Raw genomic sequence first — 57,671 nt, 5'->3', positions numbered from 1 at the left:
CCGCTATATATTAGACGCTGCCATGTCAGGCTCTTTGGCGGAGCTGTACGCCGCGATTGCGCCTTGTCTGATGGGTTACGGAGAGATTGGCAAGCGCATTAAACAAGCCGGATTTGTCGAGGGCAACCCTTATCAGCCTTGGATTGATGTCTTTTCTAGTGATGACTTTCAGGCCATTACCGCGCAAAACGAAGCACAAATCGATACGCTATTGGCAGGTGCCAGCCCAGCACAGGCCGATAAGTTCCAGCGCTTATTTGACACCGCCGCGCGGATGGAAGTCAGCTTTTGGCAGCAGGCGTTGGACTTATCTTAGACTGTATTTTTTATAGTATGATTCATCGACTTTAAATCAGCGATAGTTCTACTCGCATCGTATTTTATACATTCATTTTGTTTAAGATTGATAATAAAACAACAACCACCCTCAAGGAGAGACTTTATGGCAGCATTTGATGAACACGCCAGCGCATACGACAGCTGGTTTTTGGATAACCAAAACTTACTGGCCAGCGAACTAAAGCTGGTGGCGCACTTTTTGGATAAGGACAGCGAGATACTATCTATCGGCTGTGGTAGCGGTCTGTTTGAGATGCTACTGGCCAAGGATTATGACATCCCTATCAAACACGGCATCGAGCCGTCAACAGATATGGCAAAAATCGCTGAAAAACGCGGCTTGCAAGTAGATATCAGCCCTGCCGAAACCAGTGAGATTGCGCCCAACAAATTTGACATCATTATGTTTAATGGCAGTGTCAGCTATATCAGCGACTTGGACTTATGCATCAAAAAAGCCTTTGACGCGCTAAAGACTGGCGGCAAACTTATCCTCATTGACGTCCCAAAAGAAAGCGGCTTTGCCAGTCTTTACAATCTGGCCAGTGCAGTAGATAGCTGGGCGCATCCCCTGCTCGCGCACATCTCCCCTGCCAACCCCTATCCTATCGAGCTGGTCCGCTCTGCCAATTGGCGCACCTCTGATGAAAAAATCAAACTGATGCAGGCCAATGGCTTTACCGACTTGCAGTACGCGCAGACCCTACTAACCCACCCTATGTATGCCAATGACCAAGTGCAGGAAGTCATCGAAGGGTATGATCGTGGTGATTATGTGGCTATTTGTGGTTATAAAAAGTAGCTGTGGCCAGAGACACTTGAATAATACCAGCTGCGCCATCATAAACAGCACAATGTATTTTTATAACAGCGAGGCAACATTATGAGTGACGACCCAAAAGATAACGGCCAAAACCCGACTGCTCACCGAGCGGTCAATGTCACTGACCTAACCCCTAACGACGGTGTGCTAAAAGGCAAAAAAACCGATATCCAAAACCCAGAGCTGTGGGACTTTCCGATGAACTACCCGATGAGTATCATCGGTCATGAAGGCGAGCATGAGACCTTACTGAACGAGGTCAAGCTTATCCTCGGTAGTCAGTTCCCTGATTTTGATTTGGCCTCGATAGATGTCAAACCCTCAAAAACAGGCCGCTTTCACTCAGCACGCGTCAATCTGTATCTGACCGAAGCTGAGCAAGTAAACACGCTGTATGCTGCTCTTGATAGCGCCAAGACCGTCCGCATGGTGTTGTAGGGCTTTTTGTCACGATAAGCGCTGCTAACCGACGAGCTGATGGACTTTTAAAAAAACCAGTCCGTTTTTCGTCTAAATCGTCACTCATATGGGTGGCGATTTTTTATGGTCTGCTGTACAATCTGCATCCGCATCGTGCAGCTGCAAAACAAGGCTATAGATCAATTTTTTGGGCGGCAATAAAAAGTAAATGTCTACCACATTTTTACAAAAAAAATTATCCACGAGGCTATTCGCGCCTAACCCTTATGCCATCACCCTTTGCCAAAATTGGCGGCATCGGCAACCTCTTGGCAACATAGATTGCCACTAAAATCAATATAGCATTTTCAAAAATTTCCCGCTATATTGTGCCTACCTACTAACAAATACGCTATATGTAGTGCTCAGTGAATTTTTAATTTGCTACGAGTAGCGGTAGAGTTTTGCCTAAAAAAACACCCTACCACCAAAAGACAGCTATAGCGTCATAAAGCATGCCAGCGGGCTATTTCCGCTTCGCATCACAATAAGCAATCAACTTAAGAGGGCAACATGACACACATCGACAAGATCAAAGTGACCAAACGTGACGGACGATTAGAGCTTATTGATTTGGATAAAATTCATAAGGTAATCGAATGGGCTGCTCATGACTTGGATAATGTGTCTGTCTCACAAGTTGAGCTAAAGTCGCATATTCAGTTTTATGAAGGCATCAAAACCCGTGACATTCACGAAACCATCATCAAGTCTGCCGCAGATTTGATCTCTGAAGAGACGCCTGATTATCAGTATCTGGCCGCGCGCCTTGCTATCTTTCACTTACGTAAGATTGCGTATAACAAATTTACCCCGCCGCACCTATTTGATCATGTGACGACACTGACAGAGGCAGGCAAATACGATGAGCATATCCTAGCCGACTATAGCCGCGCAGAGTTTGACGAGTTAAACGAGTACCTCGACCACTGGCGCGATATGAATCTTGCCTATGCCGCGGTTGAGCAAATGGCAGGCAAATACCTCGTACAAGATCGCGTCACCAAACGCGTTTATGAAAGCCCGCAGTTTTTGTATATGCTGGTCGGTATGTGTCTGTTTGCCAACTATGATAAGGCCAGCCGCTTAAGCTATGTCAAACGCTTTTATGATGCGACCTCACAGTTTAAGATTTCCCTACCGACGCCTATCATGTCGGGTGTGCGCACGCCATCGCGTCAGTTTAGCTCGTGCGTCTTGATCGAATGCGGCGATAGCCTAGACTCTATCAACGCCACCACCAGCGCCATCGTGCGTTATGTGTCACAGCGCGCTGGTATCGGCATCAACGCTGGTCGTATCCGTGCCCTTGGCAGCCCTATTCGTGGCGGTGAAGCGCAGCATACTGGCTGTATTCCTTTTTATAAACTGTTTCAAACTGCGGTGAAGTGCTGCTCACAAGGCGGCGTTCGCGGCGGTGCTGCAACACTGTTTTACCCACTATGGCATCTAGAAGTTGAGTCGCTACTCGTCCTCAAAAACAACCGCGGCGTCGAAGACAACCGCGTCCGTCATATGGACTATGGCGTGCAAATCAACAAAACGCTATACACTCGCCTGATCAAAGGCCAAGACATCTCGCTGTTTTCGCCCTCGGATGTCCCAGGCTTGTATGATGCGTTTTTTGAAGATCAGGACAAATTTGAAGCGCTATACACCCAGTATGAGCAAGACCCAAGCATTCGTAGCCGCCAGATCCCAGCCTCTGAGCTGTTTAGCCTGATGATGCAAGAGCGCGCCAGCACTGGCCGTATCTATATCCAAAACGTCGATCATTGCAACACCCATAGCCCGTTTGACGCGACCGTCGCACCGATTCGCCAGTCAAACCTCTGTATGGAGATTGCCCTACCGACCAAACCACTTGACAATATCAATGACGAGACTGGCGAGATCGCCCTATGTACCCTATCGGCGGTCAACTTGGGTAAAGTCGAGAGCGTCAACGACATCGAAGAGCCAGCAGAGCTGATCGTCCGTGCACTAGATGCCCTACTCGACTATCAAGACTATCCAGTCAAAGCCGCTGAAAACGGCAGTATGCGTCGCCGTACCTTAGGTGTGGGCGTGATCAACTATGCGTACTACTTGGCCAAAAATGGCGTGCGCTACTCAGATGATTCGGCCTTGGGTCTGACGCATCAAACCTTTGAAGCGCTACAGTACTATCTGCTCAAAGCCTCAAACAAATTGGCCAAAGAGCAAGGTGCTTGCCCTGCCTTTAACGAGACCACGTACTCGCAAGGTATCTTGCCGATTGATACCTACAAAAAAGACTTGGATAAAATCTGTCAAGAGCCGCTACATCTCGATTGGGAAGCGCTACGTAAGGAAATCACCGAGCATGGCCTGCGCAACTCTACGCTAACCGCCTTGATGCCGTCTGAGACCTCAAGTCAGATCGCCAATGCCACCAACGGTATCGAGCCACCACGTGGTCTGGTGTCTATCAAAGCGTCAAAAGACGGTATCCTCAAGCAAGTGGTGCCTGAGATTGACAAGCTAAAAGGTCAATACGAGCTACTATGGCAAATGCCAAACAATGATGGCTATATCAAGCTGGTCGCTATCATGCAAAAGTTCGTCGATCAAAGTATCTCGGCCAACACCAACTACGATCCGGCGCGCTTTGATGGTCAGCGTGTACCAATGAAGGTACTACTCAAAGACTTGCTCAATGCGTATAAGCTTGGCGTAAAAACCTTGTATTACCATAACACTCGTGATGGTGCCAACGATGCGCAAGCAGATATGGAAGATGATTGTGCTGGCGGGGCTTGTAAGATTTAAAGGTTATTAACTCTCGATTTTTAATGTCTGCTTTTAATTATCAGGCATTAAAAATGGCATAGAAGATTAATCGACTATGCCATTTGGGGATAGAAAATACGTCAATATTTTTATCCGGGAGTTAAGGCTATTGACTTTCACAAGTGATATGTGCTAGCAATACGCTTTCCAAAGCTGACCTGTATTGTAGTAGAAGATATATCTCTTGTCCAAATAAAATCGTGAAGTAATAGTCACCATTTTATGAGGACAACATTATGAACTTTTTTACAAAGTTCAGTCTTGAGCTTTTACTCATCCTAGTCGATTTTCTTCTAAATTCAGAATTGGCTCCGATATGCTCAACACTGCTTAGCTTTTTACTTTAACTAGTTGATAAATACGATACTCGACGAAGACTGCCAAAAGGTGGTCTTCGTCACCCAGAGACAGACTGTAGAGTGCGCCCAGCGCACCAATAAAAAAAGATATACTCAAACAACAGACTGCTATAAGCAACAAAAGACAGAGGTCATAAACATGGAATATACCGCAATCATCAAAGACGGTGGGCTTTTTATCCCAAACGTGTTTTCTGACCTAAACGATGGTAGCTCACATATCGTACAAGTAGACGTCGACATCGCCGAGGTACGACAGCAGCTAAGCGAGCACGCCGGCACAATCGAAACCAAAACGCCCAAAAAACCTGCCAAAAGAGCCAATAAAAAGGCTGAGCAAAAACCGCCAAAAAGCACCGATGACGACGGCATAAGTACCCGACGCAAAAGCGCAATCGACGAGCTAGACGCCCTAGACGATGCAGAGCTAAGCGAGATATTCAAAGCCTATATGAATGACGGACAAACCCCAGAACAAATATCGCTAGAAAACTTATAAAACAATCAACTCCGTATAAACCAACAACCGTATTACTGATAAAGGTAGAACAATGACGTACTCGATTTTTTCTCAAACGCCAAACAATGCGCTAACAGAGCCGATGTTTTTTGGTCAGCCAGTCAACGTGGCGCGTTATGACCAGCAAAAGCACCCAATCTTTGAGCAATTGATCGAAAAACAACTGTCGTTTTTTTGGCGTCCAGAGGAAGTCGATGTGTCACGCGACCGTATCGACTTTAGCAACCTCTCCTCGCACGAGCAGCATATATTTTTGAGCAATCTCAAGTATCAAACCCTACTCGACTCTATCCAAGGCCGTAGCCCAAACGTGGTGCTACTCCCGCTGGTGTCTATCCCTGAGCTGGAGACTTGGATCGAGACGTGGTCGTTCTCCGAGACCATTCACTCGCGCAGCTATACCCATATCATCCGCAACATCGTCAATGACCCTGGCGTTATCTTTGACGATATCATGCAAAACGAGCATATCTTGCAGCGCGCCTCTGATATTGCGCAGTATTATGACGATCTGTACCGCAGCTCGCAGCTGTATAGCCTATACGGTGCCGGTACGCACAATATCAATGGCGAGCAAATCACCGTCGATCTAAAGTCACTCAAAAAACAGATGTATCTGTGCATCATGGCGGTCAACGTCCTAGAAGCCATTCGTTTTTATGTGTCATTTGCCTGCTCGTTTGCCTTCGCCGAGCGCAAATTGATGGAAGGCAACGCCAAGATCATCAAACTGATCGCGCGTGATGAGGCGCTGCATTTGACGGGCACTCAGCACATGATCAATCTGATGCGTAATGGCCGTGACGATCCTGAGATGGTCGAGATTGCTGAAGCCTGTTATGAGGAAAGTATCGAGATTTTCCGGAAGGCTGCCGAGCAAGAAAAACAATGGGCAGGTTATCTGTTTAAAGATGGCTCGATGATCGGTCTAAACAAAGACATTCTTTGTCAGTATATCGAATACATCACCAACCTACGCATGGAAGCGGTCGGCTTGCCAGCGGCGTTCCCAAATTCAAAATCCAACCCTATCCCATGGATTAATACGTGGCTGTCGTCTGACAACGTACAAGTGGCACCGCAAGAGACAGAGATTAGCTCATACTTGGTCGGTCAGATCGACTCTGACCTATCAGACAGCGACTTTGATGACTTTGAGCTATAGCTGCTGGTTTTGTCGCTTTCTATAAGACGACTATATCAGCGATGTTTATTAAACGCAGATGGGCGCCTCGTGCGCCCTATACAGATAAGGTAACGCTAAAAAGACATTTAAAGAGACTGGCGCACGATCACCAGTGAATAGGATTTATAATGACTTGGGTAAAGACCAGTAAAAAACGGTTTTATCTGCATGATGATGAAAGCCTACTCGATGGCCTGCTACGCACCGGGCACGATATCAGCTATCAGTGCCGTGAGGGCTACTGCGGTAGCTGCCGCGTCAAGCGTATCTCAAGCTCACACAGCGTCGACTATCCATTTGAGCCGCTGGCGATGATAGATGAAGACGAGATCCTACCTTGCTGCTGTCGTGTGCAAGGGATCATTCATATCAATCATGAGCCCGTGATTAAATAAAAACGGCTCACCTTCAAACCAGCAGCCAAAAAAAGCGCGCTACCTTTTGAGGCAGCGCGCTTTTTTGTGGCAGTTACCAACCTCTATACCCTACTCAAACAGCTTGAGTAGCTCCTCACGCATACGATCACGCTCTGCCTCTGACATCATCGGTACCTCTTCATCTGGTAAGTGTGGCTGACCGGTACCGCCAAGCGTTTCGTCATGAATGATGACGGGACGCGGGGTTGGCTCTTGTACCGGACGCTCCTCTAATACGATTTTTACCTGTGCGTTTTTGCCTTGGCGTAGTATCTGGGCATTGAGCTCAGTATTGGGCGGCTTACGGGCCACATACTGAATCAAGGTATTGGCATCGGTCATCTCGACCCCGTCGATGGTCAAGATAATATCGCCCACTCGTAGGCCACTTTTGGCCGCAGGACCTTGGTCAATGACGTTTAATACTTCTACACCGGTCGAGGTCTCAAGCTGCGTAGGATCACGAAGCTGTGACTGAATCTCAATACCTAGCCAGCCACGACTGACCTTGCCATCTTTGATTAAGGCATTCATCACCTGCTCGACAAGGGCGGTCGGAATAGCAAAGCCGATGCCCATCGAGCCGCCAGAGCGGGAGAATATCACGGTATTGATACCGACCAGCTCGCCATGCGCATCGACGAGCGCGCCGCCTGAGTTACCCGGATTGATCGCCGCATCGGTCTGAATAAAGTCTTCAAACTTATTGACCCCCAGACCAGTACGCCCAGTGGCGGAGATGATCCCTTGCGTCACCGTTTGGCCGACACCGAACGGGTTGCCAATGGCCAAGGCCAAATCGCCGACACGGATAGGATCCTCGCGAAAACCAAGCGGCGTCAGACCGGTCATATCGACTTTGATCACCGCCAAATCACTATCAGGATCGGTACCGATGATCTTGGCGCGGCTCTTGCGTCCATCATTAAACGCGACGGTGATTTCATCGGCTTTTTCGATGACATGGGCGTTGGTCACGATATAGCCGTCTTCTGAGACAATCACCCCAGAGCCTAAGTTGGTAGAGCCTTGATCCTGCGATGGCCCGCCATGAAACTCAAAAAAACGGCGCAAAACAGGGTCATTCATGTATGGATGCTCGGCCATGGTCTGCGTGGTATAGATATTGACGACCGACTGTGACGCGCGGGCAACGGCATTATGATAAGAGGAAATCGGTGCAGGCGTATCAGCGACAGGGGTCGATGCTTGCTGCTCAACAGGTGGCGTCCTCGGTGGCTCCCACGTCGCCTCTGACGTCGTTTTCATACTCATGAACAACCAGATAAACGCTGCCAATACTAGCAGCAATAAGATCCAAGGAAGCCACTTTAATACAGACGCCTTGTTATTGGTGTTCGGGGATGGCGACATATAAAAACCTCTATAATTTTGATGCACACAAACAATAAAAAAAACAATGATAAATAAGACAGAGACAAATCGCAGGCCAGTTACTACTGGCCTACTGTGAGCAATAGCATAACAAACATCAGCAGCAAAACGCTATCGCTCAAGTGGTCTTGGGTATCGTCAGTTCTAAAGCTGACCCACCCTAGGCAAATTATAACTGCCCATTCTACCGAATAGTAACGCATCGTGTACCATTTCAGTTATTGGCCTTGTCTACTCTTTGGCACCGTCATGCTAAAATGCAGATTATTTGCCTCACTGGCCAATTAAATAACGCAAATAACGACAAGGAACCACCATGACCCCGCACTCTGCCGATACGACGATTACTGCCCAAGCGCTGACTGAGTTTTGTGACGACTATCTGTCTGCCAGCGCATTTAAAGACTATGCGCCAAATGGCCTACAAGTCGATGGCGGCCGGCCTATCAGACGCATCGTGACTGGGGTGACGGCTTGCGAGGCACTCATCGATGCTGCCATCGCCGAGGACGCCGATGCTATTATGGTCCATCATGGATATTTTTGGAAAGGCGAACCGATGACCATCACTGGCATGAAAGGCCAGCGTATTCGTAAATTGATGCAACACGGAATCTCGCTGATTGGCTATCACTTGCCGCTCGATGCTCATCCAAAAATCGGTAACAATGCCAAGCTTGCCGAGATGTTAGGGCTGACCATCACAGAGGCGCTATACCCTCATGAGTCACACCCCATTGGCAATATCGCCACGTGCCCGCCGCAAAGCGCCGAAAGCCTGACTCAGACCATCACGCAAGCTCTAGGACGCATACCACTACATATCTCAGGTCATTATCAGTATTTGGCAGATGAAGCCGCAGATACAGCAGCAGCCCCAAAACTGTTAAAACGTATCGGCATCTGTACTGGCGGCGCGCAAGATATGATCGAGCAAGCCGCAGCCATGGGCTGTGATGCCTATATTTCAGGCGAGATATCAGAGCGCACGACCCATAGCGCCCGTGAGCTTGGGATTGATTACTTTGCATGTGGCCATCACGCAACAGAGCGTGCAGGAATTCAAGCACTCGGAGACATCATCGCTCAACAATTTGGTCTGTCTGTGCGCTTTATCGATATCGATAACCCCGCTTAGATTCGGCGTCAACCCAGCACAAGTAAAGCTTAACACCAAGACTCTTGGTTTAAAATATTGAGAGCTCGATAAGTCATTGATGGTTATCTGATGACTATCTGATGATTAATCTTAGTCGTTTTTTGGCTTTATATTTCATAATACAGCCGAATTTGACCGTTTATAAGCAAATTGTTAAGTTTTATCGCTAATTTCTTAACTCTACTTGAATAATAAAACCAGTAACCGCATATTACTACCTGTAACAAAGAACGTTTTGTCATGAAACTTCCCATTATTACAGCTTCCGGTTATGGCACTAAGATAGATAACAAATAGATAATAGACAGCCATTTAGCGTTACTATTTATCTATGGCTTAAGTTTTGCGAGATTTACGCATGGCTTATTCTCTTCTACAGTGAGAAGGCGCGCGGCTTTAGCGGCGTATTACTACCTTAGTGTTGCGATGGTGGTTTGATGTTTTTTGTCAGTCGGTGTTATGACTGGATAAAAACGAATAACCCTATATCGCTGAACAGCAAATATGATCGGCGGTTTACTCTACCCTAAACGATATAAAGAGTAAGCCGCTGCTGATATTAGCGTAGTGCATTGACCTTGTCATTGAGACGCATGGTTTGGCGCCACATTGATATAGGTATCTACGTGCTTGCTTCAATAATTTAATCATGACCTTACCTGTGTTTGTTAGAGAGTCGTTACGTTCAGTCTTATCTATTGTCGATGAAGGAATCATCTGATTTATCGCCTTCTGGGGTTTTTGCGTCTGTTTTTTGCAGGCATGGCTTTTTTGATAAGCTTTTTTTGACAATAGATACTTGACTGTGACAGCGCTGCACGTGTTTATAGAAAACTCACACGCGGCACGACTTTTTAATAAACAAACTGAGCGCACACGACAGTTATTTAACCGTGTCCCTCAGTTGAAATGCAACCTCGGTATATGTGCTATTGGCATACACAAGTGAGCATTTACGGTAAGTAGGATGGCTAAAATCAGGAGACATCCATGCAGCGTATTACTTATCGTGTGAAAGTATCAGCGCAAGGGGCCAAACGCCGTATTTCTTATCTGCTGCGTCCATCTAAGCGCCTACCAAACACCAAAAGTAACATCGTTTCATCCGTTACCCCTACTACTTCAAATCGGTTTGCCAAGACCAAAAAACTGGCGCAAGTGTCTAGTATCGCCCTGCTCTCGCTACCTGCTGAGAGCCTAACGACGATGCAGGCGAGCGTACCGGCCTATGACCATGTCATGCTAGACAATACCTTGACCGTCGCTGCTGTCCCAGGCAATAGCACGTATTTTGCGACCGATGGGTTTCAGCATGGTTTTGGGTTTGACTTGGTACGTACTTATGCTGACGAGCTCGGTGTCGATATCGATTTAAAAGCCTACGCCAGCGAAGAAGCAGCCTTACATGCTCTAAAATCTGGTGAGGCGGACATGGCATTGACCACCGCCAGTACTCAACTAAAAAGCCAGCTAAATTTGTCCTCTATCAACGTCAGCTGCGGCTATGATGCCAGTTTGACCAAAAACGGCCTGCATCCAAAGGTCAGCTGGTCGTTTAATGCTCCTGATGATCCATTGTCACAAAAAGCCAGTTATTTTTTGTGCGATAGTATTAAGCTGAAAAACACCCAAAAGCTGGCCGCGTTTTATAATCAAACCCTACTAAAAGACGCCTATAGTCAAGATCACTTTAAAAAAACACTGACAGAGAGGCTGCCTGATTATCAGTCGTCTTTTGAAGAGCAAGCACGTAACTACAATCATGATTGGGAGTTATTGGTTGCGATGGGCTATCAAGAGTCACATCTGGATGCCAATGCGGTCTCGCCCACCGGCGTACGCGGCCTGATGATGCTCACCAACAATACTGCCAAAGCGATGGGCGTATCAGATCGTGTGGATCCGTATCAAAGCATCGGCGGCGGCGCGCGTTATTTAGAACAAATGAAAGATGAGTTTGCTGATGTGCCAAAGTCTGATCGAATTTGGTTTGCACTAGCAGGATACAATATGGGTCCAAATGCGGTCAAAAGCATCCAGCGTAAACTGCGCGCGCAAGGCATTGATGATAAGAGCTGGGCCAACGTCTATGCCTATCTCGCAGAACACAGAGCCTCCAACAGCCGCTATGGTCAAGCGATGCACTATGTCAGCAATATCAGAAGCTATCTTGAAACCATTAAAACACAAACTGTCTAATGACATGACACTCATCACACAAAAAAGCGGCTCTTATGATAAGAGCCGCTTTTTTATGTGATGACTATATACGCTATTAACGATTGGGCACCGTCAGACGCTGACCACGCTGTAGCATGGTATCGGCCGCGATATTATTCATATCTGCCAACTCTTGGGTCGACACTCCGTATTTACGCGCCAGCCCGATAAGACTATCTCCTGAGCCCACAGTATAGCTGACGGTTGCTTTTGGTACTTTTAGCGTCTGTCCGCGTTGCAGCTGGGCATTGGTTGCCAAATCATTGGTCGCCGCCAGATCTTCTACCGACACACCAAACTCTCTGGCAAGCGCAATCAGGCCATCGCCTGACTTGACCTTGTAGCTTTCGGTATTGCCCAGCTTTTTGCCGCTGCTGACTGTACTGGTTGTGGTATTGCTCGTCGCATTGCTGCTTTGGCTGCTGGCACGAGAGACCACTGGGCTACCGCTAGCAGGAATCGTAATGGTACGGCCTAGTATCAAGTTTGAGTTGGTCTTTAGGTTATTGGCGGCAGCCAAGTCACTCAGACCGATATTATAGCGTCTTGCCACGCCCGTTAGGGTATCACCGGATTTGACCTTATAACTAACCGCTTTATCATTTAGCTGACGATCGACGATATCTTTGGGCGCAGGCACTTTAATCGTTTGACCACGTTGCAGGCGAGCTTTGGCATCAAAGTTACTGTTTACCGCTGCCAGCTCTGCTGGACTGACGCCGATACTGTTGGCAATACCAATTAAAGTCTCACCTGATTTTACCTTGTAACTGGTGGTTGCCACTGAGCTTGCACTACTCTGCGCTCTACTGCTGCTAGTACGAGAGGCCGCGTCTATGTCTGCGCTGGCAGGTACTTTTAGGGTTTGCCCGACATATAGAGAGTCTGTGCTGCTAAGGCCATTAAGGCTGGCCAAAGTAGCGGTTGGCACATTGAACTGACGCGCCAAAGCGATCAAGCCATCCCCTGCTTTTACTCGGTAGCTCTGGGTCGCCGTGGCAGATTTACTGGGTTTGGATGATGGCGCGGCAGGTGTCGTTGCAGGTGCAGTGACTTTGCCAGGTACCAGCCATAGCTTTTGACCTCTGAGTAAATCCGCGCGACTACTTAGGTTGTTATAACTGGCCAACTGCGTGACCGATAGACCAAAGCGGTTGGCCGTACCGATCAGCGTATCGCCCCCTTGTACCACATAGCTTTCTGGCTGGTTGGCCGCTGTGCTGCTCGCACTGCTCAGAGGCTTGATGGGCTTGGCATTGTATAGATACAAGGTGCTGCCAGACAGCAGCTTGGCGCTGGCATCTATTTGGTTCCATTCGGCGATATCGCGCCAGCTCACGCCAGCTCGACTGGCAATATTAGACAGCGTATCACCACGTTTTACCGTATAGGTGCTACGCGTGCCTTGTGGCTTGGGCTTGCTGACTGGCGTTTTTGCAAAGCTCAGTTTTTTTTCATCGCCTGTCGCCTCCAAGATAGACTGCTGCGTCTGCACCGCTGACAAGTTGATGTTGCCATCGGCGTTGATGACATTAGTCTCAGGCGTGCTGCTGCGAATCTGCTTGGCAATAAAATCACGTTCTTCTTTGCTCAAAGGCGGCTCTTGAACGATGGTATTGTTTTGAGTGATTTTTGCAGACGTGGTCGGTAGGCTGTTGCTGCTTTTTAGCTCAGCATTGATTTTATTGGTCTCGGCGGTGGTCAACGGCGGCTCAGTATGTACGGCGGCGTTGTTGCTATAGACCGAGCTGCTCGTCTGTGTCGTTGTGGGCGAGATATAGCTCGTCGTCTGCTGCGGCACACTGGCATTAGCGGCATAGTCTGCCAATGCGCTGCCAGTAGATGGCAAAGCCGAGCTGGTATAAGGTTTACTATTATAGCTTGGTGAGCTTGAGCTGCTAGTGGTGGTGCTGTTATTACTGGCAGTCAACACATTACCCATGCCATTACCACGTAGCGAGCTGAGCTTGGCGTCCAGGTTGAGGCTCACATCATTAGGGATAATCACCCGCTGCGGGCCTGAGGCATCGACACGCCCTGAGGTGAGCGCGGTATTGAGTCTTTCGAGCTCATCATAACTGACGCCTGTGATTTGTGATACTTCCGATAAACTGACACCATAATTGACGGGCACACTGCGAAAATGCTGACGGTTGGCGATAGCTGGTAGATAGACACCGTACTGCTCAGGCTTGGCAACGATTTCGGCCACTGCCAAAAAGCGTGGCACATAGTTCATGGTTTCGGTAGGCAGTCTAAGTGACCAGTAATCCGTGGGCAGACCACGAGCCGCATTAGCATCGATGGCTTTTTGCACACGACCGGGCCCTGCATTATAAGCGGCTAACGCCAGCTCCCAACTACCAAACTGGTTGTGCAATGCTGTCAAAAAGTCATAGGCGGCGCGCGTCGACTCGATGACGTCACGGCGACCATCATAAGTGCTGCTTTGATTTAACCCATAAATACGGCCCGTACTAGGGATAAACTGCCATAAGCCTGCCGCTGCGGCACTACTAGTCCCACTTGGGTCATAAGAGCTTTCGATCACAGGCAATAGCGCCAGCTCGGTTGGGATATTACGGCGCTCTGCTTCTCGCACTGTGTGATAAATATAACGACTGGCACGCGCAGTCAAACGGTTTAGATACTCTTGTCGACTGGTAAACCAGCTTTTTTGTGCTTCGATACGCTGGTTATAAATTGGCTGTCCGCCGTTCATACGGTAGCCGGCACGCAAACGATTCCACAAATCACCGTATTGCTGAATGGCAAGTTTGTTGCCTTCTACCATGGTCATGTCTGTCGCTTCTAACAAATCCGCTAACTCATCTAAGCTTTCAGCATCAAGATAAGCGGTAGAGTAATCCGTGGTGGCAGATTTTGCTGCTTGCTTACCAGCACGCTTGGCAACCGTCGCCGAGGTGTTGGTCGCGCCTTTGTTTTTTACCGGCGAGGTATTGCTACAAGCACTGATGAGTAACGTCGATACCGCAAGCGTCAATGGTAACGCAATAAATGAGCGAGAGTTTGAGAGCACAGTAGACATGATATTGGAGGTTTCCTAACGACAAGAAGTAATGAGATAAGTTGCTTGATAGTATAGTCTGCAATGTAAAGCAAAGACCAGTCTGATGTAAAGACCTTAAGCAAAAATTACGGCCGCTCTTTTTTGTGACTTTTATGAATATAAGCATAGATATATAAACAAAACCTTATAAGAAATATTTATATATCATGGATGAGCTGTATTTATTCACCATCTTAATGCTCGATGGTCTTAACTAGCTACTCTTAATCAGATACTATTAATGAAATACTCTTAATTAATAGTCACTTGTGAGACCGCACGCAATAAGACAGCATTGCCCGTCGAGAGCGTCAAGGTCACCCGCGAGGTGGTGACAAACGAGACCTTCTGACCATCTTTTACCCAGCTTTCATTGGTGGTCATATTGGCTTTGGCCTGTCCACCTGTGATGACGATGTTATCGACTGAGATGTCGTAGCGATAATTGGAGGTGTCGTTCCAGCTGTTTTGCAGCAGTTTTAGATAAGCTTCTTTGTCCAGACTGGTTGATTTTCCTTTTCTAGATAAAGAAATCAGCGCATCATCAGAGACCAAACGTGCAACTTGGTTGATGTTTTGGCTGTTCGCTGATGATTTCATGGCAGCGGCGTAGTTTTTTACCAATGCTTCTGTCATGGTCGCCGCCTGCGCATTGATCGTGATGGTGCTTGCAGCAGCAACGACAGCGGCCACACTGGCACTTTTTATCATCAGAGCCAAAAGCCCGTTTCCCCATACTCGTTTCATGATAATCCTTAGCGATATTATCGGCGTTATGGTCATACATTTTCTATTTATCATACATTTTATATTTATCTATGTATTGATGTAGAGACCACAAGCGCACTTATCGTTTGACTAAATAGGCCACCTATACTGAGTATAGGTACTGACGCCTTAATATTGACTTTACGAACCATTTTGGTAATTTTTTTAATCCAAACACGGCAGACTCGTATCATAGTGTGAGACTATCATTCAATTCTCACAGCCATGTGACACCCTGTGTAATTATTGCGAATATCTATAACGATAGACTATCTTGAAGTCTACAGTCATATCAAGCCTTACTGATTATCACAATAAGACTTGATAACGATGGAGACTCAGAGCAGCGCGGCGGCAGCGTAATCAGTCACGCTTAGCGTTATGACTTGGTTTCTGAGCCATTGTCTTCAGGCTGTTCATCATCGCTGAGCTTCATACCGAGGCGCTCTACGCGTCTGTCCATCATTTGCCGTGCCAGCGCTTGCATGTCCTCGACGCGGTCTATCTCATCGACAATCTCCAGCCCGAGCAAGGTTTCAAACACATCTTCCAACGTCACCAAGCCTTTGACTTCCCCATACTCACCCACAGTAATGGCAATGTGGACACGGTTTTTTAGCATCAGCTCTAGCAAGTCAAACAGCTTCATCTTTGAGAATACAAAGGTAATCTCTCGTTTAAACTGGGTCAACGGTTTGTGCATGGCGTGGTTGACTTTGGCCAGCAGCATATCTGTTTTTAGCACAAAACCGGTAATATTGTCCAAATCACCATCATAAATCGGCAAACGCGAAAACGTCAGCTTAGGGCGATCCACCAGCAGCTCAGCCACGGTTTTATTTTCTTCAAAAGCGAGCATCACTGAGCGCGGCGTCATGATATCCTCAACCTTGATAGCGCCAAAGGCCAGCAAGTTACGGATAATGCGCGACTCTAGCGGGTCTATCTGACCTGACTCCTCACCGATACTGGCCAAAGCAGCAAACTCACGGCGGCTAAAGGTTTGCGGCTCTTTGCCGCGCACTAGTAGCTTGGTGAGGCGCTCTGATATCCAAATCAGTGGATACAGCAGTAAGATAATACCGCGGACAAAATAAGCAACCAGACCGCTAAGCTGACGCCAGTACAGCGTGCCCAAAGTCTTAGGAATGATTTCAGACAAAAATAAAATCGCTAGCGTCATAATCGCCGAAAACAGTCCAAACCAAGCACTACCAAAGACGATAGTCGCTTGGGCACCAGCGCCGATAGAGCCAAGCGTGTGCGCCACTGTGTTTAATGTCAAAATAGCGGCCAGCGACTGATCGATATTGTCAACTTTTAGGCTTTTAAGCATTTCCGCTTTTTTGGGGTTGCTTTCTTGTACGTCCGCGATAAACGACGGCGTCATACTCAGCAAAACAGACTCGGCTAACGAACATGCAAAAGACACGCCGATGGCCAGTACGACAAAAAATATCAGCAGCATCACACTCAGCGCTGTTGGAGCAGCCGCCGCATCAGCCGCCCAAGCCAGCTGCGGTAGTAGCAAGACGGCAGGCAACGGCAGCACCGCGAGTAACGGCCGACCAAAACGAGCAGGACGACACATCTTTGGGGGAGGTTCTGCTGACTCATCTTGACGACAAGCCCTCGGACGATTTAAACGAGGTACAAACATAAAAGAGGTGGACAAGTTAGGTAACCTAAACAGAAAAGAAGAAAAAAGATAATATCATGAGTACGCGCCGCCGAGCATCTACCGCATAAAAGCTGGTTAATGCTCGATAAACAGGCACTCATCGATGCCCACCACCTTGCCTGACAGCTTGTCTTATAAGCAGTTAATAGCCCAGTCAGTCAACAACCAACATCTGGCTACTGTGCGTGACATTTTATAAGGACAGCTTACCAGCCCTACCCTCTAGGTATCGTGTGGCGGCAATTATTGCCATTTGATAGTAGCATTGATGATAATATTTCACAATAAGCCGCGCTTTTTAAGTGCAATTTTTTAGGTACGCCGTTTATACGCGAGGTTTTACGTTTCGTCATATGGGTTTTTGGCTAGCATTTGATGCAGCCAATCGCCCGATATACCAGAGAAAACACACCCAGCTTATGATTAACAGTTACCAAGTCTGGGATTTTTTGTTACTATGCGTCTAATTTTATTATTGTCTATGACTTACTGAGAGTAAATTATGTTGCTATTTATCCAAGCCGCCCATGCGGCTCCAGAAACTGCAGGCGCTGCGTCAATATTTGGCCAGATCTTATTGCCTGTCGCTTTTTTTGCGATTTTTTATTTTTTAGTCATTCGCCCGCAGTCTAAGCGTACCAAAGAGCATCGTGCTATGGTCAATGCGCTGAGTGTCGGCAATGAGATTATCTTTGCCGGTGGTCTGATGGGCCGTATCAAAGACATCGAGGGCGACTATGCTGTCGTCAGTTTGAACAACAACACAGATGTGAAGATACAGCGCGCTTCTGTCATCTCAGTATTACCTGCTGGCACTATCGAGAGCGTATAATTATCAGCCGTGCTGTATTTATGATCGTGCGCTCGTCGTACTGATAAATACGTACGTGCCTAAAAAATGACCGTACCTTGTCTACGGTCATTTTTCGCTATAAAGTAGCAAAACCTTGCATTTTATAATGTCAAAGACGGCGATAAGTTGTCAGTTTTATGTTATCGATAATCTTTCGATAACAAATATTTTGGATGACGGCGCAAAGCGTCATCTGTATTATTTGCTTTATTGTTTTATGCTTTATTATCATCGCGGATGATCGCAATGGTACATGACAACGACTGCCAAATACGGCACTCGACCATTGCTATCGCTAACTTCCCATCTGCTAACTTGTGGCCTACGTCGCCAGTCGTTTATCAACCTAAAGAAGTGATTATGCAATATCCCGCTTGGAAATACTTACTCATCGCCGTCGTGCTTATCATTGCCGGTCTGTATGCTGCCCCCAACCTCTACCCTGACGAACCTGCCGTACAGATTACCAGTGCTGCCGCAGGTACTCAGCTGTCTGAAGGTATTTTGACCGAGTCACAAAGCCTCCTTACTGAGGCAGGTCTGGACAGTCATGATGGTACGTTTGAGGGCAACAGTGCGCTGGTACGCCTAAAAAACCCTGTCGATCAGCTCAAGGCGCAAGAAGTACTGCGCCAAAATCTGGGCGAGGACTATGTCGTGGCGCTCAACTTAGCACAGACCACGCCAGAGTGGCTACGTAGCATCGGCGCAAAACCGATGAAACTTGGTCTAGATTTGCGCGGCGGTGTGCGCTTTGTCCTCGAAGTCGATATGGATAAGGCTCTCGAGCAGCGCTTAAGTAGTGCGAGCCGTGATATGCGCCGTGAGCTACGTGCTGAACGAGTGGCGGTCAAGGGCATCAAAACTGAAAACCAAAGTGTCGTACTGCATTTTGCCGATACCGACGCGCGTAACCGTGCTCAAAACATCCTACAAGGCTCAATGGGCAATACTTTTAGTTTGCAGTCTTCGATTGATGAGCAAGGCCCAGCGCTAATCTTGACATACAATGACGCCACCCTCGATGAGATCAACAGCTACGCGGTCAATCAAAACCTCACGACCCTACGTAATCGTATTGCAGAGTTGGGCGTGACTGAAGCCTTGGTACAGTCACAAGGCGCTAGCCGTATCGTGGTCGAGCTACCTGGTGTACAGGACACAGCCGAGGCCAAACGTGTCCTTGGACGTACGGCAAACCTTGAGTTTCGTATGGTCGCTGAAGACGCTGATACCTACACAGGCGGCATTCCACCAGCAGGCACTGAGGCTTTCCCCTTTGAGACGCTCGATGGCCCTCCAGTACTGCTAGATCGTCAAGCCATCGTCACAGGTGATAAAGTCACCAATGCACAGACAGGCGTCGACGAAAACGGCTCGCCTGAAGTGAGCATCACGCTAGACAGTGCTGGTGGTAAGCTAATGCAAAATGCCACCCGTACTGCTGTTGGCAAACAGATGGCGGTTTTGTTTATCGAAAACAAACAAAGAATCACCTATGAAGAAGACCCAGAGACTGGCGAGACCGTCGAAGTACGTACGCCTTACGCTGAGACAAAGGTCATCAACCGCGCCAATATTCAAGCGGTACTTGGCTCATCTTTCCGCATCACGGGGCTAGATAGTAGTGCTGAAGCAGCTGAGCTGGCGCTGTTATTACGCTCAGGTGCCTTAGCGGCCCCGATGTACTTCGTCGAAGAGCGCACCATTGGCCCATCACTCGGGCAAGAAAACATCGAAAAAGGCTTATTTTCGACGCAGGTCGGTTATTTGCTGGTCTTTGCCTTTATGATTGTTTTTTATCGCCTCTTTGGTGTCATCGCCAACGTGGCTCTAGCGGTAAACGTTATTATCATCATCGCTATTATGTCGATTTTAGGTTCATCGCTTACCCTACCAGGCATTGCAGGTATCGTTTTGACCATCGGTATGGCGGTCGATGCCAACGTCCTGATTTTTGAGCGCATACGCGAAGAGCTGGCCAACGGCGTACGGCCAAAATCCGCTATCGTGGCAGGATTTGATCGCGCCTTTAGTAGTATTTTTGATGCCAACCTCACCACGTTGTTGGTAGCGTTTATCTTGTTTGCCATCGGTACAGGCCCGATCAAAGGCTTTGCGATTACGTTAGCTATCGGTATTGTCAGCTCACTATTTACCGCCATCTTGGTGACACGTGCGCTGGTACAAATTGCTTATGGTAAGCGTAAATCTATCAAACGTTTGAGCATCGGTTAGGAGAACACTATGGCGATCGATAAGAACAACCCTTTAGAACAAAACAATCCAGATCGAAATGGTCCAGGCGGCTCAAACACAGACGCTAGCAGCACACGCCGCCGCAAAAAACCACGCCGTGATGGCAAAGGCAGCAACAACCAAGCCAAATCAAAAAAAGCACGTCGCGGCAATAGCGGTGATAACGCCGCGCAAACGCTCAGCACCCAAGCCATCGATCCAAATCTGGATATAGGTGATGCAGAGGACTATGCAGCAGCGCAAGCAGAAGGCGGTATCAAAGCGATAGGCGATCAGCGCATCATTCCATTTATGAAGATAGAAAAGCCAATGGCGCTTTTATCGCTCTTGATGGTCATTGGTAGTATCATTGCAATTGCGGTCAATGGCCTAAACCTAGGCCTTGACTTTACCGGAGGCGTCTCAGCAGACGTACGCTATGAGCAACCTGTCGAGCAAGTAGAGGTCGTACAGGCTTTAGCCGATGGTGGCTTTGATGATGCTGTGGTACAGTATTTGGGTACTCGAGAAGAGCTACTGGTACGCCTACCGCCGCAGTCTGATAATGTCGATGGACTAAATGCCAGCTTGACCCAAGCATTGGCACTGCCCGATAATGCTGCTGATATTAGCAACGTCAATATCATCGGTAGCCAAGTGGGCAACGAAGTGTATTTAAACTCCGTCATGGCGTTGGCACTGGCGCTGGTTTGTATGCTCGGTTATGTGGCCCTACGTTTCCAATTTAAGCTATCATTGGGAGCGGTGCTTTCGCTGTTTCATGACGCCATCGTTACTATTGGTGTCTTTGCCCTATTCGGCTTTCCATTTGATTTGACGGTGTTGGCTGCTATTTTGGCCTTGATCGGTTACTCATTGAACGATACGATTGTCGTCTATGACCGCATTCGCGAAAACTTCCGCCGCGTCCGTGGTATCTCACCGCGACAGACGATTGACCTGTCTTTGACAGAGACGTTGCGCCGTACGATTATGACCATCTCAACCGTGTTACTTGTGGTATTGGCCATGATGTTCTTAGGCGGTGATGGACTATACTGGTTCTCAGTAGCGCTATTTATTGGTCTACTGGCTGGTACGTATTCATCGACTTACATCGCAAGCTCAATCCCACTACGTATGGGACTGTCACGTGACGACTTTATTGTAAAAGTAAAGCCTGAGTTTGAAGAAGAAATCGTAACGTTTAACGATCCAAAAATGTACGAATAAAGCCGTATTTGGCCATGATGGCATTCTCTTATCTCATGGCCAACTGACAACATAAGCACAAAATTTGTATCTTTAATACAATAATAGCGTGTAAAAAGAAGCACCTGACTCACCAGCTGTGAGTCTAGGTGCTTTTGTCTTTTTGCTGCGTTTACGGACTACTGACCACAATCAGGTCAATATAAGACAGCCTCAGCCAGCAAAAAGACGTATGTCTATCACGTATCATCATATTGTATGTCGATTTTATTTAGCATCGCCTACGACAGCGCACTGTCTTTAACAAAGGGCATAAAACGGGTCAAAAATGTCAGTTACCGCCTCCTCTGCTAACGCCTTACCACCGATTGATACCCGCTACGCGCGCATCATCGCAATTGCGCTGCCAGTTTTGCTGGCAAATCTGGCCATGCCGCTACAAAGCGTGATCGATACGGCCATCGTCGGCAATATGAATAATACTGCTAAGCTTGCAGGTATGGGGCTTGCGATACAATTGCTGTCTTTACTGCTAGTCAGTTTTAACTTTTTGCAATATGCATCGTCTGGGCTATCCGCGCAAGCTCTGGGGCAACTGGCGGGCCGTATGGACGGGGCAAGCGAAGATAAAAACACACTTGATTATCATGCTATCACTCCTTTATTGTCCATCTTACAGCGTGCTTTATTATTAGCCACGGCCATCGGCTTGGTATTGCTGCTGGCAAAACCTTGGCTAATAGACTTTGGCCTACAGGCACTGTCGGCCAATCCTGAGAGTGGCCACGCGGCCAAGACGTATTTGGATGTGCGTTTTTGGGGTGTCATCGCCGAGCTGATGAACTTTGCTTTTATTGGCTGGTTTGCAGGACAAGGCAAAACCCGTTATATGCTGTATCAGCAGGGCTTTATCGCCGTGCTCAATATTGTCCTAACGCTGTTTTTTGTCTTTGGGTTACAGATGGAGCTGGTCGGGGTGGCACTGGGCACCACCATTGCGTTTTGGTCAGGTGTATTATTGGCTTTATGGCTGAGCTGCCGGCACCTAAAGATATCTTGGCGAACCTTGATTTGTGCTGATCGCCAGCACTTTACTAAAGATAAAATGCTTAGGCTATTTTCACTGAACAAAGACATCTTTATACGTACGCTGATTCTAACGTTAAGCTTTGCTTGGATTACCCGTCTATCTGCTCAAAGTGGCGATGTTATATTGGCTGCCAATGCCATATTATTACAAGTATTGAGCATATCAGCCTTTGCCTTAGATGGCGTTGCTGTATCCGCTGAGACGCTGAGCGGACAGGCAGCTGGGCGACGCGACTGGGCAAGCTTTCGCGTCGTTATCAAGCGCACTGGGGTCGTCAGCTACACGCTGGCTATCTTATTAAGCGCGGTTTGGTGGCTGGCCATGCCTATCTACCTGCCATTTATGACCAACATCGAGGCGGTGTTTCGCTTAGCTGACCAATATCACTTGTATGCGGTGCTTTTACCCTTAGTCGGTGTGGGCGCATATTGGCTGGATGGCATATTTTTTGGTTTAACTGCTGGTAAGGTGATTCGGAATGCTGCGCTTATCTTAGCGGCTGTTTTTTTTCCGCTAAGCTGGCTACTCTATCAGCAGTGGGATATGACTGGTATTTGGCTGAGTGTCTGGAGCCTATTACTACTCAGACTTATCATTTTAATAGGTTTTTTATACCGGGCTCATCAGACAGGCGATTATGAAAAGCTCCAAATAGACGCGTAAGGCGGCATTTGCTCCGATGTTGATATCGTCAGTTCGATATAAAAACGTTATAGCAAGTTAATAAAAAAAGTCAGTAAGAAAATTAGGATGTCACGTGACTACTCAATCAAAACCATTACATCAGCAGCATAGGGCCCACTATAACTGGGCCGAGGGATTTAAAAAAAGTTTGCCTGTGGCAATGGGTTATCTGCCAGCGGGAATAGCCTTTGGTGTGCTCGCGCAGGTAGCGGGCGTCCCTATATGGGCGACCATTATGCTCAGTGTCGTACTCTATGCAGGCGCCGCTCAGTACGCCTGCTTGCCCATGCTAAGTGCCGGCCTACCGATTGGCAATATGGCAACCAATATTGCCGCAATTAACCTGCGTCATGTGTTTTATGGAATGCCATTGCTTCAATCTCTCCCGCAAAATAAAATCGCAAAAACCTACTGTTTGTTTGCCTTGACCGACGAGACATTTTCGGTGATGACCAGCCTACCTCATGAGTCAAGGCGGTCGCTCATTTTACCCATTAGCCTGTTTAACCAAAGCTGGTGGGTGTTGGCGGGCGCGATCGGAGTGATGATCGGCAGCACCCTTAGTGATATGGTGCCGCATTTAGATTTTGCGCTGGTCTGTCTGTTTGCGATATTGGCCTATGAGCAGTTTCAGAGCATCAAACGCTATTTCCCTATTGGCATTGCCATTATCGCGTTATTGATTGCCTCAGTATTTACCAGTAACTGGTTATTGTTGGTGGCCATTTTTATTTGTATGTTGATGATTTTGGCACGTGGTTTTTGGGTACAGCGCGGTATAAAAGGAGACGCTCATGAGCAGTAGTTATCTGATTTTGGCCACCTTTGCGATGGCTGCAGTGACCTTTGTCACGCGTGCACTCCCCGCTTTGATACCAAAAAAGCTGCTGGACACGCCGTGGCTACACCGTTTAAACGAAAGCCTGCCCTTATCAGTGATGGTGCTACTTATCCTCACCAGCCTTTCTTATCAAAACTTATCAGTGACCACCGGTATGCATAGCGCAGAGCTACATTTTCTGATGGCACAGATTGGCGCGCTACTGTTGGTGCTACTGGTTTATCATATCAGCCGTCAGTTATTGGTCAGTATGGTCGTTGGTATCGCTGCCATTAATGGGCTGCTATGGCTGTTTACTCAGTTTTTGGGCTAACAGTTTTATAGCAGCGCCGCGTTATCTTTATATTTATCTTGTGATAAAAAAGGCTGAACTCTGATAAGAGTCCAGCCTTTTTATTAGATACTATGAGCGGCTGCTCAGTGAGACATTATAGCTCTTCGACGCCCATCATATCGACTGGCGTATCAGCAACGATTTGCACGCCTTTTTTACCTGTTTTGGCAGTGTCGCTGCGCTGCTCTTGTAGATGGTCAAGATAGGCTTCGTTGATTTGACCTGTGATATAGCAGCCATTAAATACGGCACAATCAAACCCCTCTACTTTGCTGTACTTGGTGTCCTTGACCGCGTCAATCAAATCCTCTAAATCTTGAAAAATCAAACGATCAGCACCGATGATATCTCGTACTTCCTCTACCGTATGACCAGAGGCGATCAGCTCGCTACGCACCGGCATATCGATACCATACACGTTTGGATACTTGACTGGCGGCGCGGCACTGGCAAAAAACACTTTGTTGGCACCAGCATCACGCGCCATCTGGATGATCTCGTGACAAGTCGTACCACGGACGATAGAGTCATCTACCAACAGTACGTTTTTGCCCTTAAACTCAAGCGGTACTGCACTGAGCTTTTGACGGACAGATTTTTTGCGCTGCTGCTGACCTGGCATGATAAAAGTACGCCCGATATAGCGGTTTTTCATAAACCCTTCACGGTACTTGACGTTCATCTTTAGCGCCAGCTCCATCGCAGAGGTACGCGAGGTGTCTGGAATAGGAATCACCACGTCGATATCGTGATCGTCGCCCCACTCTGTAAGGATTTTGTCTGCCAGTTTTTCGCCCATGCGCAAGCGTGATTTGTAAACCGAGATGTTGTCCATAATAGAGTCTGGACGGGCAAAGTAAACATACTCAAAGATACAAGGCGTGTATTCTTTTTGCTCAACACATTGATGGGTATGCAGCTTGTGATCCAAATCGATAAAAATTGCTTCGCCTGGTTTGACATCGCGAATGATACTAAAGCCTGACCCTGTCAATGCCACAGACTCAGATGCCACCATGTATTCGGTGCCGCCGTTGGGTGCCATGCGCTTACCAAAAATCAGCGGACGAATACCGTTTGGATCACGAAACGCCAATAAGCCGTGACCTGTGATCAAAGCGACCACGCCATAAGCGCCTTCGCAGCGGCTATATACCGCTTTTACCGCTTCAAAAATATCGTCAGCGCTTGGGTTGGTTTTGCCCAAGTTTTGCATCTCATGCGCTAGTACGTTGAGCAGGACCTCAGAGTCAGAGTCGGTATTTAGATGGCGACGATCTTCGATGTACAGCTCTTTTGCCAAACTCTCAGCATTGGTTAAATTACCATTGTGTGCCAAGGTGATGCCATAAGGCGAGTTGACATAAAATGGCTGAGCTTCTGCGCTGCTAGAGGTGCCCGCTGTTGGATAGCGTACGTGGCCGATACCAAATTTGCCGACCAGCTTGATCATATGACGGTTCATAAACACATCACGGACCATGCCGTTTTCTTTACGCAGATAGAGTCGTCCATCTTGCAACGTCACAATACCTGCTGCATCTTGCCCGCGATGCTGTAGCATCGTCAAGCCATCATAAAGAATCTGATTGACTGGCTCATGAGCTGCAACCCCAACGACTCCACACATAGTTTTATCCTATTTTGACCCATACATTAGTACTACAATGACGACGAGACTTTAGAGCGGCCTGTTTAACAGCCAGCATCGCCTTGCCATCTACCTGATGATATCTCTTACTACACTGATGTGTTATTTGTCAAAAACGCCCGCTATCGACTCTAGAATGTCGATTGCCCGTTTATGAGCTGTAATTGCTATCAAATCATTTTTTATCAAGGAAGAATACGAAGATAATGTCATAAAATTTGGTCTAACCAAAATTGGCCGATGATATCGAACGCTTAAGACTGATTAACCTGATCCCACGCCATGCCCAGTACATCTGACACCAAGGCTTTACCCATCGGTGCATAAGGCAATAGCTCTGGCGCGAGGACGGACGTTTGCCACTGCGGCATTTGTACCAGCAGAGGCGCGCTGACACTCAGCACCACCAAGACCATCAGTACGTTTTTTGCCGCGCCAAGTACGCCGCCTGCCATTTTATCCAACACACCCAAACGCAGCGTCTGAAGAACACCGGAGAATACAAAAGCAACCAAGTGCATAATGGCCAAAATAACAATCACCACCAATAAAAACGCCATGGCTATCTGCAAAACAGGGTTCTGTACCACACCCACCAGCTGCGGAGCAATCGAACCTGCCAACCGAGTGGCGGCGATCAGGGCGACAAACCAGCCCAGCAAACCTACTGCCGTCTTAATCAGACCTACCTGAAAGCCGCGCCAAAGTCCAACCAAGACGACGATAGCAATCACGATATCCAAACCACTCATGTCCTATGCCTCATTGGTTGTATCATCTGTATGGTGAGAGAGTGCCGCTGATGACATGCTTTAGCTTTCCATGGCGTCATAATAGCCGCCGATCGCCTGAATACAAGACTGTACCAGACCCGGCCCACGATAGATAAGCCCAGTATATAGCTGTATCATATCGGCTCCTGCTTCGATTTTTTTGACCGCTTTGGCACCGCTGTCGATACCGCCAACCCCAATCAGTGCCACCTTGCCCTCTAGCTGATCTGAGAACTGCTGCAATATCTGGGTGCTGGTATGGCTCACCGGACGACCTGATAGCCCGCCTGCTTGATCGCCATCTCGCAGATCCTCAACCCCGACTCGGCTCAGCGTGGTATTGGTTGCGATTAGACCATCAATCTCAAAGTCTATTAATTGCTGCGATATATAGTCAACTTGTAACGGCTCTAAATCTGGAGCGACCTTTAGCACCAATGGCACATAAAAGCCATATTCGCTAGCCAACTGACTGTGGCGGTTTTTGATCGTATGCAGCAGCTGCGTCAGTGCTTCACCACTTTGTAAATCGCGTAAGTTTTTGGTGTTGGGCGAGGAGATATTGACCGTAATATAAGACGCATGCGGATAGACACGCTCAAGACAGTATACATAGTCATCGGCCGCCTGCTCTACAGGGGTGTCGGCGTTTTTGCCAATATTAATTCCGATATTGCCTTTGTATTTACACCGCTTAACGTTTTCTATCAGATAATCAACGCCCTGATTATTAAACCCCATACGATTGATAATCGCATCGGCTTGTTTGATTCGAAAGAGTCTGGGCTTCTCATTGCCCGCCTGCGCTCGAGGCGTGACGGTCCCGACCTCAATAAAACCAAAACCCAGCTCCGCCAGCGCATCGATATAATCGCCGTTTTTGTCCAGTCCAGCGGCCAACCCTACAGGGTTGGAAAACTGCAATCCCATACAGTCAGTAGGCTGCATCAACTGACCATAGGCCAACCCCAATACACGCGCTCTGTGCGCTTTGTCCAATAAAGACAGTGTCATTTCATGGGCGTGCTCAGGATCCATATTAAACAAAAAAGGGCGAAGTAAGGCATAAGACATAATGGTGGCAGACCCTGCTCGAAAGTTATGGTGAATGAAAAGTGCGAATAAGATCAAGCGCTGCGATTATATCAGCTTAACAGAAATAAGAGCAAAGTTTCATGGGCTAAATTTTTATATTAAGGCACAGGGCGATTGTCTGTGAGTGCAATCCAGCCTCTGATGATTCGGTAGAGATGCCAAATAAAAGTAAACAGCATTATTAGCAATCCCACCCCTGCCAGTAGTACCGAACCGATGGCCATGTTGTTGCTACTATCGGCCAACATACTCACTCCAAATCCACCGAGCGCAAAGGCAATAATAACAATGCCCAAGACAAACCAAACAATACTGTACCAAAAAGTCTTGATTTGCCAATCAAAATGAGTAGCAAGCCATGAGCCATCGGCATCATGACGCTTAGCATAGTTCATCACGATCGGCACAATCCACAACAGACCTGCGGTAAAATAACTGACCACATAGAGCAGATAAGTGATGTGATTGTAGGTGATTAAGGAGCGGCGTTTGTCGCTATTCATAGTATCCTTCGCCTGATTGTTATTGTTATTCATAGGATAATTGGCCATTGTACGCATCCATATCTGACAGTGACTGATACTTAGTTCATTGTGTCAAACAAAGGGGTTTTCAATGGTGCATCTATCAATAGCCTGCCGCAGATGACTCAGTAGCTAATGACTCTGTAGCGTGAGCGCCGTGATTGACGCTCATAGATGACTCACTGAGCGATGGTCGCTTGTACTTGTATCAACTGACTGGTTAAATCCTGTTGCATCGATAGCTGAGTAAACTGCCAACCCTGCTGCTGCAGCTTGGCAAGTGCGCCACTGACCACCGCTTGACTGGCATGATCAAAGCTGAGCTGTACCGCATCGCCCGCCGCGACGACTTGCGCGTTGGCAATGCCTGAGTGATCAAGTAGCGTACTGACGCGGCTGGCAGGCGGCATGGCCGCTGCGCCGTCTGGAGCAGCAGATGCAGTGAGCGCCTGACTGTCGATATTGCCTGCCTGAGCACGCAGCCAAAAATAGTCAGCCACTTGCGCTTGATAAGCGTTTTTACTGTCTGTTGCTGCTTGATGCATACTATAGCCACCATAACCGCCCACAAACACCAATAAAAACACAGACAGTACCGTTAGCGCTAGCTGATCGCGTGATGGCAAGGCATGCCAGCGCGACGATAAGGTGTTTCGGTAATGACTAAAGTGCTCCAATAAAGCATTGTCCTTTATCAGCTTACTCGGCTCAGCAATGCTGTTGCGGCTCTTGGCACGGCGCTGTAAACGTTTCATTTTCTACCTTTTGCTGATTTTGCGATAAGTAAGAAAGACTTAGACTATGAGGTCGCCGTGGCCGCTTGCAAGTCCGCACTCTCTGCGACCGCTACTGTGATCTGACCACTGAACTGCCCTTGCTCAGTGCTATTGACCTGAGCCAGCTTTGCATCGATGCCTTGGGCGACCAAGGTGCTGGTAAACTGGTCAAGACTACCACGATCAGAAGCAATCAAGGTAAAACTCAGCGCAGAGGGCTGCATCACCAAAGCTTGTGCATGCAATGAAGACTGCTTGATCAAGGGTGATATCCGTGCCAGTGTCGCCATATGAGACGCTTGTGCTTGACTGTCATGGCGCAGTTTTGGTTGCAGCTGTATTTGTAGCTTGTTGCGACTGCTCAGTGGCTCGTTGGCAAACCAAGAGTTATACTGATTTGCAATCTCAGCTTTGGTCGCCGTGGCTGCCTGCTGGTACTGATACCACTGCACGCCATCGGTTGCTATTTGTAGCACTAGCGCTGCCAACGCCACCATCATCGCCACCCGCAAATACGGCGATAACTGAGAATCTGCGGATTTTACAAAGAAATTTAGCGCATGGCGCTCAGGGTTTTCAAGTGGTACTGGGGGGTCAGATAGCGGCGTCAGCAGCAGCTGATGATCAGCGATAAGCGCAGCGGTGCAGGCAAACCAATCAGACCGAGCGTCCAGCTCGTCTGGCTGTTCTATAGCGGTGATAGGCGGCAAAAGGCTCACCTCGCTTAAGTGCGGAAAACGCTCAAAAATCAGCGGTAAATAACTGACCGCCATGCCCTGCCATGCAGACTGGCGCAGCAAAGTGGTTTGCTCGTCTTGATAAAGCGTGATTTGCTGACCGGCCTGCTCCGTTGGCGCAGGCAATAACAAAAAATCAGGCAATAGTGCGATAAGGCTCATGCCAGCCAACTGCGCGCTTTGTTGCCATGAGTCGATATCGCTCTGCGCCAAGGCATACAATTGATGACGCTCAGCGTGACTGATCTGGCGAACGGCCAACTGCTCCACAGGAGTCAAGGACATCTCTTCAAACAAATACTGCTTGCCACTATTGCCCAGCTGCTTGAGCTGGGCAGTATTTAGCTCAGTATCTACCTGCAATACATGACTGGATGGAAAGTACAGGCAGACCGCATTTTTTCCATTGGCTTTATAATTACCATACCTCTCTTGTAGCTGCTGCCACCCCTCAACGCTTTGCCAGTGTTGGAGGTCTTCATGCCAGACAGCCAGTGGGCTATGCTGCGCCCGTAACCAAACATGTATCACTAAGCGTGTCCTTAATCATTAAAGCATTTATCAAAGGTAGGTGGCGTTATTGTGTAGACAACCGCTACTGGGTGACGATCATAGTCACGGGCAAAACACGCATCACATCAAACAAGCTAGGGCGTGTCTTCATTTCAAAAATGGTGATAAAAATGAGATAAATCGCAGCCAAATAAGGAAAATAGCGCCGTTAATATCAGGATATTGACCAGCTATTTGACGATGTTTGGCAAGATTTGGCCATTTTTAGCCCATTTAGATAGCTATCAAGTGAATTGAAGACACGCCCTAATAAGGTTGCTTTGGTACAAAGCGATCCGTTTCCCGCGCCATGCCAGCCATCACAAAGTCCATCTCAAACACTCGTGCTTCTGCCAAGGCAAACGACTCAGGATACTCCCCTATCAGCAGTCCTGCGATGTGAGCGACGATTGACATATGACACACCACAACCAAGCACTCGGCTTCAATATGACCAAGGTCGATCAAGGCTTGATGCGCATCATCTGCTGGCGTAATGTTATCTAGTATGACAAAGGGCACTGTTGGCGCACAGGCTTGAAGCGCGGCCAAGGTTTGCTGCGCTCTATCATAAGGACTCACGACAAACTGATCTGGCTGATAGCGCGTCATCACGAACTCTGCCGTTTGCGCCGCCTGCTCTCTACCCAGATCTGTCAGTTGACGCGCGCTGTCTGGCCGCGTGTCGTTCTCTGCTTGACCATGACGTACCAATATAATTTTCATAAGCTTCCTTAATGCCGCCTAAGCGCTACATACCTACTGCGAGTTTTTAGCAAGTCGGCTTTTTATTTGGCGTATTATTTGTCTTTATCACTGTCCTTGTCAGCGGTTTTGCTGGCTGAGCTTTTCATATGTGCCGTCAGCGCTGCATTGCTATGATCATGCGCCATCACAAACTCGACATCGCTACGAAACCCAGCTTCCATCAGATGCAAAGCCACACCCAAGGCGGCCTTGTCTTCATAAATGACGGCGTAGAGGGCATGAGTGATGGGCATATAGATGCCCTCGCGGGTGGCTTTTTCGTGCACTTGCTGGATGGTATTGACCCCTTCCGCGGTCTGACCCAGCTTTTTGACTGCCGCATCGATATTCATACCACGGCCAAGCATATTACCGATACGAAAGTTGCGACTGAGCTCTGAGTTACAGGTTGCGTATAAATCACCAACGCCTGATAGGCCTAAGAATGTCAATGGATTGGCCCCCGCCTCGACCCCGAAACGGCTCATCTCAGCCAAAGCGCGGGTCAATATCATGGCCTTGGTGTTTTCGCCGACTTCATAGGCCGCTGCCATACCCATAGCAATCGCATAAATGTTTTTGAGCGCGCCGCCCAGCTCTACGCCTTTGACATCATCACTGGCAAATACCCGAAAAAACGCACTATGCAGCGCTGCTTGCACTGCGTGACGCAGCGGTTCAGACTCACTCGCAATCACCGTAGCAGAGGGCATGTTTTTCATGATTTCTATGGCCAGGTTGGGCCCTGACATCACGCCAAAATTCACCTCTGGCAACTCTTCTTTGATGATGTCACTCATCAAGGCAAACGTGTCTTTTTCCATACCTTTGGTCAAAGAAACAATGGATTGCCCACTGATAAAAGGCGCGATGTTTTTTAGTGTCTCACGAAAGGCCAAACCAGGCACCGCAATAAAAATAATGTCTTTGTCTTTGACTGCGGCGGCCAAGTCATGACTGTATTTTAAGCGATCATCAAGCTTATGTCCTGGCAGATATTTTTTGTTGGTTTGGGTTTTTGCCATCGCCTTCACAGTGCGCTTATTGCGCACCCAAAGCGTGGTATCACAGCCATTCCGCGCCGCGAGGTTTGCCATGGCGGTACCAAAACTGCCGCCGCCCAAAAACGCCAAACGCAGCTTGGTCGGATTGCTATGGATTTTGGCCATGTTTTTTGCAACGGCAGACTCTACTGCACTGGGATTGAGCTTTTTACGGCCCAGACCTGATTTGGTGGCGCGCTCGATGATGCCTGCCAGCAGACTGTTTTGTTTGTCAGAGCTTTGCTTATCCGTGTCATTATGCTCGTTATTGGTGTCTTTATTACTGTCGTTAGGGCTAGTCATGTTCTGGTATCCGTGTTGACTGACTGATTATAAGTAGCATTATCGTGATTGAAAACCAAGATGCCGGCTGTGTTTATTATATATCGTGGGCATCTAAACCAAAGCGCCTGTACGCCTTATGACTCAAAACGTATGAGCGGTTCAATGTCAATGGGCTTGCGTGTAGGCTCATCCTTAGGACTGGTGCCAGTATAAACAAAAGCCGTAATATAATCATCTGGCCCCACGCCAAAGTATGCCTTGACCGCAGGCTCATTACAAAGCAAGCCTGTCCGCCATACCGTACTAAAGCCTTGTGCCTTTAGAGCCAGTAGCATATTTTGGACAGCGGCGCCTGCGCTGAGCAGCTGCTCAAAAGGCGGCACTTTTTTGTGTGCTTGCATGTTGGTCACGACCGTTATGATAACAGGTGCACGTAGCGGCATGGTATGAGTTTTTTCGATGGTTTTTTCGGTCAGCACTTCACCTTGTTGTGCAGCCTGTGCCTTTGCGGCGCTCACCAATGCCGCGCCCAACTGACGACGCGCCTCACCTTCGGTCACGATAAACCGCCACGGTTGCAGCTTTTTGTGGTCAGGCGCTGTGGCCGCACAGGCGATTGCTGCTTCTATCTGAGCACGGGTAGGTGCAGGCGTGTCTAGATTGCCCATGCTGCGCCTCGAGCCAATCCAGCCGATCATCGCGTCGCTATTGACTGGCATATCATCCGTGTCGATACTTTGTATAGACTGCTTTTTATTATTTTTATCAGAGGTAGTCATTACCGCTCCTTATTTACTTTGTGGTCACAGACGGGTTGCGTCAAGCTTTGATAATCCTTAAAGCTATTTTTTACTCAAAACGACTAAAAACCATTGCATGCGCACACAATATCACGCCTTTGTTATACCTTTAACACACCCTTGCATTCAACAGCTATTACTGTACTCAACAGCCATTGCCGCTACGCAGCCTCTTCGGTGCGATGCTCCGTACGCAGGTAGTCTTCTGATTGCATCTCAAGCAAACGCGAACGTGTACGTTCAATCTCAAAAGCCAGTTTTTCTCCTTGATAGAGCTCAAGAATAGACTGCTCGGCACGCACCAGTAGCTTGACACGGCGATCATAAAACTCGTCGACCAGATAAATAAAGCGCCGCGTTGGATCACGTAAATCATCGTCTAAGGCTGGCACCACATCGACCAGCACCGTACTAAACTGTTTGGCGATTTCGATAAAATCTGCAGCAGAGCGCGGCTCCATACACAAGTGTCTAAAGTCACAAAACAAGATATCTTCGGTGCGGGCGTTGACCTTAATCGAGCGGCCATTGATGACGATGGGCTCTTTGCTGATTTTTTGGTTGTTAGAGAGGCTGGCAAAACGGTTGGCCAGCCAATGATGATTGGCCTTGGTCAATGGTGACTCATACAGCTCAGCTTGCTGCAGTACCCGCAAACGATAGTCAATGCCTGAGTCGATATTCATCACCGTAGTATGGTGCTCGACCTCAGCAATCGCAGGCAAAAAGCGGTCACGGTGCAGGCCGTCTTTATACAGTCCTGCTGGCTCGATATTGGAGGTGGCGACCAACGTCACGCCGCGATTAAACAGCATGGTAAACAAATCGCCTAAGATCATGGCATCAGAGACGTTGGAGACAAAAAACTCATCAAAACAAATCACCACCGCTTCTTTGTAAATAATATCAGCGACTTTTTCGAGTGGATCACTTTGACCTTGGAGCGCGTTAAGCTCTTGGTGCACGCGCTGCATGAAATGATGAAAGTGCTGCCGCATCTTACGCTCGATGGTCAACGAGTCATAAAACATGTCCATCATCCACGTCTTACCGCGGCCTACCCCGCCCCACATATACAGACCCTTTGGGGCAGCAGGCTTGGATTTCAAAAAGCTAAAAAAGCGCTTTTTTTGTGGCACGCTGTCACTGAGCTGATGATACAACTCATCGAGATAGCTCATGGCCTGATATTGCTGTTCATCTCGCGTAAACTCACCTGTGCTGATGGCTTGCTCGTAGCGTTGCAACGGGGATAAACTCATAATGCGACTCATTGTTTAATAAAATTTATTTAATAAAATCAAATGGTTGTATTTTTACCATTGTATATAGCTGACGCGGCGCTCATAGCAATCGGTCCTAGCTATCGTCCAGAAAAGCTATCATTAGAAAAACTATCATCCAGAAATACTGTGGTGCTCAAGCAGTTTTTTTAATTCAGACAAACGCCCATGAAAAAAGTGCCCCGCCCCATCGACCACACTGACGGCGATACCCAGACGATCCGCAAATGCTTGCATCTTAGCAGGGTCAATCACCTCATCAGCATTACCATAAATCTCAAAGGTCTTATCAGCAGGTAAGTCGATATCACTACTGTCGTTTTTTTCTACCGATGGCGCGATAAGCGCGATATTTATAAGCTCAAAATCGCTCACGTCCCAGATATGTGAGGCCTCAAGCACTTGTTCGGCGACGCGCGCGGTGACATACCCGCCAAAGGAAAAACCGCCTAACCACAGCTTTCGCGCGCCGGTTTGCTCAGCGATCCATTGTAGCACGGTCATCGCATCGACGACTTCGCCATCGGCATAGTCATGCTCGCCTGTGGACTGACCGACACCGCGAAAATTAAACCGCACCACATGCATGCCACTATCGCGAGCAAAGCGGTACATGGTCGTGACCACTTTGTTATTCATCGTCCCATCAAACAAAGGGTTGGGGTGACAAAGCAGCGCCACCGTATCGGTATTGGGATCGTTAGGGTTGTCTTGTTGCCAGAGCGCATCGACCTCGAGCACGCCAGCAGGAGCAGGAATCAGGTGCATATTATTACTTACTTAATTAAGAATGAATGTCTCAATTATCCTAGATATGGTTTATATTTCAAGTGATTTGCTGTACAGACGCCTTAGGGCGTGTCCTCAATTCAATCAATAGCCATCTAAATGGGCTAAAAATGGCTAAATCTGGCCAAACGGTGTCAAATAGCTGACTAATATCTCAATATTATCTGCGCTATTTTCCTTGTTTGACGGCGATTTATCTCATTTTTATCGCCATTTTTAAAATGAGGAAACACCCTAGTAACCGCCTAAATGCCTATAAGTAAGACAACGGTAAGAGCGCACACAATAACTACCTAGACACCAAAGCGCCGAATGGGTTAGATTCATACTGATTGTGTAGTGGTGACTGGCAAAGCGTCAGTGCCATTTATCATCATTAAAATACTCAACGTCTAAATTGAGGAATACATTATGATTACTATGAATAAAACCGCCGCTTTTGGTGCCACATTGGCCGCCGCACTTGCTTTGAGCGCTTGCCAAAGCACCCCGTCATCACCGGTCATTCAACGCGCCAACGCTACCTACGAAACCACCGGTATCGCCGATACAAAAGTTAAAGCACAACAAAATGCCATCGATAGCGCTCAAAAAACGTGCCGCAGCAAGCAAGTAATTATCATTGAGGACACAGTCAACTACAATGGTATCTTGGATGAGCGCACAGGCCGCATGGTTGGACAAGCTGGCGCGGTGCTCGGTAGTATCTTTGGTACCGGTTCACCAGATTTATCGCGTGATGACGACTATGAATACACCATCAGCTTTCGCTGCCAATAATTCGCTGCCAATAACGTGATGATGCGCAAACACCGCCGCTAGCCACTCGCCAGCCCTTCTGTTTGTCACAGCATTTATGCAGCAGATCGGTTGGCTTCTCTTTTTGTGACCGCGCTTTTGAGGTAAACTATCATCAGCTCAAAACCTTAAGCGATACACGCGGCGCTATTAGGGTTGGTTGTTTTTTTGCCGCGTTTTTTGCCGCATTGCTTTTTACAACATGGTCTCTTTGGTTTTGATAGCAACCATTTCATACCTTTTTGTCCCACTTTATACTTTTATGTCTTAGTCGGCTTTGGTCTCCTATTATGCGCAAACCCAATCTCTCAAATATCAAACAAGCCAAAGTCCTAACCCCTGCCAAAGACTTGGCGACGTTAGAAGCTGAGCTTGCTGAGCAAGAAAACAGCCTAGAAGTCAGTTTAGAAGACACGGTGCTGCGCTTAAGTGACTACTTGTCGGCGGTAGAGATGGTGGTAAAAGAAACCTTTAACCATCGCGTGTGGGTGAAGGCTGAGATTCGCAACTTATCGAGCAAAGGCGGACATTATTATTTTGAGTTGGCCGAAAAAGATGACGATGGTAAGGTCGTGGCCAGCTGCCGCGGCAACCTCTGGCGCTTTAAGGCCGCCCGCGTTTTGGCGAAGTTTGAGCGCGCAACGGGCATGCCGCTTGAGCGCGATCTGACCGTATTGCTCAAAGTATCGGCAGGTTTTCATGCGCAGTATGGCTTTTCGCTCACGATCGAGGATATCGATCCAAGCTACACGTTAGGCGATTTGGCGCGGCAGTATGCTGAGATGGTCGACCGCTTAACGGGCGAAGGACTCCTACATCTCAATCAGCAGCTACCGACACCCTTCGATATCGAGCATGTGCTGGTCATCGCTCCCGAAAAAGCCGCAGGATTGGGCGACTTTCAAGCCGATGCAGACCGCTTAGCCAGTACCGGTGCTTGTCAGTTTCATTACCATCATGCCACCTTTCAGGGCAATCATGCGCCAAGCGAGATTCGCCAAGCCATCGTCAGTGCGCAGCAGCAATTCCAAGATACCTATCAGCGTTTGCCAGATTTATTAGTAATTATCCGTGGCGGCGGTGCGGTGGGCGATTTGGCTTACTTAAATGACTATGAGCTGGCAGCATTGGTGGCTGAGCAGCCTGTTCATGTGTGGGTCGGCATCGGTCATGAGCGGGATAAAGTCATTCTAGATGAGGTGGCGCATACCAGCTTTGATACGCCATCAAAAGTCATCGCAGCGATTATCAGCCATCTGGCTCAGCTCATTACCCAAACGCTGCAATACCAAGCACACATCAAACAAGCCGCCACACAGCAGCTCACGATGGCTGAGCAAAAAACGTCACGACAATTGAGCCATATCCAATCGCAAACCATCGGTCAGCTGACCGCACTGCGAAAAGACAGTGATTATGCGTGGCGTAGCATTCAGCAAAGCGCCCAGCGCCAAGTTAAGCAAGCCGCCAGACTCACCAGCAATCTGCGCGCGCAGACTCAATCCTTGGCTTATCAGCAATTAGCAGCCGCTTCTACTTATAGTCAAAACTACCAAAAAACAGTGATACAAACCGCCCAGCTGCGCGTCATACAAGCGCAGCGTAACAGCGAGCATCTGCGCGACATTGTCCTTTTGCACCGTCCTTCTCGTGTGCTCAAGCAAGGCTATACCATGCTCACTGATGCCAAAGACAAACAAATTCTGACCAGCAGCACGCAGCTTTATCCTGAGCAAACCATTCATATCGTCTTAAAAGATGGCAAAGCACAGGCACAGATTGTTGAGGTTAAAGACAATCACAAGAGGACAGAATCTGCTAATACGCTAACCGAATCAGACAACAACGTTTAAGAACTAATTACTTAAACCCTATTATCTACCAAAACCATTACCAGAGCTTAGGAAAACCTTATGACTACCCCGACTCGCCGACGCAAAAAAGCCGCCCCGAAAACCTTTAAGGCGGCTTACGATATTTTAAAAACCAATGCCGAGCAGCTACAGCAGCAAGATGAACCAGACATCGACAACCTTATGACCACGGTCGAAGAGTCAATCGCCGCGTATCGCGTCTGCGAAACCCGCATCAATGCCGTACAGCAAGCGCTAGATGCGGCGTTTGCTGAAGAAGATCGCACAGAGAGTAGTGATCAAAATAGCAACCGCTAATGGCGCTTTATTATGGCGTATCCACCTCAAACACTTGGCGAAGATAGGCAAGATACGTGTCATTATTAATCATGGTCTTGCCTGGGCTGTCAGACAATTTTGCCACAGGCTGACCGTTACACTCGACCAGCTTTAGCACGATATTGATTGGGGTGATGCCCATGTCATTGGTCAAGTTGGTGCCGATGCCAAAGCTGGTTTTGATACGGTCTTTAAAATACTGATGCAGCTCCCACGCTTTGTCCAAATCCAAACCATCACTAAAAGTCAAAATCTTAGTTTTGGGGTTTATCTTGAGCTTTTTATAATGCGCGATGGCCTTGTCACCCCACACATAGGGGTCGCCACTGTCGTGACGCAAGCCATCAAACAGCTTGGCAAAATACAAGTCAAAATCACGCAAAAACGCATCCATACCGACGACATCTGTCAGCGCGATTCCTAAGTCGCCGCGATACTCATGGACCCACGCTTCCAGCGCCGCTTTTTGTGAATCGCGCAAACGCACATCCAATGCCTGAAATGCCTGCATAAACTCGTGCGCCATCGTACCGATCGGCGTCATTCCCAGTTTTTTTGCTAGATAAACGTTTGAGGTGCCGCCAACTATCTTTGGAGCAGCCTTATGTAAGGTCTCCACCACATGCGCTTGCCAAGATTTGCTAAAGCGGCGACGCGTACCAAAATCAGCCACGATAAAAGGCGGTGTATCGGGGTTATAGCTGCTTTGCTCGGCTGCATAATAATGCAATAGCTCAACTTTGGCGTCTAGCCGGTGCTGGCCTTCTGCCAAAACTTGAGCGTCTGATAAGGCACTAAAATACAACTCATTGACAATGGCCAAAACAAACACTTCAAAAAACATCGCCTGTATCATCGGTCCTTCGATATCGATGCACAGTCTGTCTTTTTCATCGGTGCTGACAGTGATAAAACGGCGCTTGAGCTTAAACAGCTCGAGATAATCAACGAAGTCTGAACGAATAAAGCGCAAACCGCGCAGATATTCTAATTCATCTTCCAAAAACCGTAACTCGCACAGACTATCTAGTTGCTGCTCTAGAGCGTCTTTGATATCGGCTAAGGGATAGACAGTATCCTTATTATTGCGGCAACGAAAGCGATAAACCCCATGCGTCTGTGGAAACTGATGCAGCATGGCTTGGAGCATGGTGAATTTGTACAAATCGTTATCAAGTAACGAGGTAATAATAGGTGCATAGGTAACGGTCATACTATGGCCTTAGAAACACAAAAATAAAAAATAACGTCACCTAATACTCAAAGCGACACAGTATATAATATGATAAACAACCAGATATGGCGCACAAACAGCACGTTTGCAGCGCGCATTCATCAGTCGTCAAGTATAACGAAATTTGCTGCTTTTTTCAGAGTTCATGCTTTCTTGGTGCTTTTATTAAGGCGTGTCCTCAATTTAATTGATAGTCAGCTAAGAGTCAGCTAAATGGATCAAAAAAGGCAAAACAGTGTATAACATTGTACAACGCTGTCGATAGATAGCATTACTACGATGTAATCAGTTTGACCAAAGGCGCATAGCCTGACTGCGGCATCACATCGACGGGGATAAACTGCAGCGCGCCACCATTGATACAATAACGTAGGCCGCCACGATCCTTTGGCCCATCGGGGAACACATGACCCAAGTGTGAGTCCGCGACCCGCGAGCGCACCTCGGTACGCACCATATTAAACGCTCGGTCTTCGTGCTGGGTAATCACCTGCATATCAATGGGCTTGGTAAAGCTTGGCCAACCGCAGCCTGACTGGTACTTATCCGTGGATAAAAACAAAGGCTCGCCCGAGACCACATCGACATAAATCCCAGGGGCAAACAAATCATCATACTCATGACTAAACGCCCGCTCTGTCCCTGCCTGTTGAGTGATATTGTACTGAGCCTTGGTGAGCGTCTGCTTTAGCGCACCTTTATCAAACCCAGCATAACGCTTGGGCTCTAGCGCTTCTGCGACGGTGCTGACAGGCGCAAGCTTGGGTGGTGCCGTACTCTCAAGCTTATCATCAGCGAGGCTGAGATCGACATGACAGTAGCCATTGGGGTTTTTTGCCAGATAGTCTTGATGATACATCTCCGCCACATAAAAGTTGTCTAATGGTTCATTTTCGACCACAACTTTTTGCTTATATTGGCTCTGTACTCGCTTTAGCGCCGCGTCGATGACCGCTTTATCGTCTTGATCGGTATAATACACCCCAGTACGATACTGCACACCGCGATCATTGCCTTGTTTGTTTAGGCTGGTCGGGTCAATGACGCGAAAATAATACTGCAAAACCGTATCAAGATCTATCTTATCAGCATCATAAGTGACTTTTACTGCTTCAGCATGCCCTGAGCCGCGAATGACATGCTCATAACTGGGATTGGCAGTATCCCCATTGGCATAGCCTGATAGCGCATCGACCACGCCATCGACACGCTCCATATAGGCCTCAACACCCCAAAAGCAGCCACCTGCCAGATAGATAGAGCGGGTATTGATGGCGTTGCCTTTGTCATTATAATACACCCCATCTTTTTGCTTGATGGTTTCAATCTTGCTATTGCTGGCTGCCGCTTGGGCGGTTGCAGGCTTGCTACTGCCAGCCTTTAGCTCGGCAAAGTCGTTTTCGGCATTGTCCGCCAGCGCATACGCTTGCTCGGGCGATATATTGCCTTTGACTAAGTGTACCAAGTTGCCGTTTTTATCCAGTATCGCCCAGCTTGGATAGACCTGCACGCCCAGCTGCTTGATGATAGCGCCAGAAGGGTCAGTCAATACCGGTAGTTTGGGATACTCTGACTGCACGCCTGCATACCATGAGGCAAACTCACCCTCAGCTTTCTCATTGAGATGACCAGGACTTACCATAGTGACTACGTTTAAACCAGAGAACTTAGAATCGAGGCGCCACGCTTCGGTTTCGGCCAGCGTGCCCAAACACAGCGGGCACCAGCTCGCCCAAAACTTAACCAAGGTCGGCTTATCAGAGTCGATCACTGCCGCGCCTGTCTCGCCCAGACCTGTGGTCAATTGCGGCAATGCTTGCATCTGCCCAAGCATGTCAGATGGCAGCATATCTCGTGAGCTGGTCACGCCGCTGTTTTGCTGACTGGCACTACTGCCAGCACTACTACTGGCACTATTATCAGCATTGCTCATTTGGCCGCAAGCCATCAGCAGCCCAGCGCTGAGCACCGTCATCACACCATAGCGGCTGGCAGTTTTTAGGTAGCGTGATGGTTTTGAGTGAGGGGGCTGTTTTACTAAATGCTGTGATGAGGGGTTGGCGGCAACGTTATTTATAGAGTGGCTGATACTTGACTGATCTTTGTACCAATTTAAGTGGCGTGGTTGATCGTTTTTATCGGTAGGCTGGTTTGACATAATAGGTCCTTTAACTCACACTGCTAAATAGGTCCTTTAACTCACACTGCTATGAGTGGCAGATATTTTTATGGTACGACCATCTTTGCCTAAATACAATTCAGACAATATTAAAAACAGCGGTTTCATATTGAGTTTTTGTTAACCACTGTATCGCCAATCAAACCCTACACTCTATCGTGCAAAATGCTTTTGCTGTCGATAAAAAACACCAAAACAAGCATCACGACTTAGTGTGCATAAACTGCGCCACATAATCATCAGCAGGGTCGTGACGTAGCTGCTGCGGGGTGCCCGTCTGTACCAAACGACCACCATTTAAGATGCTGATGCGTTGGCCGACCTTGATGGCCTCATCGATATCATGGGTAATAAAAACGATGGTCTTGTTCAGCCGATCTTGCAGCTCCAGCAGTTGGTCTTGTAGCTGAGCACGAATCAGCGGATCAAGGGCAGAAAACGCCTCATCCATCAGCAAGATTGGGTTGTCTGTCGCCAGTGCCCGTGCCAGCCCAACCCGCTGCTGCATACCGCCTGATAGCTCGTCAGGGTAGCTGTGCTCTAGATTGGGCAGTCCGACTTCATTGAGCCAATGCCGTGCAATCTCATGGCGCGCTTTGGTACTCATCTTTCGTACCCGTAGGCCATAGGCAACGTTTTGTATGACAGTCATGTGCGGTACTAGGCCGAAGTGCTGAAACACCATACTGACGGTATGCTGACGATACTGCTGCAGCGCTTTATCATTGAGCGTCAATATATCGATAGCAGACGATCCTGCTTGCGCTGTAGTCTGCGTCTCCTCTGCTACTGCCGTGGCAGGCGCGCGACTAGGGTTTGTTGTATGCAGGCTGGTATCGACCCATATTTTGCCACAGCTTGGGTCTATTAGACGATTGATATGCCGTATCAAAGTCGACTTGCCTGAGCCTGAGAGCCCCATGATACAGTGCAGCTCCCCTGCTTTGATGGCGAGGTTGATGTCATAAAGCCCGACCGAATACCCTGTCTGCTCTTTGACCTCGGTACTGTCCATCCCTTGCGCCAATAGCGATAAAGCTACCTGCGCCTGCGCCGTGCTGGCATTATAAATCTTACTGATATTTTCAAGCTGAATATGGTTCATCATGGTTCTCGCTATGGGGGTTTTATGCGGTTTAGCACAGCTTAGCTCGATGCAGCCGCTACTTATCAACCTATCGGACGCTTGCCAGCGTCGATGGTTTTTTGGCGGGCGCGCTTGCCTTGACCAAATGCCTGAGTGATACGATCAATGATAATGGCGACGATGACGATCGCGGTGCCTGCTTGTAGCCCTTGACCGATATTTAGCGTTTGAATAGACTGCAGCACATCCTCGCCAAGACCTGGCGCCCCAATCATAGAAGCCAGCACCACCATGGACAGTGACATCATCACTGCTTGATTGATCCCCGCCATGATACTTGGTAATGCTTGTGGTAGCTTAATCCAAATCAGCAGCTGACGATGCGTACTGCCAAACGAGCGCCCTGCCTCGATCATCTCATGATCGACTTGGGTAATACCCAGCGTCGTCAGGCGAATCAGCGGCGGCAAGGCATAAATGACGGTAGCAAACAGCGCTGGCACCTTACCAATTCCAAATAGCATCAGCACCGGAATCAAATATACAAAGCTTGGCATGGTCTGCATCACATCCAAAATGGGCGTGACTATCTTACGCAGTATCTTACTGCCCGACATCGCAATCCCGATCGGAATGCCAATCACCACTGTCACCAGCACCGAGACGATTAGCAGGGCAAAAGTATCAATCAGCGCGCCCCACAGCCCAAAAGCACCGATCAAAAACAGCCCTGCACCGCATGCCAAGGCAAACCACACCTTACGAACCGCAAACCATCCCAATACCGTGACGAGTAAGATAAGCAGCCATGGCGGCATTGCGGTCAATAGCCGCTCAATCGGTAATAATAAATAAGTAAGTGCCAAAGTACTGATGGTACGAAACACCTCACCGTAGTTTTTTACCACGCTTGCCAAGGTATTATTGAGCGGGGTCTCAAGCGACCATGATGGAAAGCTCGATGCAAGGCCAAATGCGTGATTATTGATGCCATCATCATGAGCGATAGTGCTATCGTTGGCTGCCGCACCTGTGAGGCTAATACCTAACTGCGCTGCTAGATTGATGGCCGCTTCGTCAGTCACCCACGTGCGCCAGACGTCTGGATGCTCGCGCAAAAACACCAACGCTTGCTCTTCGCCGCTACGTTTGTTTTCACTCATCTCTAAGATAGCGCCATTGAGCGCATCGGCACTAAACTGTACGTTATTAAAAACATCAACCAGCGCTGGGTGGGACGCTATAAACGGGGTGGAGACAGCAATCCCCAAAGGAGAAACGGGGAAGCCTGAGACGCAGTCAGCGCTGCCATCTGCGCGCAGCAAATCCTGCCAACAAGCATCATCGTGCGCAGGAAACTCAAGCGCGGCAAAGTCGTATTTCGCCATCAACCCTGTCGGCTGCCAGTAATAAAACAATAAGGGTTTGTGCTGCTCAAATGCAGACGATATCTCGGCATCGAGTGCCGCGCCCGTACCGGGATGCACGTTGTTAAAAACACCGTCCAATCCTGTATTTTTTAGTAGCCGCGTATTAAACACCTCACAAGTCCAGCCAGAAGGGCAATTCATAAAACGAGCACTGTCTGGATCTTCTGGGTCTTCAAACAAATGGGCATACTTGGGCAGATCTTGGTAGCTGCGCAGTCCCGGATTTTCTTCTAGCACGTATTTGGGCACATACCAGCCTTGGGTTGCGCCGCCTTTGAGCGTATCGCCGATGACAGCAACTTTATCTTGCGCAATGGCCTGTTCCATGATCGGTGAGCGCCCAACCCACTGCTCACCGATGACTTGAATATCGTCTTGCGACAGCGCGGTTTCGAGCGCAGGGCCAGCACCTGGCACCTCCTCGACCGCACACTCATAGCCATCTTCGACGATATACTTGAGTACCCCAGAGATAAACTGACCACTCTCCCATGTCAGCGCGCCAAATTTGACAGGTGATTGGCAGGCCGCCGAGGCTGCCACGGGCAGGAGTAATATACTCATACAGAGTAAACTTAACGCAATCCATTGGCGCATGCTCAGTCCTATTGATGATGGGTGCCGCTCGCCTATACCTACACGTAAGTATGAACGAATCTCTTGCGTCAGTAGCACGCATGAGCGATTGGCTTAAATGATAGGTTGCCGTTGTTTAGAGGTACTACAAAGTGTAGCGACTTCTCACAGAGATGACAAATGCTTATTGTTCACTACCCATGCGCAGTCTACCGCTATTTGGCCAAAAAAAAGCACCTACCTAGGTAGATGCATAAGTATGCTTAAAACGTGTCGCCATAAGGCTGTATCAGGCATGGCTACACTGAGCATGATTATATCGGACACAGTGACTTACAAGGCGACTGTGTTTGAGTGCTACTTTAAAAATAGAGCCATGGCTTTTTTAAACAGTCCACCATAAGGCGGTAGTAGTAAATTCATGCCGTTGAGCTTGGCCTGTACAAACACCGGCTTCATGTGACTAAGACGCTCAAATCCTGCCTTACCATGATAAGCACCGGTGCCCGAATCACCAACGCCGCCAAAGGGTAAGTCATGCTGCGCCACGTGCATGATGACCTCGTTGACACACAGACCACCTGAAACCGTGCGATTACGCACTTGCTCTATATCGCCTTGATGTTCGCCAAATACATACAAAGCCAGCGGACGCGGGCGCGAATTGACCAAGTGAATGGCATCATCTAGCGTTTCGTAGTGTATCAAAGGCAAAATCGGCGCAAAAATCTCATTGTCCATGACCTCACTGTCTAACGCAGGCTCCCGAACGATCACAGGCGGCATCAGGCGTTTTTCGCTGTTGGCCTCAATCGAGGTCAGCGCATGCACCTGCTCGCTTGGTAGCGCGTTCAAATAGCCTTTTACACGCTCAAACTGCGCGCCATTGATGATGCGCGAGTAGTCAGGATTGTGCTCAATATTAGGATAGTGCTTATCCATCCAGTCTTTTGCCGCTTGGATAAATGACTCATGATAACGACGGGGAATCAGCACATAATCAGGGGCGATACAGGTTTGACCAGCATTTAGTGTCTTGCCCATCATCACGCGATTGACCACCGATTCCAAATTGGCATCATCCAAGACGATCACCGGCGACTTACCACCCAGCTCTAACGTCACTGGCGTCAGATTGGGGGCGGCGGCGGCCATGACTTTTTTGCCGACCGCTGTCGAGCCAGTATACAGCAGATGATCAAACGGCAGCTCACTAAAAGCCACCGCGATATCGACCTCGCCCAGCACCACACATATCATGTCGGAGGAAAAATAACGAGCCACAGCATCGGCGAACGTCTGCGCAAACTTTGGTGCCGCCTCACTCATTTTAATCATGATTCTATTGCCAGCAGCGAGCGCATCTATCATCGGGCCTACGGCCAAAAACAGCGGATAGTTCCAAGGCACCATGATGCCGACCACACCTAACGGCTGCGGCTGGATTTCGTTGTGGGCTGGCATATACAGTGCCGAGATCGGCGCACGCTGGGGCTTCATCCATTTTTTGCCGTGTTTTTTGGCATGACTAATCCCTGTAAAACTCGGGAACAACTCAGCAAACTGCGTCTCAGACTCACTACGATGGCCAAAGTCAGCGCTGATGGCACTGGCAAAGCTGGCTTGGTTGTCGCTGAGCATCATCTCAAGGTTATCCAGCTGCGTCTCACGCGTGGCCCAGTCGTTTATCGGCTGCGTACGGCTCAGCGCTTGTAGATGCTCAAATTGCGCTCGCATCTCTTCGGCAGTGTGCGCGATACTAGAGGCTTGATGCGGCATATGCTCATTGATATTTTGGGTATTGTCTGTCATGTCTCTTCCTTGTTATATGCGTTGGGACTGATATACTTTTTTGGGCAAGCGGCGCTGTATTTTTAGAGCACATCCTGCCTGTCTTCGTTTTTAGCAGACCCAACCAAAATCCGTCATAAAAAACAGTCATAAAATTGTATCCCTTACGCTTTGTAGACGCTCCGACGGGCACTTTAATGTAGCGCATCGACCGAGCAATGAATAGCATTTTAAACTGACTAGTGCGTTTTTTAATAGAGCAAAAGTCATCGCTCACACCGTATCCAAACTTTTTAATTTCCAGATTTTTATTTGGGCGGTATCTGATAGGCAGATAAGTTTGGGCGACACTGCCAAAAACTGCTACACTTTAGGCAACTGACCTACTTGGACGTGTCCTCATTTTAAAAATGGCAATAAAAATAAGATAAATTGCCGTCAAACACTGTAGGGCGTGTTGAACATTCAACACGCCCTAATCAAACAACGAAAATAGCGCAGATAATATCGAGATATTCATTAGCTATTTGATACTGTTTGGTGAGATTTAGCCATTTTTAACTCATTTAGATGGCTATCGATTGAAGAGGACACGCCCTTGCCTTCATACCTTTTGCCAATTTTATATATCTACCATATGTTGTGACTGCCATGCAAAACGCCATACAACCCCTGAGTGACACGCTGATCAGTAAGTCTTTGTCCGCGGCCGATTATGTCCCTACCTTGAATGCGATGCTCGCGCGCACGCTGACACGTATTGAGTTAAAAAAAACCAAACAGCAGCGCACGCCCGATGAGCTATGGATCGTCGATCACAATGATGTCTATACCTTAGGACAAGCGGGTAAAGAAGAGCACATTTTGCAGCGTACAGACACCCCAATTATCAAAACCGATCGCGGTGGTCAAGTGACTTGGCATGGTCATGGGCAATTGGTGCTGTATTGGTTATTTGATTTAGAGAGCTTGGGCTGGAGTGTGCGCAACTTAGTTTCACACGCTGAGCAAGCCATCGAAGATGTGATCAATGACTGCTTACAAAACCACACAGCTGGTGATACGCGCATTCGTGCCCATGCGCGCCGTGATGCGCCAGGCGTCTATCTCTATGCCGATACCAGCGCAGAGTATGACGACAGCCCTACCGATAAAGGCATTGTATCGACTGATATCCAGCCGTCATCCATCATGTTAGGTAAAATGGCGTCATTAGGCTTTAAGATTAAACATGGTTTTAGTTACCACGGTATCGCTATTAATTTAACTTGTGATTTATCCGCGTTCAATGCCATCAACCCATGTGGCTATGCTGGCATGCAGATGCTTAGGTTAGCTGATTTTATCAACATGTCCCCCTCCCCAAAGACACGAAGCGCAGAGCAAACCCGCGAACCCTTGAGCTATGAGAGCGTCACACAAAAACTCATCGACAATATCGCTCAGCGCCATGCAGGACAGATAGCACTGCGCGCGTTGGCTCCCAAACCAAGTCGCTAAAGCTTGTGGCCTTTGAGTCTTTTTTTGCATAATATCTTGCACGCTTAGACTTAAGCATTTTGAGAAAAATTGTCGCAAACTTGCTATAATCGCTGGCGGTACAGACAGCTGTCATACCTATATGACAGCTCAGCTCAACCTTTGAGCTTTTCTTATTGTATTTAGACATTTAAAACAAAAGCAAATCGGAGTATTTTATGGCAGATTTTAACAAAATTTTGGACGCAGGCGACGTAGACGGCGGCATCATCAACGTGGTAGTAGAAATCCCTACCGGTAGCAGCCATAAAATCGAATGGAACCGCGAATTGGCTGTGTTTGAGCTGGATCGTATTGACCCACAAATCTTTGCCAAACCTTGTAACTACGGCTTTATCCCGCAAACGCTAGACGAAGATGGCGACGAGTTGGATGCGCTGATCATCACAGAGCAGCCACTGCCGACTGGTATTTTCTTAAAAGCCAAAGTCATCGGCGTGATGAAGTTTGTAGATGATGGCGAAGTCGATGACAAAATCGTCGTCGTACCAGCGGACGATCGTGATACCGGCAATGCGTACAACAGCTTAGAAGACCTACCTAAACAGCTGATCAACCAGCTACAGTTCCACTTCAGCCATTATAAAGACCTGAAAAAAGCGGGCACCACTGTGGTTGAATCATGGGGCGACGTGGCTGAAGCCAAAGAAGTTATCAAAGAGTCTATCCAGCGCTGGAAAGACCTATAAACCACCACTGAGACTCAGATAATCTCACTGCAATATACCGCTGTCATAACAATGATAGCGGTATTTTTTTGTTTATCTGCTGCTCAAATACCGCTCACCGCTTGAATGGTGCTCGGTTAAAATGGTTATAATAACTCATGCTTACATGCTATATGCTCATCGACAATAAGGAAAACCATGTTTAACCCCGACCCAAGCTCAAAGCCAGTCAATCCAAAACTGCCAAAAGATGTGATCATGATGGTCGAAAAAAACAACCTCGTCATGGCCATCAAAACATTGGCGCAAGATGAAAATATCAGTATGGATGAAGCCAAGGTGCGAATAGACGCTTATGAAACCGCGTTAAGAGTAAAGCAGCAACAAAAACTCAATACCATCGCAAACAAACAAGGCATCTCTAATCACGCCATTAGCTTTGATCGAAAGCAAGAAACAAAAGAAGAGCTAGAATCTGGCAAACTGATCAAAACACGCGTCAAAACCACCAAGCAGACTCAAGGTTTTAAAGACTTACAACAGGGGGTTGATAGCCAGCTAAATAACTTGGGGTACAAAAAACCCTTAATGCCATATTGGACAAAACGTTTATTGCTGATTGTGGTGATTATGGCAGGATTGTTTTGGATATTGTGGCGAGTGTTTGGTTAGGGCGACATGGCGGGCTTTATTAGGATATCCCTTTTACCAGCTGTGCTTAACAAAATACGTGGTAGTACAAACGCTAACAAATCCTTACCATCAGCCTCGTGAAAACAAAAAAATTGTCTGTTATTTTTGCTTGTTATAGTGAGTTCAGTATAACAACGATACCGTGGGACTGGGATGAATTTTACGCAAGGTTTGATCTTAACGATAATAAGGATATTAAAATGAAAACATCTATAGCGGCAAAATCGCTTAAAAATAAATTCTGGATAGTATGTTGGCTGAGCCTCTTGAGTCTTGGTGCTTGCAGCAATGAGACCCAAAAGCCAGATGATAACAATAATAATATAGAATCTAGCGAGATGACGCCTGTGCAAACAGCGAACGAAGATAAGGACCAAGCTTCTACTCCTAACTCTACAGAAGATGAGGAAGGTGCAGGAGGTACAGCGTACTATTCTAGCAGCGGCAGTGTAGAAAATGACCAAAAAGCTGATGATACGGTGACGGTCAATGAAAACAATCCCAACTTAGATAAAACATCTGCAGATGGGGTGCAGTAAGTAAGAATCAAGCCTCAGTAGGGAGCCCTCTTGCACTCCCTACTGAGCGCTCATACTAGTGATGCTCACCAGGCAGTATTTTTGCAAAGATACGCTGCGCTAAATTTGGCTTACTATCGGTCGTCTGGGCAGCCGTCGAGCTCGGGAAGATACGATACCCAATAGACTGTACTCCCACGTTAAATGCAGGTACCAACGAGTAGCTTGCAGACGCAAATCTACCCATGTTGCTGGCGATACTGTTTGGTTTATGGACGATCGCTTTGGCGATCATCATCGCCGCCTCATCAGGCATCAATGCTGGCATATAACGATACAGCTTGGTCGGTGCAATCATCGGCGTGCGCACCAGTGGCATAAAAATGTTGGTGACTTTGATATTATCGCCTTTGACCTCTGCTGCCAGACAGCGACTAAACGCATCAAGCGCTGATTTTGAGGCGACATAAGCGGCAAAACGCGGACTGTTTGCCAGTACGCCAATGGAGGAGATATTGACAATTTGCCCCTTCTTTCTGCCAATCATCGTCGGAAGTAGTCCCAAAATAATCTTGACCGCACCAAAGTAATTGACATCCATCGTGCGCTCAAAGTCATGAAAACGGTTGACTGATTCATGCACTGAACGGCGAATCGAGCGCCCCGCATTATTGACCAATACATCGACATGACCAAAATCAGCAAGAATCCGTTTGCTGACGTCTTCGATATCATCCATATTGGTCAAATCACATGGATAATAACTGGCCCTGCCACCGAGTGTTTCGATATTGTCCGCGACAATTTTTAGCTTGTCTTTGGTACGTGCCAACAAAATCACATGAGCGCCGCACTCACTGAGTAAAAAAGCGGTACGCTCGCCGATACCACTTGAGGCACCCGTGATTACGATATGCTTATCTTTAACCGTTTTGGCGATTGCTTTTTTTGAAGGGTTGGCCATAAAAAGTCCTTTTTGTTTGTTTTATGTTCTTTTGTAGGATAGCAAAAAATATGGCCTGAGGTGAATAAATCGTCAGTACAAACGTCGCGATTGATGATTATTTACCCGCCCTAGTGACTACTGATGCGTACACAAAAAATCCTCGACCACACGAAACTGTCCTGCGGTACTCTCTTCGCCATACATCGCTTGACGAAAGGCATTAGAATTTGGGATGCCCGTGGTGTACCACGCAATATGCTTACGCGCAATACGGCAGCCTGAGTATTCACCATAAAAATCATACAGCTCTTGTAGATGCGCGAGCACAATCTCTTTAATCTCGCGAACACTTGGTGCTGGTAGCCGCTCACCTGTCCGCAAAAAATGACCGATATCACGAAACAGCCACGGCTGACCTTGAGCGGCGCGCCCTATCATCACGGCATCGCAGCCTGTCATCTCGTAGACATATTGGGCTTTTTCAGGGCTATCGATATCGCCATTGGCAATGACAGGGATACTGATACTGTCTTTGACTTCGCGTATCAGCTCATAACGCGCCGTACCTGTATACATATCCTCACGCGTCCGCCCATGAATCGCAATCGCTGCGATACCAGCTTGCTCAGCACGGCGTGCCACTCGCAAGATATTTTCGCGGCCATTTTCATAACCCAGTCGCGTCTTTAGGGTGACGGGAGCATCGACTGCGCCTACTGCCGCATCGAGCAGACGCGCCACCAAATCTTCGTCTTGCAGTAAGGCTGAGCCTGCCAGCTTACGGCAAACTTTTTTGGCAGGACAGCCCATATTGATATCAATAATCTGCGCGCCATTGTCAATCTGATAACGTGCCGCTTCAGCCAGCTTATCAGGCTCAGCCCCTGCTATTTGTGCCGAGATGGGCGCAATTTCATTATCAAAATTGGCACGGTACAAAGACTTTTTGCTGGCATAAAGCGCGGTATCAGCGATGATCATTTCACTGACTGCATGCCCTGCGCTAAAAGATTTGCAAAGCCTACGAAAAGGGTTGTCCGTCACGCCGGCCATGGGCGCGACCATCAGACGGTTTTCGATACTCAGACCACCGATATCAAGCGGCTGTAATAAGGGATGCTGAGCGGCAACTGGCGCTGAAGAATCAGCCATCACAGGATTAGCAGAAGTATTTATAGACATAAAAAACGGCTTGATTTGCATAGAAAACAAGCCGTTATTCTAAGGGTTCGTACGCATATTGCAAGCCATTCACGTCAATCCTTTGCCGCTATGACTTCCAAATAGGCAATGCGCTCGCTTACTTATCAAACACACTGCCCTGCTCTAGGGTAATATCATCGTCATGCTCCTGCATACGCCAAGGCAAAATATCGGGCGAAACATTGACGAAATGCAGATATTTTTCAAACTGATCGATGATATCGTTGATCACCGACTCTGGTTGATAACCATACAAGTCATAGGTTTGGCCACCGCGGCGCAAATAGACCTCGGCACGGTGATGGTGCTCTTGGGGCAGATTACCCGCCATATCTTCGGTATAATAGTCAGGAACTTCATGCTCTGATAATCGCACCTCGTACCAAAACTCGACATTATCACCGCGTCTTAGCTCTAATACCGCTCGATTGTTTACCTCATCATAGTTGACCTCAGGCAACCAGCCTGTCTCGGCAAATTTTTCTGCAACCTCCTGCATCGATGACATCACCGTGCCCTTGATATAGCCGAGCACCTTTTCGCGCGTTGGCTGATTGGTAATATAATCAATACGATCACGCCATGCGTCTAATTTAAGCAGATGCGGCGGTAAATGGTTGTCAGTGGCCAGACTTTGATTACGATGCCCCTCGATACGTAGCGCACGCCACATACCAAACGTCGAGATTAAGATAATCACTGCAAAAGGCAAGGCACTGACGATAGCCGCTGTCTGCAGGGCGCTTAGGCCACCTGCGATCAGCAACACCGCTGCTACAGCGCCTTCTGTAACTACCCAAAATGAGCGCTGCCACCACGGCGTATCACTACGACCACCAGCGGCGAGCGAGTCGATGACCAATGACCCTGAGTCTGATGACGTCACAAAAAAAGTAATAATCAGTAGGACGGTTAATGACGAGACAATTTGAGTAAAGGGTAAGTTTTCTAGCAGCTTAAATAAGGCAATGGCTTGGTTGTTTTGTACCTCACCGATCAGCGCCTCATAACCATCGACCATGATCATATGCAGCGCGGTATCCCCAAATACCGAAAACCAAAAGAAGGTAAACAGCGTTGGCACAAGCATCACACCCAGTACGAACTCACGAATGGTACGGCCGCGACTGATTTTGGCTATAAATAGTCCGACAAAAGGCGCCCACGCGATCGTCCATGCAAAGATAAATAGCGTCCAGCTACCGATCCAATCGCTCGACTGATAGGCTTGTAGGCTAAAGGTGCGCTCAACGATATTGCCCAAATAACTGCCTGTATTTTCCATAAAGGCATTTAGGATAAATATCGATGGCCCGACCACAAACACAAAGATCATCAAAGCCGTGGCCAGCACCATGTTTAAGATAGACAGGCGTTTGACGCCCTTATCCATCCCAGCCAGCACAGACACCAGTGCTGCGGTGGTCACCAGCGCAATGATGATGACTTGTACGGTGGTGCTCACTGGAATCATATCGGGCAATAAGTAATTCAAGCCTGCATTAATCTGAGCCACAGACAGACCCAAACTGGTGGCGATACCAAACATGGTACCTAAAATCGCAAACACATCCACCGTATGTCCGATAGGCCCATGGATTTTGTCACCGATTAAGGGATAGAGGGTTGAGCGCACCGACAGCGGTAAGCCGTGCCGAAAGGAAAAATACGCCAATGACAGCCCCACGACGCCGTATATCGCCCAAATATGAAACCCCCAATGAAAATAGGCAATCTGCATCGCCTCTTTGGCCGCCTCAATCGTCTGCGGCTCTGAGAGTGGTGGACTAGCAAAATGTAAGACCGGCTCGGCAACACCATAAAAGAGCAAGGCAATGCCGTAACCTGCCGAAAACAGCATAGCAAACCATTCAAGAAACTGATATTCAGCTTCTGCATGGTCAGGGCCTAATTTGATACTGCCATAAGGCGAAAACGCCAACACGATGACAAACATCAAAAATATGGCAACTGCCAGCATATAAAACCAGCCGAACGTCTCAGTGGTAAATGCCAGGACGGTACTAAATAGCTCACCGGCCGCCTCTGGATTGATAGCAGTACCAATCACCAATAGCAGCATGATGGCCGCCGCTGGAACAAAAACTGGCAACAAAATAGTGGAGCGAGGTAATTTACTCATAGAAGTGATATCCTCAAAAAGTGACAAAACCGATCAACCGTGCTTATTAAAATATTTTTTGCATAAAATGTCTGATAAATACTTGATACTGCATTTTTGACTTCTTACTTCTGACATTGTCTGCTTATGGGCACTGGTTTGATGAATGGGTTCTAAAGACAAAACTGCTTAACCAACAGTCAGCCATTATGATATTTATCACACTCTCTTAAAAAACCCCAGATAATCTCTGTCCTTGTAACACTACTTTAACGATTGTTACATGACTATTACCAAGCAACAAAAAAGGCAGCTTGTTAGCCGCCTTTAATGTATAAGATATATTTGTTTGTCTACAATGACGATATTATCCTGCAATAACTGCGGCAAGCTGTTGCGCCAGATCTGCCAGCTCGCCTTGATCCGCTTGGGTGACGGCATGACGGCCTAGCTCATGAATACTCGATGGAATCAGATGGACATGATAATGAAACACTGTCTGCCCAGCTTGCGAACCATTTAGCTGCATTTGGATGATACCTTCGCGCTCAAACACTTGGCGCTGCGCTTGCATGACTTTTTTGGCAGTCATCAGTACCGCTGCCGCATATTCTGGCTCCAGATCAGCCAAATCGATTGCTTTTTGTTTGGGAATGACCAGTACGTGGCCTTTTGCTTGTGGCATGATATCCATAAAGGCAAGGGTTTTATCGTCTTCAAAAACCTTGTGATATGGAATCTCACCCTTTAGCATTTTTGCAAAGATGTTATTGTCGTCATACTGAACGTGGTTGTTTTGATTCATTGTTATTCCTTTATTCATTGGCCAGTGTGGTGAGTGAATGACTCGGAAGCTTTGCTCACAACAAGTGTTATATAGTGGACGAAATATCGCCTGAGTACAAGCCGCTTACTGACTTGTCAATCAAAGCCCCCATACCGATATGCGCCGACTCGCTCAGCAATTTATTGGCGATTCATAGACTTTAAATGTTATATTAACCCTCTACTTTAATGATGCTATATTTATGGATTCGCCTACCTTGCCGACGCCCTTATCAAACGACAACCTAAACGACCATTTAGCCGCCAGATCTGCTGCAGAAACGCGTACTGAGCATCCAGCACAGAGCCTGCCGCCTAATAGCGTGATTTTGGCCGAGGCGCTGACCGATAGCAGCATTCATTGGCAAATACACAACTGTAAAGTCAGCAAAAAAACAGTGACGCAGGAGTTGCCGCTGCCTTTTTTATATCATTACGACAGCTTAGACGATGCCATCAAGCAAGCCAACCCGCTCACGCCTGCCCTACTGGCTCAGTTTAATAGGCCGATGAGTGCCAGTGAGGCCGCGCAGCTCATCGGGATTGAGGCCGCGCTCATCAGCAGTCCTTGGCATATCAAGGTCATCGGCTCACTGGTGGTGTTTAGCGAGGCGCTGCAGTTAGCTGTGCGTCTGCACTGGACCAATACGGGCAAAGACACCGAGCAGATCTATACCAAAGAAGCGATGGATGCGCTGAGCACCGCCTTAAAAGACTGGCAGTTTTTTGGCCGCGTCGATGTGCTCTACAAAAACGACAAACAAACGCTTGTCTCTGTTTTAGAGGATGCTGACTCACAAGCGGCGACAAACGAGCGGATACTACCCATCGCCGCCAGCGCTGAGTATCAGCTGTTGCCAGCGCCTCACGCTCTAGAGGTTATCGCCCGACTAGAAGCGGATAAAACCGATCTGCTTTGGTTTGACAAAGCCATCTTAGAGCGCTTAGCATAAATTGTCGTGTTGGGCAGCCTTATGGTTTCTTGTGGTTTGTCATTGATGCGCTTACAGGACGGCACATTGCTATTAAAATAAGATTTTATCGATACGATGAATACCACATGATCATGGCATATTTTTTTCATTCATATCTAATGGTATGGTCATGACCTAGTATTATTCATTGGTCGTTATTTAGTATAAAAAGCACACTATCATCACAGCTGAGGCTGCACTTTTTTATAAACCTCGCCTATTTGTAAGGAAAATCACATGGATTATCGCTCAAAAACCTCTACCGGTGGTCGCAACATGGCAGGTGCTCGCGCACTGTGGCGTGCAACTGGCATGACTGATGGCGACTTTGGCAAGCCAATCATTGCCATTGCCAACTCATTTACTCAGTTTGTACCCGGTCACGTACACCTAAAGGATTTGGGTCAGATGGTTGCACGTGAGATCGAAAAAGCAGGCGGCGTGGCAAAGGAGTTTAATACCATTGCGGTCGACGATGGTATCGCCATGGGCCATAGCGGCATGCTGTACTCATTACCCAGCCGCGATCTGATCGCCGACTCAGTTGAATACATGGTCAACGCCCACTGCGCCGATGCCTTGGTATGTATCTCTAACTGTGACAAAATCACCCCAGGTATGTTGATGGCCGCGATGCGTCTTAATATTCCTGTGGTGTTCGTCTCTGGTGGGCCTATGGAGGCTGGTAAAGTCATAGCCAGTACGGTGGCTCATAGTCATAACAATGATGGCGGCAGCGATGTTCATACCACTGATAATAAAGGCAACGCCATTCGCAAGCTCGACTTGGTCGATGCCATGATGGATGCCGCTGATGACACCATCAGTGACGAAGACGTTTTGGCTATCGAAAGCTCTGCCTGCCCGACTTGCGGCTCGTGCTCTGGTATGTTTACTGCCAACTCCATGAACTGCTTGACCGAAGCACTGGGGCTATCATTGCCCGGCAATGGCTCACTGCTTGCAACCCATGCGCTGCGCCGCGAATTGTTTTTAGAAGCGGGCCGCACGATTGTCTCATTGGCCAAACGCCGCTATGAGCAAGACGACGAGTCTGTCTTGCCGCGCTCTATCGCCACCAAAGCTGCGTTTGAAAACGCTATGAGCCTCGATATCGCCATGGGCGGCTCGACCAACACCATTTTGCATTTACTAGCGGCCGCCAACGAAGCAGAAGTGGATTTTAAAATGGCGGACATCGATCGCCTAAGCCGCGGTGTGCCTTGCCTATCTAAAGTCGCGCCTGCCTCACAAAAGTACCATATGGAAGACGTCCACCGTGCAGGCGGCGTGATGGCACTACTCGCCGAGCTTGATCGAGCAAGCCTATTGACCACCGACATACCGACCATCCATAGTGCCACGATGAAAGAAGCCATCGAC

Annotated in this window: 48 protein-coding genes (2 of these 48 only partly in view); 24 read left to right on the top strand and 24 right to left on the bottom strand. The window is 48.0% G+C overall.

What is annotated here, in order from left to right; translation table 11 throughout:
• The 7 genes from tenA to yfaE all read left to right on the top strand — a co-directional run.
• A protein-coding gene (gene tenA, locus AADH33_RS05790) for a thiaminase II (protein ID WP_348549855.1) crosses the window boundary here: on the top strand, nt 1–316 show its 3' end. Its footprint begins 332 nt before the window's first position; only the last 316 of its 648 coding nucleotides appear in the window; its start codon lies beyond the left edge, outside the window; its stop codon occupies nt 314–316.
• Between the two features lie 126 nt (nt 317–442).
• Nucleotides 443–1,141 (top strand): class I SAM-dependent DNA methyltransferase, encoded by a 699-nt coding sequence (locus tag AADH33_RS05785; protein ID WP_348549854.1) that lies wholly within the window; start codon nt 443–445, stop codon nt 1,139–1,141.
• A gap of 81 nt (nt 1,142–1,222) precedes the next feature.
• On the top strand, nt 1,223–1,600 hold the full coding sequence (locus AADH33_RS05780; protein ID WP_083608647.1) for a YbeD family protein: 378 nt from the start codon (nt 1,223–1,225) through the stop codon (nt 1,598–1,600).
• A 534-nt stretch (nt 1,601–2,134) separates the two neighbouring features.
• Nucleotides 2,135–4,411 carry a class 1a ribonucleoside-diphosphate reductase subunit alpha gene (gene nrdA / locus AADH33_RS05775; RefSeq protein ID WP_348549853.1) on the top strand — a complete coding sequence of 759 codons (2,277 nt, stop codon included), beginning with the start codon at nt 2,135–2,137 and terminating at the stop codon, nt 4,409–4,411.
• Nucleotides 4,412–4,930: 519 nt separating this feature from the next.
• Complete coding sequence (locus tag AADH33_RS05770; RefSeq protein WP_348549852.1) at nt 4,931–5,290, top strand: hypothetical protein; 360 nt, start codon at nt 4,931–4,933, stop codon at nt 5,288–5,290.
• A 52-nt stretch (nt 5,291–5,342) separates the two neighbouring features.
• Nucleotides 5,343–6,476, top strand: a complete 1,134-nt coding sequence (gene nrdB / locus AADH33_RS05765) for a class Ia ribonucleoside-diphosphate reductase subunit beta (protein ID WP_100749464.1) — start codon at nt 5,343–5,345, stop codon at nt 6,474–6,476.
• A gap of 149 nt (nt 6,477–6,625) precedes the next feature.
• Nucleotides 6,626–6,892 (top strand): class I ribonucleotide reductase maintenance protein YfaE, encoded by a 267-nt coding sequence (gene yfaE, locus AADH33_RS05760; protein ID WP_348549851.1) that lies wholly within the window; start codon nt 6,626–6,628, stop codon nt 6,890–6,892.
• A gap of 90 nt (nt 6,893–6,982) precedes the next feature.
• Here yfaE and AADH33_RS05755 read toward each other — a convergent pair whose 3' ends face one another.
• Nucleotides 6,983–8,287 carry a S1C family serine protease gene (locus AADH33_RS05755; protein WP_348549850.1) on the bottom strand — a complete coding sequence of 435 codons (1,305 nt, stop codon included), beginning with the start codon at nt 8,285–8,287 and terminating at the stop codon, nt 6,983–6,985.
• A 337-nt stretch (nt 8,288–8,624) separates the two neighbouring features.
• On the opposite strand from AADH33_RS05755, the gene AADH33_RS05750 reads away from it, so the two are divergent.
• The gene (locus AADH33_RS05750; RefSeq protein ID WP_348549849.1) at nt 8,625–9,446 is read left to right on the top strand and encodes a Nif3-like dinuclear metal center hexameric protein; all 822 of its coding nucleotides are present in this window, start codon (nt 8,625–8,627) and stop codon (nt 9,444–9,446) included.
• Between the two features lie 1,011 nt (nt 9,447–10,457).
• Complete coding sequence (locus AADH33_RS05745) at nt 10,458–11,666, top strand: transglycosylase SLT domain-containing protein (protein WP_348549848.1); 1,209 nt, start codon at nt 10,458–10,460, stop codon at nt 11,664–11,666.
• Nucleotides 11,667–11,742: 76 nt separating this feature from the next.
• Here AADH33_RS05745 and AADH33_RS05740 read toward each other — a convergent pair whose 3' ends face one another.
• From AADH33_RS05740 to AADH33_RS05730, 3 genes are all read right to left on the bottom strand, one after another.
• A complete protein-coding gene (locus tag AADH33_RS05740; protein ID WP_348549847.1) occupies nt 11,743–14,736 on the bottom strand; it encodes a LysM peptidoglycan-binding domain-containing protein in 2,994 nt (997 codons plus the stop codon).
• A gap of 273 nt (nt 14,737–15,009) precedes the next feature.
• The gene (locus tag AADH33_RS05735) at nt 15,010–15,504 is read right to left on the bottom strand and encodes a hypothetical protein (protein ID WP_348549846.1); all 495 of its coding nucleotides are present in this window, start codon (nt 15,502–15,504) and stop codon (nt 15,010–15,012) included.
• 400 nt (nt 15,505–15,904) lie between these two features.
• Nucleotides 15,905–17,185, bottom strand: a complete 1,281-nt coding sequence (locus AADH33_RS05730; protein ID WP_348549956.1) for a hemolysin family protein — start codon at nt 17,183–17,185, stop codon at nt 15,905–15,907.
• A gap of 523 nt (nt 17,186–17,708) precedes the next feature.
• On the opposite strand from AADH33_RS05730, the gene yajC reads away from it, so the two are divergent.
• The 6 genes from yajC to AADH33_RS05700 all read left to right on the top strand — a co-directional run bounded on the left by yajC (nt 17,709) and on the right by AADH33_RS05700 (nt 24,437).
• Nucleotides 17,709–18,038, top strand: coding sequence for a preprotein translocase subunit YajC (yajC, locus tag AADH33_RS05725; RefSeq protein WP_075102080.1), 330 nt, complete (start codon nt 17,709–17,711; stop codon nt 18,036–18,038).
• A gap of 381 nt (nt 18,039–18,419) precedes the next feature.
• Nucleotides 18,420–20,297, top strand: coding sequence for a protein translocase subunit SecD (gene secD, locus AADH33_RS05720; protein ID WP_348549955.1), 1,878 nt, complete (start codon nt 18,420–18,422; stop codon nt 20,295–20,297).
• Nucleotides 20,298–20,306: 9 nt separating this feature from the next.
• On the top strand, nt 20,307–21,530 hold the full coding sequence (gene secF, locus AADH33_RS05715; RefSeq protein WP_075102082.1) for a protein translocase subunit SecF: 1,224 nt from the start codon (nt 20,307–20,309) through the stop codon (nt 21,528–21,530).
• Between the two features lie 307 nt (nt 21,531–21,837).
• Nucleotides 21,838–23,262 carry an MATE family efflux transporter gene (locus AADH33_RS05710; RefSeq protein WP_348549845.1) on the top strand — a complete coding sequence of 475 codons (1,425 nt, stop codon included), beginning with the start codon at nt 21,838–21,840 and terminating at the stop codon, nt 23,260–23,262.
• 181 nt (nt 23,263–23,443) lie between these two features.
• Nucleotides 23,444–24,088, top strand: coding sequence for an AzlC family ABC transporter permease (locus AADH33_RS05705; RefSeq protein ID WP_317053790.1), 645 nt, complete (start codon nt 23,444–23,446; stop codon nt 24,086–24,088).
• The gene (locus tag AADH33_RS05700; protein WP_348549844.1) at nt 24,078–24,437 is read left to right on the top strand and encodes an AzlD domain-containing protein; all 360 of its coding nucleotides are present in this window, start codon (nt 24,078–24,080) and stop codon (nt 24,435–24,437) included. The genes AADH33_RS05705 and AADH33_RS05700 overlap by 11 nt, the downstream gene beginning before the upstream one ends.
• Before the next feature lie 115 nt (nt 24,438–24,552).
• On the opposite strand, the gene purF is transcribed toward AADH33_RS05700, so the two are convergent.
• The 11 genes from purF to AADH33_RS05645 all read right to left on the bottom strand — a co-directional run bounded on the left by purF (nt 24,553) and on the right by AADH33_RS05645 (nt 35,492).
• Nucleotides 24,553–26,088, bottom strand: coding sequence for an amidophosphoribosyltransferase (gene purF, locus AADH33_RS05695; RefSeq protein ID WP_348549843.1), 1,536 nt, complete (start codon nt 26,086–26,088; stop codon nt 24,553–24,555).
• A 275-nt stretch (nt 26,089–26,363) separates the two neighbouring features.
• Nucleotides 26,364–26,861, bottom strand: coding sequence for a CvpA family protein (locus AADH33_RS05690; protein ID WP_192992885.1), 498 nt, complete (start codon nt 26,859–26,861; stop codon nt 26,364–26,366).
• Nucleotides 26,862–26,921: 60 nt separating this feature from the next.
• Nucleotides 26,922–27,956 (bottom strand): quinone-dependent dihydroorotate dehydrogenase, encoded by a 1,035-nt coding sequence (locus AADH33_RS05685; RefSeq protein ID WP_075102088.1) that lies wholly within the window; start codon nt 27,954–27,956, stop codon nt 26,922–26,924.
• Nucleotides 27,957–28,075: 119 nt separating this feature from the next.
• Nucleotides 28,076–28,528: a DUF4870 family protein gene (locus tag AADH33_RS05680; RefSeq protein ID WP_100749450.1), complete on the bottom strand. Its 453-nt coding sequence runs from the start codon at nt 28,526–28,528 to the stop codon at nt 28,076–28,078.
• A gap of 152 nt (nt 28,529–28,680) precedes the next feature.
• Nucleotides 28,681–29,256, bottom strand: coding sequence for a type II secretion system protein GspM (gspM, locus tag AADH33_RS05675; RefSeq protein ID WP_348549842.1), 576 nt, complete (start codon nt 29,254–29,256; stop codon nt 28,681–28,683).
• Nucleotides 29,257–29,300: 44 nt separating this feature from the next.
• Entirely contained in the window at nt 29,301–30,545 is a 1,245-nt protein-coding gene (gspL, locus tag AADH33_RS05670) for a type II secretion system protein GspL (RefSeq protein WP_348549841.1), read from the bottom strand.
• Between the two features lie 288 nt (nt 30,546–30,833).
• Nucleotides 30,834–31,292, bottom strand: coding sequence for a phosphohistidine phosphatase SixA (gene sixA, locus AADH33_RS05665; RefSeq protein WP_075102092.1), 459 nt, complete (start codon nt 31,290–31,292; stop codon nt 30,834–30,836).
• Between the two features lie 74 nt (nt 31,293–31,366).
• Complete coding sequence (locus AADH33_RS05660) at nt 31,367–32,659, bottom strand: NAD(P)H-dependent glycerol-3-phosphate dehydrogenase (RefSeq protein ID WP_075102093.1); 1,293 nt, start codon at nt 32,657–32,659, stop codon at nt 31,367–31,369.
• Between the two features lie 116 nt (nt 32,660–32,775).
• Nucleotides 32,776–33,420 carry a nitroreductase family protein gene (locus AADH33_RS05655; protein ID WP_075102094.1) on the bottom strand — a complete coding sequence of 215 codons (645 nt, stop codon included), beginning with the start codon at nt 33,418–33,420 and terminating at the stop codon, nt 32,776–32,778.
• Nucleotides 33,421–33,602: 182 nt separating this feature from the next.
• Nucleotides 33,603–34,703, bottom strand: coding sequence for a cell division protein ZapE (gene zapE / locus AADH33_RS05650; protein ID WP_075102095.1), 1,101 nt, complete (start codon nt 34,701–34,703; stop codon nt 33,603–33,605).
• 135 nt (nt 34,704–34,838) lie between these two features.
• The gene (locus AADH33_RS05645) at nt 34,839–35,492 is read right to left on the bottom strand and encodes an alpha/beta hydrolase (protein WP_075102096.1); all 654 of its coding nucleotides are present in this window, start codon (nt 35,490–35,492) and stop codon (nt 34,839–34,841) included.
• Nucleotides 35,493–35,924: 432 nt separating this feature from the next.
• On the opposite strand from AADH33_RS05645, the gene AADH33_RS05640 reads away from it, so the two are divergent.
• The 3 genes from AADH33_RS05640 to xseB all read left to right on the top strand — a co-directional run bounded on the left by AADH33_RS05640 (nt 35,925) and on the right by xseB (nt 38,482).
• Nucleotides 35,925–36,293 carry a hypothetical protein gene (locus AADH33_RS05640; protein WP_075102097.1) on the top strand — a complete coding sequence of 123 codons (369 nt, stop codon included), beginning with the start codon at nt 35,925–35,927 and terminating at the stop codon, nt 36,291–36,293.
• A gap of 308 nt (nt 36,294–36,601) precedes the next feature.
• Nucleotides 36,602–38,164 (top strand): exodeoxyribonuclease VII large subunit, encoded by a 1,563-nt coding sequence (gene xseA / locus AADH33_RS05635; protein WP_075102098.1) that lies wholly within the window; start codon nt 36,602–36,604, stop codon nt 38,162–38,164.
• A gap of 60 nt (nt 38,165–38,224) precedes the next feature.
• Nucleotides 38,225–38,482, top strand: coding sequence for an exodeoxyribonuclease VII small subunit (xseB, locus tag AADH33_RS05630; RefSeq protein WP_075102099.1), 258 nt, complete (start codon nt 38,225–38,227; stop codon nt 38,480–38,482).
• Nucleotides 38,483–38,492: 10 nt separating this feature from the next.
• Here xseB and pncB read toward each other — a convergent pair whose 3' ends face one another.
• The 5 genes from pncB to AADH33_RS05605 all read right to left on the bottom strand — a co-directional run bounded on the left by pncB (nt 38,493) and on the right by AADH33_RS05605 (nt 46,821).
• The gene (gene pncB, locus AADH33_RS05625; protein ID WP_075102100.1) at nt 38,493–39,716 is read right to left on the bottom strand and encodes a nicotinate phosphoribosyltransferase; all 1,224 of its coding nucleotides are present in this window, start codon (nt 39,714–39,716) and stop codon (nt 38,493–38,495) included.
• A 295-nt stretch (nt 39,717–40,011) separates the two neighbouring features.
• A complete protein-coding gene (msrAB, locus tag AADH33_RS05620) occupies nt 40,012–41,895 on the bottom strand; it encodes a bifunctional peptide-methionine (S)-S-oxide reductase MsrA/peptide-methionine (R)-S-oxide reductase MsrB (RefSeq protein WP_348549840.1) in 1,884 nt (627 codons plus the stop codon).
• Between the two features lie 223 nt (nt 41,896–42,118).
• Nucleotides 42,119–43,021 carry an ATP-binding cassette domain-containing protein gene (locus AADH33_RS05615; RefSeq protein ID WP_348549954.1) on the bottom strand — a complete coding sequence of 301 codons (903 nt, stop codon included), beginning with the start codon at nt 43,019–43,021 and terminating at the stop codon, nt 42,119–42,121.
• A 65-nt stretch (nt 43,022–43,086) separates the two neighbouring features.
• Nucleotides 43,087–45,030 (bottom strand): glycine betaine ABC transporter substrate-binding protein, encoded by a 1,944-nt coding sequence (locus AADH33_RS05610; RefSeq protein ID WP_348549839.1) that lies wholly within the window; start codon nt 45,028–45,030, stop codon nt 43,087–43,089.
• Nucleotides 45,031–45,366: 336 nt separating this feature from the next.
• A complete protein-coding gene (locus tag AADH33_RS05605; RefSeq protein ID WP_348549838.1) occupies nt 45,367–46,821 on the bottom strand; it encodes a coniferyl aldehyde dehydrogenase in 1,455 nt (484 codons plus the stop codon).
• A 630-nt stretch (nt 46,822–47,451) separates the two neighbouring features.
• On the opposite strand from AADH33_RS05605, the gene lipB reads away from it, so the two are divergent.
• The 4 genes from lipB to AADH33_RS05585 all read left to right on the top strand — a co-directional run bounded on the left by lipB (nt 47,452) and on the right by AADH33_RS05585 (nt 50,239).
• On the top strand, nt 47,452–48,300 hold the full coding sequence (gene lipB, locus AADH33_RS05600) for a lipoyl(octanoyl) transferase LipB (protein ID WP_348549837.1): 849 nt from the start codon (nt 47,452–47,454) through the stop codon (nt 48,298–48,300).
• Between the two features lie 197 nt (nt 48,301–48,497).
• On the top strand, nt 48,498–49,028 hold the full coding sequence (locus tag AADH33_RS05595; protein WP_075102105.1) for an inorganic diphosphatase: 531 nt from the start codon (nt 48,498–48,500) through the stop codon (nt 49,026–49,028).
• Nucleotides 49,029–49,205: 177 nt separating this feature from the next.
• Nucleotides 49,206–49,679, top strand: coding sequence for a hypothetical protein (locus AADH33_RS05590; RefSeq protein ID WP_348549836.1), 474 nt, complete (start codon nt 49,206–49,208; stop codon nt 49,677–49,679).
• Nucleotides 49,680–49,777: 98 nt separating this feature from the next.
• Nucleotides 49,778–50,239, top strand: coding sequence for a hypothetical protein (locus AADH33_RS05585; RefSeq protein ID WP_241900679.1), 462 nt, complete (start codon nt 49,778–49,780; stop codon nt 50,237–50,239).
• A gap of 55 nt (nt 50,240–50,294) precedes the next feature.
• Here the strand turns inward: AADH33_RS05585 and AADH33_RS05580 are convergent, their stop codons facing one another.
• The 4 genes from AADH33_RS05580 to AADH33_RS05565 all read right to left on the bottom strand — a co-directional run bounded on the left by AADH33_RS05580 (nt 50,295) and on the right by AADH33_RS05565 (nt 55,294).
• Nucleotides 50,295–51,182: an SDR family NAD(P)-dependent oxidoreductase gene (locus AADH33_RS05580; RefSeq protein ID WP_348549835.1), complete on the bottom strand. Its 888-nt coding sequence runs from the start codon at nt 51,180–51,182 to the stop codon at nt 50,295–50,297.
• A 117-nt stretch (nt 51,183–51,299) separates the two neighbouring features.
• Nucleotides 51,300–52,346, bottom strand: coding sequence for a tRNA dihydrouridine synthase DusB (gene dusB / locus AADH33_RS05575; RefSeq protein ID WP_348549834.1), 1,047 nt, complete (start codon nt 52,344–52,346; stop codon nt 51,300–51,302).
• A gap of 118 nt (nt 52,347–52,464) precedes the next feature.
• The gene (locus AADH33_RS05570; protein WP_207968781.1) at nt 52,465–54,510 is read right to left on the bottom strand and encodes a BCCT family transporter; all 2,046 of its coding nucleotides are present in this window, start codon (nt 54,508–54,510) and stop codon (nt 52,465–52,467) included.
• A 346-nt stretch (nt 54,511–54,856) separates the two neighbouring features.
• The gene (locus AADH33_RS05565; RefSeq protein ID WP_075102109.1) at nt 54,857–55,294 is read right to left on the bottom strand and encodes an HIT family protein; all 438 of its coding nucleotides are present in this window, start codon (nt 55,292–55,294) and stop codon (nt 54,857–54,859) included.
• A 223-nt stretch (nt 55,295–55,517) separates the two neighbouring features.
• Between AADH33_RS05565 and AADH33_RS05560 the strand changes: the two genes are divergently transcribed.
• Both AADH33_RS05560 and ilvD read left to right on the top strand, forming a co-directional pair.
• Nucleotides 55,518–56,267: a hypothetical protein gene (locus AADH33_RS05560; protein ID WP_348549833.1), complete on the top strand. Its 750-nt coding sequence runs from the start codon at nt 55,518–55,520 to the stop codon at nt 56,265–56,267.
• 258 nt (nt 56,268–56,525) lie between these two features.
• Nucleotides 56,526–57,671, top strand: the 5' portion of a protein-coding gene (gene ilvD, locus AADH33_RS05555; protein ID WP_348549832.1) for a dihydroxy-acid dehydratase. 765 nt of this gene lie beyond the right edge of the window; the window shows 1,146 of its 1,911 coding nt (coding positions 1–1,146); the start codon lies at nt 56,526–56,528; its stop codon lies beyond the right edge, outside the window.

It is taken from the genome of Psychrobacter sp. KFRI-CH2-11, from assembly GCF_038239325.1.
GTDB classification, from domain to species: Bacteria; Pseudomonadota; Gammaproteobacteria; order Pseudomonadales; family Moraxellaceae; genus Psychrobacter; species Psychrobacter celer.
Note: the sequence above shows the minus strand (reverse complement) of the source record. Positions and strands in the feature narration are given on the sequence as shown.

Bases quoted from the DNA above. Each gene is read 5' to 3' on its own strand.
- gspM (WP_348549842.1), bottom strand. From the start codon at position 29,256: ATGAAACGTTTACAGCGCCGTGCCAAGAGCCGCAACAGCATTGCTGAG.
- AADH33_RS05655 (WP_075102094.1), bottom strand. From the start codon at position 33,420: ATGACTACCTCTGATAAAAATAATAAAAAGCAGTCTATACAAAGTATC.
- AADH33_RS05605 (WP_348549838.1), bottom strand. From the start codon at position 46,821: ATGACAGACAATACCCAAAATATCAATGAGCATATGCCGCATCAAGCC.
- AADH33_RS05770 (WP_348549852.1), top strand. From the start codon at position 4,931: ATGGAATATACCGCAATCATCAAAGACGGTGGGCTTTTTATCCCAAAC.
- AADH33_RS05735 (WP_348549846.1), bottom strand. From the start codon at position 15,504: ATGAAACGAGTATGGGGAAACGGGCTTTTGGCTCTGATGATAAAAAGT.
- AADH33_RS05685 (WP_075102088.1), bottom strand. From the start codon at position 27,956: ATGTCTTATGCCTTACTTCGCCCTTTTTTGTTTAATATGGATCCTGAG.
- AADH33_RS05690 (WP_192992885.1), bottom strand. From the start codon at position 26,861: ATGAGTGGTTTGGATATCGTGATTGCTATCGTCGTCTTGGTTGGACTT.
- AADH33_RS05615 (WP_348549954.1), bottom strand. From the start codon at position 43,021: ATGAACCATATTCAGCTTGAAAATATCAGTAAGATTTATAATGCCAGC.
- AADH33_RS05745 (WP_348549848.1), top strand. From the start codon at position 10,458: ATGCAGCGTATTACTTATCGTGTGAAAGTATCAGCGCAAGGGGCCAAA.
- sixA (WP_075102092.1), bottom strand. From the start codon at position 31,292: ATGAAAATTATATTGGTACGTCATGGTCAAGCAGAGAACGACACGCGG.
- nrdA (WP_348549853.1), top strand. From the start codon at position 2,135: ATGACACACATCGACAAGATCAAAGTGACCAAACGTGACGGACGATTA.
- nrdB (WP_100749464.1), top strand. From the start codon at position 5,343: ATGACGTACTCGATTTTTTCTCAAACGCCAAACAATGCGCTAACAGAG.
- yajC (WP_075102080.1), top strand. From the start codon at position 17,709: ATGTTGCTATTTATCCAAGCCGCCCATGCGGCTCCAGAAACTGCAGGC.
- AADH33_RS05700 (WP_348549844.1), top strand. From the start codon at position 24,078: ATGAGCAGTAGTTATCTGATTTTGGCCACCTTTGCGATGGCTGCAGTG.
- xseB (WP_075102099.1), top strand. From the start codon at position 38,225: ATGACTACCCCGACTCGCCGACGCAAAAAAGCCGCCCCGAAAACCTTT.
- AADH33_RS05780 (WP_083608647.1), top strand. From the start codon at position 1,223: ATGAGTGACGACCCAAAAGATAACGGCCAAAACCCGACTGCTCACCGA.
- secD (WP_348549955.1), top strand. From the start codon at position 18,420: ATGCAATATCCCGCTTGGAAATACTTACTCATCGCCGTCGTGCTTATC.
- AADH33_RS05660 (WP_075102093.1), bottom strand. From the start codon at position 32,659: ATGACTAGCCCTAACGACAGTAATAAAGACACCAATAACGAGCATAAT.
- purF (WP_348549843.1), bottom strand. From the start codon at position 26,088: ATGTGTGGAGTCGTTGGGGTTGCAGCTCATGAGCCAGTCAATCAGATT.
- AADH33_RS05785 (WP_348549854.1), top strand. From the start codon at position 443: ATGGCAGCATTTGATGAACACGCCAGCGCATACGACAGCTGGTTTTTG.
- AADH33_RS05705 (WP_317053790.1), top strand. From the start codon at position 23,444: ATGGGTTATCTGCCAGCGGGAATAGCCTTTGGTGTGCTCGCGCAGGTA.
- lipB (WP_348549837.1), top strand. From the start codon at position 47,452: ATGCAAAACGCCATACAACCCCTGAGTGACACGCTGATCAGTAAGTCT.
- AADH33_RS05730 (WP_348549956.1), bottom strand. From the start codon at position 17,185: ATGTTTGTACCTCGTTTAAATCGTCCGAGGGCTTGTCGTCAAGATGAG.
- dusB (WP_348549834.1), bottom strand. From the start codon at position 52,346: ATGTCTATAAATACTTCTGCTAATCCTGTGATGGCTGATTCTTCAGCG.
- AADH33_RS05590 (WP_348549836.1), top strand. From the start codon at position 49,206: ATGTTTAACCCCGACCCAAGCTCAAAGCCAGTCAATCCAAAACTGCCA.
- yfaE (WP_348549851.1), top strand. From the start codon at position 6,626: ATGACTTGGGTAAAGACCAGTAAAAAACGGTTTTATCTGCATGATGAT.
- AADH33_RS05740 (WP_348549847.1), bottom strand. From the start codon at position 14,736: ATGTCTACTGTGCTCTCAAACTCTCGCTCATTTATTGCGTTACCATTG.
- msrAB (WP_348549840.1), bottom strand. From the start codon at position 41,895: ATGTCAAACCAGCCTACCGATAAAAACGATCAACCACGCCACTTAAAT.
- AADH33_RS05560 (WP_348549833.1), top strand. From the start codon at position 55,518: ATGGATTCGCCTACCTTGCCGACGCCCTTATCAAACGACAACCTAAAC.
- pncB (WP_075102100.1), bottom strand. From the start codon at position 39,716: ATGACCGTTACCTATGCACCTATTATTACCTCGTTACTTGATAACGAT.
- secF (WP_075102082.1), top strand. From the start codon at position 20,307: ATGGCGATCGATAAGAACAACCCTTTAGAACAAAACAATCCAGATCGA.
- AADH33_RS05710 (WP_348549845.1), top strand. From the start codon at position 21,838: ATGTCAGTTACCGCCTCCTCTGCTAACGCCTTACCACCGATTGATACC.
- AADH33_RS05580 (WP_348549835.1), bottom strand. From the start codon at position 51,182: ATGGCCAACCCTTCAAAAAAAGCAATCGCCAAAACGGTTAAAGATAAG.
- AADH33_RS05750 (WP_348549849.1), top strand. From the start codon at position 8,625: ATGACCCCGCACTCTGCCGATACGACGATTACTGCCCAAGCGCTGACT.
- AADH33_RS05640 (WP_075102097.1), top strand. From the start codon at position 35,925: ATGATTACTATGAATAAAACCGCCGCTTTTGGTGCCACATTGGCCGCC.
- AADH33_RS05645 (WP_075102096.1), bottom strand. From the start codon at position 35,492: ATGCACCTGATTCCTGCTCCTGCTGGCGTGCTCGAGGTCGATGCGCTC.
- zapE (WP_075102095.1), bottom strand. From the start codon at position 34,703: ATGAGTTTATCCCCGTTGCAACGCTACGAGCAAGCCATCAGCACAGGT.
- AADH33_RS05565 (WP_075102109.1), bottom strand. From the start codon at position 55,294: ATGAATCAAAACAACCACGTTCAGTATGACGACAATAACATCTTTGCA.
- AADH33_RS05570 (WP_207968781.1), bottom strand. From the start codon at position 54,510: ATGAGTAAATTACCTCGCTCCACTATTTTGTTGCCAGTTTTTGTTCCA.
- xseA (WP_075102098.1), top strand. From the start codon at position 36,602: ATGCGCAAACCCAATCTCTCAAATATCAAACAAGCCAAAGTCCTAACC.
- AADH33_RS05755 (WP_348549850.1), bottom strand. From the start codon at position 8,287: ATGTCGCCATCCCCGAACACCAATAACAAGGCGTCTGTATTAAAGTGG.
- AADH33_RS05610 (WP_348549839.1), bottom strand. From the start codon at position 45,030: ATGCGCCAATGGATTGCGTTAAGTTTACTCTGTATGAGTATATTACTC.
- AADH33_RS05595 (WP_075102105.1), top strand. From the start codon at position 48,498: ATGGCAGATTTTAACAAAATTTTGGACGCAGGCGACGTAGACGGCGGC.
- AADH33_RS05680 (WP_100749450.1), bottom strand. From the start codon at position 28,528: ATGGCCAATTATCCTATGAATAACAATAACAATCAGGCGAAGGATACT.